Raw genomic sequence first — 57,348 nt, 5'->3', positions numbered from 1 at the left:
TGTCCGACCGCCGGGCCCGCGACGCGAAAGTGCGTGTCGCGCCAGTGCTTCTCGTCCTGCGCGTGACCGGTCCATTCGTCGGCGATACCCACGCCGCCCGTATAGCCGATGCGTCCGTCGATCACGAGCAGCTTGCGGTGCGTGCGATCGTTCATGCGGCCGAGGCCTGTCCAGTGCGGCTTGTGATACTGGATGACTTCCGCCCCCGACTCTCGCAACATCTCCAGATAGCGCTTATCCATCTTCGACGAGCCGACCCAGTCGAGCAGCACATGCACCGCGACGCCCGCACGCGCCTTCTCGGACAATGCATGCGCAACCTTTTCGCCGATCGCGCCAGACCAGTAAATGAAGGTTTCGAATGTGATGGTGTGCTGCGCCGAGCGTATGCCTTCCATCATCGACGGAAAGATCTCGTCGCCGTTCACGAGCACCTGAAATTGATTGCCCCCGACAACGGGCGGCCCGAGCAGCAGCCCCATCGAGCGGGTGAACTGAGGATCGTTGCTCGGGTAAAGCCTTTCAATCTTGTGCTCGATCTTCTTCTCGCCGCTCGTCAGGTTCGCGATGACGAGCACGATGGCGAGCGTTACGGCGACCGTCAGGATGATCAGGGCAATCGTCGGCATGCGCAGCCTCCCGTAGCGGACGTCCGTCCGGAACCATAAGTGTACGGGCGTTTTGAACAGCGCATGGGTCGGCAAGCGCACGCATGTTGCGTCGCCTTTGCTCGCACCGTTCACCGGATCTGGCCGATAGTGGTGAACATGTCGGCGCTCAACGCCGGGTAAATTTGGCCGAGCAGCGACCGGTTGCAAAACGAAAGCCCAACTATCTAGCGAGACGCAACCTTCGCGAGAACCAGCGTGACAGCCCACAGCACGAACGCGGCCATGCTGAACGCAAAGCCCAGTGCGCAGACGCCGGCCCAACCCGTGCGCGCAAATACGTAGGTAGAAGTTGCCGCGCCCAGACCGCTTCCCGCTGAATAAAAGAGCATGTAGCAACCGACCAGGCGACTTTGTGCTTCAGGCCGAAGCCGGAAGATCATGCTCTGGTTGATGACGTGGACCGCCTGGCCACCCATGTCGAGCAGCACAATGCCAGCGATCAACGCGACCATGCTGTGTTGCATGAAGCCGATAGGTATCCACGACACGAGCAGGCACACGAGCGCCGCGCCGGTAGTCCATTGTCCAAGGCCGCGATCGGCAAGGCGCCCGGCTCTGGCTGCCGCCAACGCCCCGATTGCGCCAACCAGCCCGAAGGCGCCGATCTGCGTATGCGACATCGCAAACGGTGGGGCGCTCAGCGGTAAGACAAGAGCGCTCCAGAAGCTGCTGAATGCCGCGAACATGAGGAGGCCGATCGTGCCTCGAACCTGTAAAACGCGTTCCGACGCAAGCAGGGTAAGCATCGAACGTAGCAATTCTGCGTAGCTCATTTTGACGGGGTTCACGCGCGGCGCGGGCAGTGCGATCCGCAGCGCGATCAGCATGACGATTGTCAGCAGCCCCGATATCAGATAGACCGACCGCCAGCTGAGCAGATCGGTAATGAGGCCCGCGAAGCACCGAGCTATCAGCAGCCCGATTACCACACCGCTTTGAGCCGCGCCGACCACACGGCCGCGCTCCGATTCGTGCGCCAGCGCCGCTGCGTATGCAATGAGTCCTTGCGTCATGGCCGTACCCAGCATTCCGACGCCGACCATGCCGATCATCAGCATGAGCGGCGAGCCCGCGATTCCGGTCATGGTCAATGCGGCGGCGAGCAGTATCAGTTGCGCACCGATCAGGCGTTTCCGGTTCACGAGATCGCCGAGCGGGACGAGCAGCAGCAAGGCCATCGCGCAACCTAGCTGGGTTGCCGTGATCACCCCGCCGACCGCTGCCTGCTGGATGCCGAAGTCCGCGGCAATCGCGTCGAGCAGCGGTTGCGCGTAATAGACATTGGCGACGCTCATCGCGCAACACATTGCGAGAAGTAGAACCAGCGCTGGCGTTACGGCGTGCTCCGCATGAACCTCGCGTGACCTAAGCCGGTCCGTCACAACGCATTGTGTGCATCCGGAATCCATTTATCGTCCTTTACGCAAACTGAAACCTAGTTGCAAAATGAAACTTAGTGAAGTGTATTCACGCTTGTTTTAAAATGCAACTGGTTCGGGCGTGACGAAGTTTTCATCTCTTCGTGTTGCGCGCGTGCTGAACGACAATGACTTGGTCAACAGGAGGTGTTGCAGATGGCTGCGCGTAAGAGTCTTGCGGATTCGTCGTGCCCGGTCGCACGAGCGATTGATATCGTCGGAGACCGGTGGGCGCTGCTGATCGTGCGTGACGCGTTCGACGGCGTGCGCCGTTTCGGGCAATTCCAGGAGAGCCTGGACATTGCGCGCAACATACTGACCGACCGGCTGCGGCGCCTCGTCGAAGCGGGGGTGCTCGAAGTGGTCGCCGCGTCGGACGGCTCCGCCTATCAGGAGTACATCCTGACGCCGAAGGGCGAAGCGCTCTTTCCGGTAATCGTCACGTTGCGTCAGTGGGGCGAAGGCAACCTGTTCGGACGCGGCGAAAAGCGCTCGCAGTTGATCGACCGTGCAAGCGGAAGGCCGGTGCCTAAGGTGGCACTACGCAGCGCGGATGGGGGCGCGCTGGCGCCGGCTGATACCTTCGTGAAGAAAGTCGCGGCGCGGGGCTAGCAACTGACTATACCGATGGGTGCGGCGACGATAGTTGCGCAGGGTGCCTCACTGACGCGAAATGAATTCGACATGTACAGGTAGCGAAAAAAATGCTCAACACGTCGAGCCGCGACACCGCTGCACCCTCTCGTAAAGTCACCATCACGCTGTTCGATGCACTCGCCGCAGAAAGTCCAGCGTCAGCGCGGCGATCTCATCACTCGCCTCCTCGAGCGCGAAGTGGCCCGCATCGAGCACATGCACTTCCGCGTCAGGAACGTCGCGCTGGTAAGCGTGCGCGCCCGACACCGTGAACGACGGATCGTATTTGCCCCACGTCACGAGCGTCGGCGGCTGGTGCTCGCGCAACCAGGCCTGCCAGCGCGGATAGGATTCCAGATTCGTGCGGTAATCGTAAAAGAGATCGGTCTGGATCGCGGCCTGTCCGGGGCGCGCCAGGAAGTGTTGCTCCTCGTGCCAGTTGTCCGGATCGTAGCGCTGCGGATCGGGGCTCGTGCCCACGTGACGCAGCTTCAACGCGTCGGGCGACGCGAGATTGAGCCATAAGCGCTCTTCGTGCTGAGCGCGGTCTTTCCAGAACGCTTTGCGCGTTTCCCACAACGGTCCGAGTCCCTCCTCATGCGCGACCGCGTTCTGGACCACAATGCCGGTCACTTTCGTGGGCCTCGCCATTGCAAGACGGAATCCCACCGGGCCACCGTAATCGGCCATAAAGAGTACATAACGATCGAGTTTTAGCGCGTCGGTGAACTGTTCTATGGACCGTGCGAGATTGTCGAACGTGTACGTGTAGCGATCCGGCGACGGCGCTTCGCTGTTGCCGAAGCCCGGATAGTCCGGTGCGACCAGATGAAACTCGCGCGCGAGGAACGGCATCAGTGGTTCGTACATTCGCGACGATGACGGAAAGCCATGCAGCAGCAGAACAGTCGGCGCATCTTCCGGGCCGGCCTCGCGATAGAAAATATCGACGCCATCGACGCTCACGGTCGGATAGCGGAAGGTACGGCGGGTTGCGTCCATGGTGGGGTCCTCCGGTTCAGGAATGCAGTTTCACGTCCGGTGCTCGCTTGCAGGTTGTGCAGGTTGTGCAGGCGGTGCGGCTTGCGCGGATGCAGGTGTCTGCAGAACATGCAGCGCCGCGGCCGCCGTCGCGAACAGGGCGGCGGCGACACACACGCCTGTCCAGTGTCCATGAGCCCACGCCGGTCCGGCGAGCAACGCACCGACTGCGCTGCCGACGAAAAAGAGTCCAGTGAAAAGACCGTTCACTCGACCGCGCACATGCGGATTGAGCAGGTTGACCGCCCGGCGCCCCAGCGCCTGATCGCCGATCACACCGAGATCGAGCAGCAGTGCAGCGACGACTAGCAGCGTGAGCGAAGCGGCAGGAGACAAGCGGTCGCTGCCTCCAATTAGCGCGATGCCGGCCGCGAGCACGACGACCGTGTGGAAGGCGATCGTGCTTTGCCGGTCGAAACCTCGATCGCCGAGGCGGCCAGCAACCGGCGCGATGATCGTGCTGCCCGCGCCGGCCAGCGCGAACAGGCCGATGCCGGTGTGGCCGAGCCGAAGCGGCGCGCTTGCGAGCTTCAGTGCGACGCTGGTCCAGAACAGGTTGAACGACACCATCAGCAAGCCTTGATAAAGCGCGCGGCGTCGCAGCACCGGCTCGTCGCGGATCAGACCTAGCAGCGAGCCAATCAGCGCCGCATACGAGCTACGGTGCGCCGGACGCCGTTCCGGCACATGCGTCCAGAGCCACGCGGTCATCGCGGCGAGCGCGACGGCGTCGATCGCATAGTAGCTGCGCCAGCCGAGCGCGCCGGCGATCAGACTCGCTGCCGGCCGCGACAGCAGCACACCGAGCATCAGCCCGCTCATCACGTCGCCGACCACCCGGCCGCGGTCCGCCTCCGGCGCCTGCATGGCGACTACCGGCACCAGCATCTGGATTGCGCTCGACGTCAAGCCGACGAAGAACGACGCGACCAGAAACGCTACCGGCTCGCGAGCGGCGGCGACCACAGCCAACGACACCACCTGTGCGCCGAGTGTCGCAATGATGAGCCGGCGGTTCGGCAACAGATCGACGAGCGGCACCAGAAGCAGCAGCCCGGCGGAGTAGCCGGCGAGCGTAAGCATGGTCACAAGGTTAGCCCACGGACCGAGTCCTATCGAGGTGGCGAGATCGTTGACCAATCCCTGCGACGCGTACAGACCCAGTACCGCAATGCCGACGGCGATCGCATAAGGTCGCATGGGAATGCGTGCCGACGCGGCGACATCGGATGGATTCGGTTCATTCGCTGACATGGACATGCGCTCCGGCAAAAACCATGTTCTGAATGCTACCTGCACATTCGTGATAGATAATCAGGCTGCCAACTGACTCTTCCTCCCGTAAAAATGGATAATGGATCGTTACGCGATCTCGAAACCTTCGTCGCGATCGCGGAAGAGGGCAACCTGACCGCCGCCGCACGAAGGCTCGACAAGTCGTTACAGGCGGTCAGCCGCTCGCTACAGGTGCTGGAGCGCGAGGCGGGCACGCTGCTCGTTGCGCGTACCACCCGTCAGTGCCGGCTTACCACTGCAGGCGAGAAGTTTTACGCGCGCATCAAGCAGGTGCTCGGCGATCTGGCAATGGCGCGCGCGGAACTTGCCGACTACGCGACGACCGTGTCGGGGCGTCTGCACATCTGCGGTCCGACGCTGTTCGGTCCGCGCTATATCGCGCCGCTGCTGGCGGCGTTTCTCGCGCGTTATCCTGAACTCACGGCGTCGCTGGATCTTTCCGAGGAGTACGACGACCCCGCGACGACCGGTGCGGACGTCACAATCCGCATCGGTGAGACGCCTGACTCGAATCTGATTGCGCGGCGGCTGGGTACGATCCGTCGCGTGACGTTTGCGTCGCCTGCCTATCTGGAAGCGCGCGGGCGTCCGCTGCGGCCCGCAGATCTCAAGCAGCACGATTGCGTGGTGCGTTCGGCGCTACCCGACGCCTCGCTGTGGCGTTACCGCAGCAAACGCGGCGAGGACGAGTCGGTGCAAGTGCGCGGCCGCTTCGAAAGCAACAGCACGGCAGCGCTGAATGACGCGGTGGCGAGCGGTCTCGGCATCGGTCGGGCCGCATACTGGCAGATCGGTGAACTGGTGCAGCAGCGCCGGGTGGAACTAGTCCTGACCGACTACGAACTGTCGCCGCTGCCGTTGCAGGCACTATGGCTCCCCACGCGGCATCTGCCCGCGCGCACGCGTCTGTTCGTGGAGTTCCTGGCGGCGCGGCTGCAAAGCGTCGCCTTATAGTAAGGCGGCGGTCGGGCATTCAGCGTTGCGCCTTTTGCCTTTTGCGGCCATTAGGCTAGTCTCGTACGAGCGCCAGATGGATTTTGCACTTCGGGAATAAAAATGACACGCCGGCAGTCTGCTGTTGGTCGGTCACACTTTGCCGTTACAGCAGGGATTCCGAGAGATGGCCGATCCGATTACCGTGCAGCGCTTCGAGAAGCTCGTGTTAGTTCATATGAATTCGGCCTTCAACGTTGCGCGTTGGCTCACGCATAACGACCAGGATGCACAGGATGTGGTCCAGGAGGCGTACCTTCGCGCGTTCAGGTTCTTTGGCGGGTTCCGCGGGGACGACGCGCGCGCGTGGCTATTGAGCATCGTGCGCAACACGTTCTACACGTGGTATCTCCAGAACCGAAGTCACACGGCGGACACCACGATGTTCGAGGAAGAAATGCATAGCCTCGAAACCGGCGCCGCTGACCGTGACGATGGCCCGGAAACTGTGCTGATCCGCAGTCAAAGCCGGAAACGGGTGCACAAAGCATTGCAGAGTCTGAGCCTGGAGTACCGCGAAGTGATCGTGCTGCGCGAACTGGAAGATTTGTCGTACAAGGAAATTGCGGCCATCGTGGGCATTCCGATGGGCACTGTGATGTCTCGCCTCGGGCGCGGGCGCCGGCAACTCGCATTACTGCTCGCACCGACGGATGAGGAGGCATGATGGATCACGAACAGGCGTTGCAACTGCTGCCGGGCTATATCGACGAGGAACTGAGCCTGTCGGAGGCGCTTGATTTCGAACGCCACCTCGCGACCTGCGAGGAATGTCGAGAGATTTACGACCAGGATCGTCAGGTCAACGCGCAACTCCGGCAGGCCGATTTGCGCATGGATGCACCTCCGGAGCTGGTGAAACGGATCAAGGCTGCGCTGCCGGGGCGGCCTACGCTCTGGCAACGGCTGCATGAGCGGTTCAGCGCGCCGTCCGCGGGCCAGTCGCTGGGTTGGTCGCCGGTTGGCGCGATGGCGTTGAGCGTTGTCGCGCTGGTGGCAGGCGCGAGTCTGTTCATTGCGGCGCCCTCCGGCGAGACGCGCCTGACGGAGGAACTCGTCGACAGTCATGTTCGCTCATTGCAGGTCAACCACCTTTCCGACGTGATCTCAACGGACCGGCATACGGTCAAACCGTGGTTCGACGGGAAACTCGATTTTGCGCCGCCAGTAGTCGACCTCGCGCAGCAGGGATATCCGCTGATCGGTGGCCGGCTCGACTATCTGAACGGCCGCTCCGTTGCGGTAATGGTGTATCGCTACAAGTTGCACCCAGTGAACCTTTACGTGTGGCCAGGTAACGATGCAGGCGCTCCGCCGCCGCGCATCTACGAGGAGAAGGGTTATCACGTCGCCCACTGGAGCATCGGGGGAATGAATTACTGGGCGATCACCGACGCTGGTCAAGCGGAACTGAACGGTTTTGTAACGACCCTGCTTGCGCATCCTGCTTCGTAGTGCAGCGCTGCAAATGTCATTGCAGCGGCGCGATCGGAACCCGGCCATTGCGCTGTTACGCCGGTCGTCGTGAACATTCCGGAGTGCGCGGCGTCAACATGTCTGTATTAATTCGGCATGCTAAGCAGTCTGGTTTGCGGCCGGCCTCTGCTATGCAATGACATGCTGAACCGTGGCATCGAAATGCAACGCAGCGACCACCATGGAATAAATCGGATTCCACTGCGGTCTACTCACTGAACGCAGCCGGCTGGTCCAGCCGCCTGCCTCATCAATATCCATTGTGAGGTGAATATGTCGTCAGATCATCCATCCGATCCGTCGCGCCGGGGCGTACTCAAATGTCTCGCATTCGGTGGCGTGGGCACCGTGTTCGTATTAACCGGCGGTGTTCTGTCGCCGGTGGATTTGGCCCTTGCGGCCACACCCAAAGACGCTTCAGCAGGCTCGGGAGGCGTCCCGCTCTTCCTGCAGATCAGCGACTCTCATATCGGCTTCAAGAAGGAAGCGAATCCCGACGTCGCGGGCACGCTCAAGCAAACGATCGACTTTGTCAACGCGATGCCCGTTAAACCGGCGCTGACGATTCATACCGGTGACATCACGCATCTTTCGAAGCCCGAGGAGTTCGACCTCGCAGCGCAACTGATGTCGGGCCTCAGCATCACCGAACTGCACACCGTGCCGGGCGAGCATGATGTTACCGATGGACCCGGCGCAGAGTACTTCAAACGTTTCGGTCAAGCGTCGGATAACAAGGGTTACTACAGCTTCGACCACAGTGGCGTGCATTTCGTCGGTCTCGTCAACGTCATGCACTTCAAGGCTAATGGTTTGGGAAATCTGGGCGATGAACAGCTCGAGTGGCTGGAGAAAGATCTCAAGGGCCGCTCTTCCAGCACGCCGATCGTTGTCTTCGCGCACATGCCGATGTGGACGATCTACGAACCGTGGGGTTGGGGTACTGGCGATGCGGGACAGGCCATGAGTTACCTGAAGCGCTTCGGCTCGGTAACCGTGCTAAACGGCCATATCCATCAGATCGTATCGAAGGTGGAAGGCAACGTGACTTTCCATACCGCTCGCTCGACAGCCTATCCGCAGCCAACGGCTGGAAACGGGCCGGGTCCCGGGCCGCTTACGGTGTCCAGTGCGGAACTCCCGCGGATGCTGGGCGTAACGAGCGTCAAGATCATGAGGCATCCCGCGAGAGCCACGCTCGCCGATACGACGCTCGTCTGACTGAAGACCATGCCTATCAACGAGGACCTCATCATGCAAACGACTACTTTTCGCTACGCCTTTGTTATCGGTGTTGGAGTGGCGATGCTCATCGCAATGTGCGTTATGTCCGCCGTCGTGCTAGCTCAGCAGCCCAACGCTGTGGTCATCAAAGATTTTATGTTCTCGCCGATGTCGCTAACGGTCAAAGCCGGGGCGACCGTGACCTGGAAAAACCTTGATAGCGAACCGCACGTGGTCGTCAACGATGCGGGTCTCTTCCGCTCGGCCGCGCTTGATCAGAACGACACTTACCAGTTCAAGTTCGATAAGCCTGGAGTCTATAAGATCTTCTGCAGCATACATCCGAATATGAAGGAGACGATTACTGTGCAGTGAAGCAGTTCGGCTAGAAGGGCGGGCGCTGAAATACCACTGAGTTCATCCGCCAAAATGAAGTGACATGTGTACCTCGTCGTACATGTGTCCGTCGACCATCAAGGAGTTGTGCTCCCGCCCGAACTGCTCGAAGCCGAGCGACGTATAAAGGCGAATTGCCGCCGGGTTGTTTGCGTTCACGGTCAGGTTCACCTGGGTGATGTCAGGGATAGACCGCGCGAAGGTAAGCACCTCGGCGACGAGCTTTTTGCTCACGCCTAAGCCCCTCATGTCGGGCGCGACATACACGCCCCACACAAAAGCCTTGTGGTTGAGTTTTCGCCGGTTCTCGCGTCCAAGTCCAGCTATTCCTATTAGACGCGAGCCTTCAAAAGCACCGAATACTCCGCGGCCGTTGCGCGTCGCCAGCTGAGCTTCGATGACTTCAGCCGAGCGGTCTACTTCCTCTTCGTAGCTCGACGCGAAACACGTGGGTGCTTCTCTGAGTCCGCAGAGACGGAGCGAGTGAAACGAAGGGGCGTCTTGTGTGCCAAGTAGGCGTACGAGCATTTTGGCGGATCCTTTTGTCGCTGCTTTTGTCGCAGATTGATTGATTGACGATGATGTCACGTGCAACAACCATCGCCACAACTAACGTCGCGATGACTCCGCGAGCGGCTTACTGCGACGAGTCTTTCGCGCACGTTCACTAGTACCCGGCTCTGCCGAATTCTGCGTGGCCGCCGTCACGATCCACTTCTTGAACGCAACGACCGCGTCATCGTTCGCGCGGTCCTTGTTCACGACCAATGTGTAATCGGGTCCGCGCCCTGCCGGCTCTGCGATGGGGCACACGAGGCGCCCTGTTGCGATCTCGCGCTCGATGAGCGGCAGCGACGCCAACGTTACCCCCAGGCCTTCAGCGGCTGCGCCCAGTTGGAGAAAAACATGGTCGAAGTCGAGATGGCGCGCACTCTGCAAGCCTGGTGCGCCAGCGTCCCGTAACCAGTCGGACCAGGCTGTGCGAGTGCTTGTAGAGTGAAGGAGCGTGTGATTTCGCAGATCGGCGACCGTCCTGATCGGATGGGTTTTCAGCACCGCTGGACTGCAGGCAGGCAGACGCAAATCGGGCATCAGCGTTGTTGACGTGAGGCCTGCTGCGTCCTCGGGCCCTGAGCGCACACCGACGTCGAAGGCGTCGCCGACATAGCGCAACTTGCGTGAGGTCGTCGAGAGACGAACTTCAATGTCCGGGTAGTGCGCCTGGAAATCTGCCAGCCGCGGTATAAGCCAGCACAAAGCGAAGCTCGCCAGCGTATTCACGCGTACAACACCCGCTATGCGACGCGTAGTGGATTTGTGGCGCAAGCGGGTGACCGAACTGCTCAGACGTGCAAACGCACCTTCGACATCGTTAAGGAGAGCCGCGCCCTGGTCGGTAGGAACGACGCCGCGAGATCGGCGCTCAAAGAGCGGAACGCCGAACCAGTCTTCCAGCAACCGGATCTGTTTGCCGACTGCCCAATGCGTGACGTGCAGGTCGTTCGCTGCGGCGGCGAAACTCCCAAGGCGCGCGACCGCCTCGAAGTGCCGTAACGCATTCAATGGCGGCAACATCTCCGCTTCTCTCTCTCGTTTCTCTGTGCGTTTCTCAGTGCCCATGTGGTGACTTTTTCTCCCGTCTACCCCAATTTTACGTCAGTTGTGGCACGTTCTGCGCGAACCTAGACTAGGGTCTTCTGTAACCAAACGCGCCAGCTGTCGCGATGGCCCGCGCTTGCGCCATTTCATTGGACTATGGGACTTTTCTCTTTCTCCTCCCCGACGACAGACCTGACTGACGGACCCGGTCAGTCGAGTTCCGTTTCACGCGCGCGCGTATTGTGGCTGTCATGCACGGCGCACGCGCTGCACGACGGTTACACCGACATGATCTACGCGTTGCTGCCGGTTTGGCAGACGGAGTTCGGACTCAGTTACGGCGCCCTGGCAATTTTGCGCGGCGTCTACGCGGGTACGATGGCGACGCTGCAATTGCCCGCTGGACGCCTCGCGCGCAAGTTCGGCACACGCGCGACGCTTGCGGTCGGCACGCTTCTCGCCGCGCTGGGCTATGCCGCTGCGGGCATATCTGGAACTCTGCTCGGCTTATGTGTCGCGCTCGCCATTTCCGGCGGCGGCTCGAGCACGCAGCATCCGCTGGCTTCGGGAGCGGTCTCGCGCGTATATGGACGCAACGCCCGAGGGCCGCTCAGCATCTACAATTTTTCGGGCGACCTCGGAAAATCCGCGCTGCCAGCCGCTATCTCGCTTCTCATTACCATCATGCCGTGGCGCCATGCGCTTTGGGCCGCGTCGATCGTCGGCGTTTTAGTCGCGGCAGTGATTGCACTTTTTCTCCCATCGATACCGCGTGGCGATTCGTCCATGGAGAAAGCATCGAGGCAGCACAGCAATGACTCGCGATCCGGCTTCTCGCTGCTCTTCACGATCGGCGTGCTCGACACAGCCGTGCGGATGGGTTTATTGACCTTCCTGCCATTTCTCCTGAAAACGAAAGGCATCTCGCAATCGATGACGGGTACAGCACTCGCGCTCGTCTTCATCGGCGGCGCCGCGGGCAAGTTCCTTTGTGGCTGGCTCGGCGCTCGCGTGGGCGTGATCGGCACCGTCTTCGCTACCGAAGGCGGTACGGCCGCGTTGATCCTTGCAGTGATTTACCTTCCCTTGACGCCTGCTATGGTCTTGTTGCCGCTACTTGGCGCGATGCTCAACGGGACGTCGTCTGTTCTTTACGGCACGGTGCCCGAGTTGACTTCGGTCGATCGCACCGAGAGGGCGTTTGCGCTTTTCTATACCGGCACCATCGCGTCGGGAGCGCTCTCTCCGGTCGTGTATGGATTTCTCGGCGATCAAATCGGTGTGCACGGCGCCACTATTGCGACTGCCGCCACGGCGCTGACGGTTTTGCCGTTGGCGCTTGCACTTCGGCCGCATCTGCGCACCACGTGAGTTCGTTCGCGACTCACGCAGGCTCCTACTCAATCGCTCGCATCGGTTCTATTTCGGCCCAAACCAATATCTCGACATCATATGGAGGTTCGCTCGATGAACACTGTTTCGCAGGCTCCGCTAATTCTGATAACGGGCGGAGGCCGTGGCGTAGGCGCGGCGACTGCGCGGCTTGCTGCCGCACAGGGTTACGATGTAGCGATCAGTTTTGTTTCCGATGAATCGGCCGCCCATGCCGTGGCGGCCGATGTCGAAGCTGTCGGTCGCCGGGCTTTAGCAGTGCGTGCAGATAGCGCCGATCCTGAGCAGGTCGCCCAGCTATTTGCCGCGATTGACCAGAAGTTCGGCCGGATCGATGTACTGGTGAACAACGCCGCGATAATTGCGCAGCAGTCCGCGCTGGAAAATCTCGAATTCGCTCGGATGCAGCGCATCTTCGCCGTCAACGCGATAGGTCCGATCCTTTGTGCGCAACAGGCGGTGAAGCGCATGTCGTATCGTTACAAAGGGCGCGGAGGTGTTGTGATCAACGTTTCATCGGCATCGGCCAGGCTTGGCAGTCCGAACGAATATGTGGACTACGCTGCATCGAAGGGTGCCGTCGAGACATTCACTACCGGATTCGCCAAGGAAGTCGCGCGGGACGGGATACGCGTCAACTGTATTCGCCCCGGGCACATCTACACTGACATGCATGCTAGCGGCGGTGAGCCTGGACGAGTGGATCGCGTCAAAGACTCGATTCCGATGGGAAGAGGCGGCCAGCCCGAGGAAGTTGCGCGGGCAATCCTATGGCTCGCAAGCGAAGAGGCATCTTTCATCACGGGCACCTTCCTCGATGTCACTGGCGGCAAGTGACATCGGGGTGTCGCCCGCGATACGCGTGCTCGCGCGCCTGCGACAAGCTGCATAAGCTGCCACAATCGGGCCATACGGCAGCCATGACAGCCTGCGCTGGCGAGCCCTTGTTTGTCACTGCGCGCGAAGTGCCGGGTGTTTCATCAAAGTCGCGGCTGCGGACGACGACGAAGCAGGGTTCTGACCGGTAATCAGAAGGCCGTCGGTGACGACGTACGGCGCCCAGTCGTCGGACTTCGAATAAATGCCGCCCCGCGCCTTCAGTTCGTCTTCCACGAGGAACGGCACGATCTCGGTCAGCCCCACCGCGGCTTCCTCGGAATTCGTGAAGCCCGTGACCTGCTTGCCCTCGACCAGCGGCTTGCCGTCCGGCGTGGTGACATGGCGCAGCACACCCGGAGCGTGGCAGACAAGCGCAACGGGCTTGCCGGCCGCGATGAACGACTGGATCAATTCGATGGAATGCCGGTCCTCCGCGAGATCCCACAGTGGCCCGTGACCGCCGGGATAGAAGACCGTGTCGAACTGCGCCTGCGAAACACTGTCGAGGCGAACCGTGGCCGCAAGCTGCGCCTTTGCGGCTTCATCGGTCTCGAAGCGACGGGTCGCATCGGTCTGATTGGCCGGCTCATTGCTCTTCGGATCGAGCGGCGGCTGGCCGCCTTTCGGCGACGCAAGCACGATCTCCGCGCCGGCGTCCTTGAATGCGTAGTAGGGCGCTGCCAGTTCTTCGAGCCAGAATCCCGTCTTGCGGCCTGTGTTGCCCAATTGATCGTGCGAGGTCAGAACCATCAGTACTTTCATGTTGTTGCTCCTTCGAGTGGGACGGTTAGTCTGCTACCTAGTAGACCAGTCGTCTAGTAAAAAGCGGTGAGAAAAAGTACTTCATAAAGTGCGCGTATCTGCTTTCTAGCCGGAAACGGGGTGAAGCATCAACCGGGTGCTCGCCATGGCAGTCTCGAACGGCTGCAGATTGCGCACGATCTTGACCATCACGCTCGCGCCCAGCCAAAGCTGATAGAGACTTTGCGCGACGCTCGACGGGTCTTCGCTGACCGACAGGGAGCCTTCCTCCACGCCGACTTGAATAGCGCGCGCCAACCGTTCGACGATGCCCGACGTGCCGCGTTTGAGCGTGGCGCGCATGGCCTCGGACATGTCCGCAACCTCCGCGCCGAGCTTCACGGCGAGACACTTGCCCTGACAGTCGGAGAATGACTGAGTCTCCTGCCAGATCTGCCAGTAATTCATCAGGCGCTGCGCCATCGTCAAACCGGGCTCGCCCAGCGTATTGTCCAGGTCAGCCAGGTATTCGTCGAAATAGCTTTCGAGCAGTGCCACGCCAAACGCGTCTTTCGAACCGAAGTAGTGATAAAACGAGCCCTTCGGCACGCCCGCGGCGGACAGGATCTCGTTCAGCCCCACGGCTGAAAAGCCTTTCGCGCCGATGATTCGCTGCCCGACGGCGATGATGTTGTCGCGGGTGTCAGCCGACTCGGTGATGTTTGCGGTAGCCATGTGCGGACTATATAGGCTAGTAGACCAGTCGTCTACAACTTTTGCATCGATGGGAACTGCGTACAGGCCGCGTCCCGACCGGGAAGGATGTCCTCTCGCCCGTAGCGCGAAACGCCATAAAACGTTCGTTGCGCCGGCTCTATGGGCCACCTACTATTCAGTCTCAATGTCTTGGACGAAGCCGGACAGCGATCGCGGCGCGGCCCAGTCGCGAACTCGCCCAACTGCGGAGCAAGTAATGGCTCGACTGCTATCGGTGAATGTTGGACTTCCGCGAGACGTCGAATGGAAAGGCCGTACTGTTTACACCGGCATCTGGAAGAGTCCCGTGCAAGGTCGTTGCTGGGCGGCGCGGCTGAATCTGGCGGGTGACGGTCAAGGTGACCTGGCCGGGCACGGTGGTGAGCAGCGCGCCGTCTTCGTCTATCAGACCGATTCGTACCGTCACTGGCAGCAGGAGTTGAACAGGTCCGACTTCGTGCACGGACAGTTTGGCGAGAACTTCACGGTCGAGGGACTGCCCGACGCGCTCGTGTGCGTTGGCGACAGATATCGAATCGGCAACGCGCTGTTCGAGGTGACGCAACCGCGCGTCACCTGCTATCGCGTTGGCATCCGAATGAACGAGCCGCGAATGCCGGCGTTGCTCACATCGAGTGGAAGACCTGGGTTCTATTTGCGCGTCGTGCAAGAGGGCGAAGTGGGCGCGGGCGATGAGATAGTGAAAGTCGGCGAGGCAGAAGAGCAAATGACCGTCGCGCAGATCAATGCGCTGCTCTATTCGCCGGATCACCCGCTGGACCTGCTCGAACGCGCGTTGCGGATCAAAGCGCTGTCGCCGGGCTGGCGTTCCTCGTTCGAGGCGTTACTTCAAAGCCGCACGACCGGCACGGCGAGTGGGAACGCCGGGCTAGCGCCCGCGGCGGCGCGCCACGCGGTTCAGCCCGGATTCCGGCCGCTCACGGTGGCCGCGATCGAAGAGGAATCCGCAGACGTTGTGTCGTTCACGCTGAAAAGTGCGGACGGTCAACTGCAACCGGCCTTGCCTGGCCAGTATCTCGTGTTGCGTCTTCAACCGACCGCGGACGGCCCGCCGCTATTTCGCAGCTACTCGCTCTCGGGCCCGCTGTCCGCAGAAAGCTACCGGATAAGCGTGAAAATCGAGCCCAACGGCTTGGCTGGAGCCTGGTTGCGCCAGCATGTGCACGCAGGCGACACACTCGATGTCAGTTCGCCCCGTGGTAGCTTCGTCCTGCAGCCTGGAGGCGGCCCGATAGTACTGCTCAGCGCAGGAATCGGCGCAACGCCTGTTCTGGCTATGCTGCACGCGCTGTCGTCGCAACAGTCGACGCGGCAGGTCTTGTGGCTGCATACCGCGCGTGATCGACAGCATCATCCATTTGCCGTGGAAGCGCGGCGCCTTATGCTCTCGCTCGCGCATGGACGCAGCTACGTTTCGTATAGCGCGGCAGGACCGAATGACCGGCTCGGCGAAGATTTCGACGCGACTGGGCGACTGTCGCAACAAATCCTCAGCGAGGTTGGCGTTTCTCGCGAAGCGGATGTCTATCTGTGCGGACCGGCGCCTTTCATGGCCGACATGAAGAAAGCGCTGGCCGCTTTGGAGATTGCACCGGGGCGGATTCATGCAGAAACTTTCAACGGCGGAGAGTCGTTGAATCCTGGTATCGTCGATTCGCAGAAACGAACGCCGCATCGCCCCATAAACGAGGCCAACACTGGTCCTCTGGTCTCGTTCGCGCGCAGTGGCATTGCTGCGCACTGGAACGGCTCGACTTATCAGAGCATTCTGGAGTTAGCCGAGGCATGCGATGTGCCCGTTAGATGGTCGTGCCGCACCGGCGTCTGTCACAACTGCGAGAGCGGACTGGTCTCCGGTTCCATCAGCTACGATCCCGATCCGCTCGATCCGCTCGATCCGCCGGCACGCGGGAACGTGTTGATCTGCTGCTGCAGACCGCAGGGCGACGTGGTGATTGACATTTGAATGATTGAGTGCGGTTGATGTGTTTGCAGTCACTAACACTGCTGCTAACTGCCGAAATACGGGTTGCAGAATCCGGGCGGTCCGACGCATTCATCGCTGGATCTGCCTTTGTCCATTGGCGCTTCGCTCTTATGACCCGCGTCGCTCGCACTCGAAGGCGCGGGGCCTTTTCCACTGTGCAGCATCTTCATCTGTTCGACTTGATGCTGATAAATTGGGCTCACGTCGGGATACGACGCATCGGTCACGAAGTTCAAGCCATTGTTTTGCGCGTCAATAAGTTCTCGGCGCACCTCGGCGCGGGTCTTCTCCTGCGCCGATGCATGGCCGATTGAAAAGAATGAAGCGGCGGTGAATGCGAAGGCAAGACAAAGATGTTTGATATTCACTTGGTACTCCTATGCGGAATAAGTTGAAACGGGAAGCGTGCGGATAGCTTTCGGCGAGCACGTACGCCCGCTCAGCTTTCCCAGCTTCGCTCGGGCGTCGATCATGCTGCGGTATCGACGCGAGCCTTCGGCCATGGAAGCAGGTTGTCGATGGAGAGCGGACCCGCGCCCCGAAACACCAGCGCGGCCAGGCACGCAAGATAGAGCAGGTCGGTCTCGTACCCGGGCGGGCCGAATTGTGGACCAGAAGACGTGACCGCCATCAGCTTGATCGATGTAAAACCGAATGGCAGGTGTACGGTGAAGATTGCGACGAGCAGCACTGCCACCATCGGTATGGTGACGAGAGGCACGAATGCACCGACCAGAATCGCAAAGCCGCCTAACAGTTCGATTGCAATCGTGGCCCATGCCATGAAGTGCGGAGCCGGCACATTGAGCGCGTGAAGGATCGCCGCGAAGTTTTCTGGATTTTTTGCGATCTTCGCGTAGCCATGCGCAATGAAGCCGTAGCCCACGATTAAACGCAGCGGTAGTTGCGACCAGCGCGCGAGACGCGCGGCAAGCCGCGTAGGGCTGATAACCCCGGATATCAAACGGATGATGGACATGCTTGAAGCCCTTTTCTCGGAACGGTAAGGAGTAGTCGTGCCGGCTTCCCGTGAAGCGAGGCAAGTTGCGACTGCTATCCGGTAAGTCGCGAGAAATGGCGGTGTGGTTACAGTGTTCCGGCAATTCGTGGGTTATCAATGACGCCGGTTCGCTAGTGGCTGCCAGCGCATCTGGGCGTACAAATATTTTTCGAGGATGCTGTAACTATCGGGCGCCTTCCGCCGACTTAACATTTATGAGGTGTGGCGGGCGCAGCATCGCCCGCACGAATTTCTAATTGAGCAAGGGACGATGGATAAGTGTCTGTGATCGCGCCCGATGAAACGACCCATCGCGCGGCTGCGAATGGAGTGGAAGAACGATTGAAAGCTTTGCTACACCGGTCGATCGACGGCGATGCGACGGCGTATGCGTCGTTTCTGCGAATACTTTCCGGTTATCTGCGCGGCATGCTGAGACGACGCTTACGCGCCTACGAGGACGACGTCGAAGACGTGCTTCAGGAAGTGTTATTCGCACTGCACAACGGGCTGCACACGTATCGGAATCAGGTGCCGTTGACCGCATGGGCGTCCGCCATTGTTCGCCATAAGGTAGCGGATTTTTTGCGGGCTCGTGCCCATCGCGAGGCGCTGCACGATCCGATTGTCGACGATGCAGAACTGTTCGCAGTGTCCGAAACCGAATCGCTCGATGCGCGGCGCGACATCGGCAGCCTGCTCGAACGGTTGCCCGAGCGTCAGCGCGCGCCAATTGAGCACGTCCGGCTACATGGCATGTCAGTAGCAGAAACCGCGAAGTTGACGGGGCTTTCGGAAGCCGCGGTCAAGGTCGGCATTCATCGTGGCATCAAGGCGCTGTCGCGCCTGATTCGAGGATAGGCAACATGAACACAGATCAGGTCATTTCACTTCTCGCGGCGGGTCTCGTACCTCAAAGCCGGCGCGCCGTGCTCAACCGCTTCTGCATTGCATTGACTATCGGCGTGCTGGCGGCGTTCGCAGCGGTCATCGTCAGCCGCGGAGTGCAGCCTGACCTTGCCGCGCTTTTCACCAGGCCCTTGTTCTGGGGCAAGCTCGCGTTTCCGCTGTTGTCCGCGGTCGCCGCCATTCTTGTCGCCGCGCGGCTGTCGATTCCCGGTTTGTCGCCGGGGCGCGCGTGGTTTTTACTCGCCTTGCCATATGCTGCGGTGTGGGTGGCAGCGATTGCCGTGCTGGCGGCGGCTCCTGCTGCGGACCGCGAGGCGCTCTTATTCGGTCATACGTGGAGACAGTGTCCTCTCCTGATCGCGTTGTTGTCGGTGCCTTGCTACCTTGCATTGTCGTGGGCGATGCGGGGGCTCGCGCCTACGCGCCTGCGGTTGACCGGTGCAGCCACTGGTCTCCTGTCCGGAGCGCTTGCCACGCTCGCTTATGTGCTTCGCTGTCCCGAGATGAGTGTGCCGTTCTGGGCGGCGTGGTATTCGATCGGGATGGCGATTCCGGCCCTCGCCGGTTATCTCCTCGCGCGCGTGTCGCTTCGCTGGAGTTGAGCGGGTAAGGCCGCCGCGCCGGATTGTCCAGGGCAACGATCCACACACAGATTTGGTAACCGTTAAAAACAGCTTTGAAAAGTTACGAAAGACGTCTACGATAGAGGCCACAACTCGCAGCGTAGTCGGCTCGGTCCTGCGTCTCTACTGGAGGTCTTTCATGTCTAACGGCAACAACATTCCATCGGTATCGATCAAGCGTGTCGAGGCGGATGGCATCGATATGTTCTATCGGGAAGCAGGCGAGAAAGATGCACCGGTGGTCCTGCTTCTCCACGGTTTTCCCTCGTCGTCCCACATGTACCGCGATCTGATTCCACGACTCGCCGACCGCTATAGGGTCATCGCGCCAGACTTACCTGGCTTCGGCTTTACGAACGTTCCTGCCTCGCGTCATTACAAATACACGTTCGATGCGCTGGCGGAGACAGTGGCGGCCTTTGTCGACAAACTCGAACTTACGAGCTACGCGATCTACGTGTTCGACTATGGCGCGCCGACAGGTTTTCGTCTCGCAGTGAAGTACCCGGACCGCGTGCGTGCACTCATTTCGCAAAACGGCAACGCGTACGAAGAGGGTTTGGGCGACGCATGGGCGCCGATCAGAAAGTATTGGGCCGAAGCTTCGGCAGCCAACCGGCAAGTGGTGCACGACGCAGTGTTGAACTACGAAGGAACCAGGTTTCAGTATGTGCACGGCGTATCGAATCCGGACTCGATCGCACCTGAGTCCTACACACTCGATGCAGCGCTGCTGGAGCGTCCAGGCCAAAAGGATATCCAGCTGGATCTGTTCCTGGACTATGCGTCGAATGTGAAGATGTACCCGACTTTCCAGAAGTTCTTCCGCGACGCGAAACCGCCTACGCTGGTTATCTGGGGCAAGCACGATCCGTTCTTTATTCCGCCTGGCGCTCAGGCGTTTCGCCGCGATATCCCGCAAGCAACGGTGACGATGCTTGATACCGGGCACTTCGCACTTGAAACGCACGCGCAAGAGATCGCTTCGGCGATCAGGGAGTTGCTTGGCTAACTTGCTTGATTCGCGGTGCGTCGTGATCGCTTCGACTGAGCGCAGTCGAAGCGAACGAGCGGCAGCCTTTTGCTGTGAAGGCCAAGGCAGGCGGAATGTACTTGCTCGCGGAGCGCTTTACTCAAGCTCCGCATTGTCTTTCTGACGCTGGCGAAATTGCGCCACTTTGTGACGGTTCCCGCAAAGGGCCATGCTGCACCACCTTCTACGATGCGCTTTGGTCCTGTCGTAGAACCATAGTACGCAGTCGTCTGCCTCGCACTTGCGAACCAGATCGAAGTCGCCCGTCGCGATCAGCTCCGCAGCAGCTCGGGCTACGGGTGCCAAAAGCTGTTCGGGTGTGTCCATATCAAAGTGATCTTTGACTTCCAACTCGCCGTTGCTTGCCCGCGCCAGTTGCACGGTGTATCTGCCGTGCATTAGAAACGAGTTGAGCGCACCTATATCAATGTTCTTGCCAAGTTTGCGCTGCGTAAGCAGTTTCCGGATCATTTCTCTCAACGCCCGCGCTCTCTCCGCCAGGACGTCACGCGGAAAGGCGCGCGGGCCACGCTCACCGAGATAACCCATTCTCTGCAGCCAGGCTATCACGTCTTTATTGGTCGACAGGTACTCCACCGGCCCGTCATCACCTTGCGCGAGGGTGTTGAGAAAATCCAGCGCAGGGTTGTCGGCGAGTATCAGGAATTCTTGGGCGGGCATCAGGCGTTCTCCGGTAACCTGATCCAAATTGTAACCGTTGAAATTGCGTATAACAAGTTATGACGGGTTTGTGAAAAACCACAATTGTCAGAAAAAGCACTTACTCTCTGTGGGATCAGTTGCGAGCGGAGATCAATTCTGACGGCCGCGCGTCTGGAGCAGCTTCGGCATCGTCGGCGGGTCGTGTCTCTGGCATGAACACCGCGAAAAAGACGAGCGCAAACACGCTGATTGCAGCCAGGGTGAGAAACCCCGAGGCGAAGCCAAACTTCTCGACGACATAGCCGCCCGTCACATTGCTGAGTGCCGCCCCTATTCCGACCGCAAGCGCCATCAGACCCTGAGCAAGATTGAACCGACCCGTTCCGCGCATCACGTCGGACGCGATAACCACGCCGATCACACCGAAGATACCTGCAGCAATCCCGTCGAGTAACTGGATCAGAACCACCGCATACGGGCTGCTGGTCATAGAAAAGAGCACACCCCGCACCGGCAGCACAGCCAATGCAACGAGGAATATGCTCTTGCGTCCAATTCCCCTGCGCAGCGCGCGACCCACGCCCGCCGCGACCGCGACCATGACGAGTTGCGCCGCGATTACGCACGCGCTCAGTGCGATGACATCCATTCCAGGATGCACTTTAGCGATGACCTGGCCCGCAAGCGGCAGCATGGCCGCGTTGCCGAAGTGAAAGAGCATCACGGAGACAATGAACACCTTAAGGTCACGCTTCTTCCATAGCGCAGAGAAGCTGAGCGGGTTGTGGCGGATGGTCTCATCTGAAGTGCTGTCGGCACCGCGTGCAAGCTCATGGTCAATTTCTTTCGGGTTGATCAGCAGGACCACGAGGGCACTCGCTATTGCAAACGCGCATACGAGGTAGAACAGCCATTTAACGCCGACATACTGTCCAAGCCCGCCCGCCAGAATTGCAGCCGTGAAGTTCCCTGCGTGGTTGAACCCTTCGTTTCGACTGATCCGTGCAGGCATCAGACGGTGACCAACCACGCCAAGGCTCAGCGCGGCAAGACAGGGAGGAATGATTGCGGACGCTGCGCCAAGCGTAATCTGCGCGGCGAGCACGGTGGGCAGCTTCGGAAAGAACGCGATCAGAATACATCCGGCTGCCACCAGCAAACCCGATATCGCGATCAGCAGCCGCTTCACGCGAACTGCGTCGACAATCAGGCCAGCGGGGAACTGGCAGATTGCCGCTGCAATGCCGCTCGCGGCCATGACGAGGCCGATGTTCCCCGAGCTCCAATGCTGGGTACCCTTCAGATACACCGACAGGAAGGGCCCCAAACCGTCGCGAACATCGGCCATCAGGAAATTGAGCGCATCGAGACCGCGCAGGCTTCGGGACGATGGACGCGCAGTTGCTTCGCACTCCACTGATTGCTGTGCACGATCCGCGTTCACCATTTCCTCCCGTTACGGTGCGGTTCGATTTCGCTTGCCGCCATGAGTTCGCGATCAGTCCGCGTTCATCGAAGCGTCATCGTCATCGTCATCGACCAGTTCCGCGATGTGCTCGACTTCGACGGTCTTTCCGTACCGGTTCTTCACTGCGTGACCCCACACCTGTATGTGCGCGCCGGGGGCGAGGTAACTGGACAGTTCGTCTGCGGCGTGCGGAGCCATCCGCAGGGAAGTGCCGTCGCTCAGCAATGCACCGCGCAGTTCTCCTTTCGGTCCATAAAGCGAGAGCTTTACTTCGCCACTTAACTCGATGGGGCGCGTGTTCGCATGCGGCTTCTCGTGCTTTTTGCCGTGACCGTGCGGGCCTTCGTCGACAATCTCAACGCCTGTTGCCGACGTCAATTGAACAGCAGCGACGATATCGGCGGCGCGCGGCTTGACTCCGCGCACGCGAACCTTGTCGCCCACGCTGATGTGTTTGACGATCTGACCGGACAGATGCGGCGGGAAATGCACCTGTCTGCCGTTGCCGAGAATGAGGCCGTCCAGTTCTCCATGTGAATTCAGCAGAAACTGGCTGACGGTACCGCGGGTTTCCTGCAGGCAAGTTGGGTCGATCCAATGCATGGTGTAGCTCCAATAAGATTAATTAGTTGCGCGTGTCGCTATACAACTGCGTGACGTTGCCGGGCACGCCGAAGGCGGTAGCCTGCAATGCTTCGCCGTATTGATTGCGCGTTCCGTAGCCGCTCGCGGCAACCACCACATCCGGTCGCATCAGATTCGCAAACTGTTGCGCCACGGGCGGCGGCATCCTGATGATGGTGCCGTTGGCGAGCATCACGCCGTCGGGCTCTCCGCGGGGCGCCGTCATGACCCGCGCAACAGGACCCTTGACGCTGAGTTTCACGAGACCCGCGCCGCGTAGTGCGGGCGGCATTGGCGTTGCGCCGATCGGCGGCGGCTGATCGACGATCTGCTGCGACGTCCGTTCATTTGTGATCTGCTGCGCTGAGACGTCGCCCGCGCCGTTGGACACGCCGGCAATCCGAACCGGATCCCCTTGATGAACGACGCTCACCAGTTGCGAGCCCATATGCGGCGGGAAGCGGACCAGCGAGCCGTCATGCAGAACGAAGCCATCGACATCGCCCTCGGGATTAATCACAAAGCGGCTTACCGTACCGCTCGCGGCTCGTACCTGTTGCTGATCTGTCGGAAGCACGGGTGCACGTGCCGGTGGAGGAGGGGCGTCAGGTGCTGCGATTGCCGGCGCAGGCATGCCCGCGACCGGTGGTGATGGAGGCGCGCCCGGGCCTTCGGCGGGCCGCGTTTGAGCAGCGCAAGCAATGGTGACGGCACCGAGCGAGAGTGCTACGGCCCGCGCAAGCTTCGCGATGGAGTGCGTGTGACTTGCGGGCGTAGCATGCAGGCAAGGTTGGATGGATTGGTTGACAGCCATGATGTTCTCCGATGAACGACACGGAGACTTTTGCAAAGGCTATGCCATGCAGCGCATCCCTTTAGAAAGGGGTTTCGCGCCCGATGCAGCAGGATATCTGTCCATGATCCAGACACTTGGTGTCGGCTTGCTTGACACCTCACTCGATCTTGAGCGCGGCCAGCTTTGCATAGAGCGTCTGGCGGCTGATTCCGAGGCGCCGGGCTGCGTCCGCGCGGTTATTGCTCGCAAGCGTCAACGCGTGGGAGATCAACGCGCGCTCGAGTGTTTCCACTGCGTCGGGAAGCGTCATCTCGAGCAAGCCTGTACCCACTAGTGGCTCGCCAAGGTCCGGCTTGCCATTGAGAAAGCCGAGATCCTCCGCCGTGATCATCGCTCCCGGCGCGAGTGCGCCGGCGCGTTCCACTGCATTTCTCAATTCGCGCACATTGCCTGGCCATGCGTAACCCACGAGCAGATGCTGCGCCGGCAGCGACAAACGCAGTTCGCGTGACCTCGCTTTCGCGACATCAGCAAGGAAGTGTTCGGCTAGCGGAAGGATGTCCGCCAGCCGCTCGCGTAACGGAGGTAATGCGATCGGAATGATGTTCAGCCGGTAAAGCAGGTCTTCCCTGAATTCCCCCGCCTCGACCATGGTCTGCAAGTTTCTGTGCGTGGCGGCAACCAGCCTGATGTCGACGGGAATCACGCGGTTAGAACCGAGCGGGGTGATCTGCCGCTCCTGGATTACCCGTAACAGTTTGGCTTGCATGGGCAATGGCATGTCGCCGACTTCATCGAGCAACAAGGTTCCGCCGTCAGCCGCTGCAAAGCAGCCGGGCCGGTCCGCGGTTGCGCCCGTGAACGCACCTTTGACGTGACCAAACAATTCGCTTTCGAGGAGCTCCGCGGGAATCGCCGCGCAATTCACTGCGACGAACGGCTTGCCGCTGCGCCTCGACGCGTCATGAAGCACGCGCGCGGCGACCTCCTTTCCTGTTCCTGTTTCGCCGGTAAAGAGGACGGTTGCTTCGGACGATGCCGCGCGCCCGATCTGTTTCTGCACCTCGCGCAACGTCTCGCTCACTCCGAGTAGCCGAGGCTTCGCGCCCGCCGACTCTGCGCTGAACGGATGCGATGTGTTCGCGGCGGCCTCACTCGTGCCCGTGGAGGCGATGATGCGCGCGAGTAGTGCCTGGATTGCCTGTCTACCGACCGGCTTGGTCAAGTGGTCGAACGCTCCGAGCGTCATTGCCCCAATCGTGTTATCGCTCGATGCGAAACCCGTGAGCATCACCACCGGCAACGCCTGTCCCTGTGCCGTTTTTCGAAGAGCGTCCAGCACTGCCAGGCCGTCCATGCCAGGCAGGCGGAAATCCAGGAACATGCAGGTGAATGGCGCGCCCGTGCTTTCGAGCATTTCCAGCGCCTGTTCGCCGGAGCGTGCCTCGTCCACGCTATGACCGAGGTCAACCAGCGTTTCGACGAGGCCTTCGCGAAAGCCGTTGTCATCGTCGACTACGAGTATGTGTGCCATGGAACCTCAATGACGAAACACGCGCCGCTCTCCGTATCGGCTACGTACGCGCGGCCGCCATGCGCCGTAGCCACCTCTCTCGCCACTGCGAGCCCGAGTCCCGAGCCGTCGGGCCGACCCGTGACGAATGGTTCGAAAATGCGTTCGCGGTCGGCTAACGCCACTCCCGGGCCATTATCGACGACAGCAATTCGCATCAGGCTCGTGTGACCGGTTTCGACGCGATTTGCGTTGACGGTGACGTTACCTTGCGGCGGCGCGTGCCGGATTGCATTCAGGATCAGATTATCGACTGCTCTTGCCATCTGTAAGGGATCGAACTTCGCCGGCGCGGCGTCAGCACCCAGCCCCGACGGCGCAGGGAGGTCGGCATTGACGCTGAGCGTCACGCCCTTGATTCTTGCCTGCTCCTGATGTGTCGCGGCCGTCGACGTCACCCACTGTGCGGCGTCGACTGTCTGCACCGCGAGGGTGACTGGCTGCGTCAAAGCCAGCAGACTCGTTACCTGAGTTTCTATGCGCTCCACCTGGCCGAGAGCCGACGTCAGCGATTGACGCGGTGTGTCTCCTCCATGGGCCAGAGCGTTTTCCAGCTTCAGCCTGACGGCCCCAAGCGGATTACGAATTTCATGCGCGACCTGTGCGGCCAGTTTGCCGAGAGAGGCAAACCGCTCGGCTTGCGATAACTTCTCGTGCAAGGCGGAGGCCTGGGCTTGCGATTCCCTCAGGCGCGCAGCGAAGACGTTGACAGCATTGACGATTTTGTCGAGGTCGGGCTCGCCTGGAGACGGAAGCTCGGAACACGACGCTGCCGTCCCGGACGATAAAGACTGCTCGAGTTGCGACAGGTTTTTCCGCCACCGGCGCAAGCCCAAACCCAGAATAAGAGCGAGAAGCAGAATGGCCGTTAGAACGACGACCAGCGATAGCATCAGCATGTGCCCATATTGCCCGAGAGGAGCTTGTGCCCTGGTCAGGGTCCATGCGTAGAGCGCGGGGCTACCGGACACAGGACACGCAGAGGCGACGGTTGCGCCTTCTCCTGCGGGAACGGAATCAGAAACGGTCGCACCTGCCGACGCGGCACGGTGCAGCGCGCGAAGTATCAGCGGTGTTTCTGCCTGTGGGATATCGCGCTTAACGCCGGTGCCTTCATATGTTGGGAATGAATAGGCAAGAAAGCCGTTCGCCGTTCGGGACGTGTCTTCAGAGGCATGAGATGGCCCCGCGGCGTCGTTCTTCCAGAAGCCTCCTTCGATTTTCGGCGCCTGAATGAGGACGGTATCGAGTACCGCATGCATCAGGTCGGCATCGTAAGGATTGTTGGCGGCGAGGCGAGACAACGAGTAACGAGACGCCACATGCTCGCAAGCCGCGATGGATTGTTGACTCGCAGCGGAAATCTGCCGGCTCTGGTCCGTCTGGAAGAGCAGCCAGATTACGCCGGCGAGCAGTGTGCAGACCACGGCGATCAACGCCCAGAGAAGCACAAGCTGGTTGGCGAAAGAGATTCGTTTCATCGTGCGGTGCTCCGCTGCAGGAGGTTGAATCCAGCCCGCGATTCTAGACCGCGCGTTTTTTCCAGCGTTCAACACGCCGCTGAACCACTGCTGTGCCAAACCTCCGCCGGCAAGATATGCTTGCGGCTGGATCCGGGACTTCATTTTTTACCGCCTTTGCCGTAAACCCGGTCATCGGCTAGCCACGACACTCCGGCAGTCCTCTGTTCCACGACAGAACCCGCTTCACCGGGAGGCAATGTTACCGCGCGGGAGGAACATCTTTGAACCGAGTGTACTAACCAGAACGTTACAGTGTCCGTTTCTATTACCACCGGAAAACTAGCTGTTCTCGCAGGCCGGCATCCATTGATCGTCGGTGCGCTAGGGAGTCTGATGGCATTAGGCGTGATGGCTATCAGCCTCGCCACGCTCCTCGCCTCCCGTGACGCCGCGATTCAGCATGCCCATGAGACGTCCCGGAATGTCACCGCGGTTCTAGCCACCAACATCGCTCGAACAATTGAAACGTCTGACAATTCGCTGCGCACGCTGATCGCCGCGCTCGACAAGCCTGCTATCCAGACCATGGATCGGAGCTTGCGCCACGAATTGCTGTTCGACCGGACCGCTGCCGAGTATGTCACCGGCACGGGAATTACCGATGATCGTGGTCGTGTAATCGACGGCTGCTGTTCCAGGTCCCACACCTGGGACTTTAGCGACCGCGACTATTTCATTGCGCATCGCAAGTCCGCGGATGCCGGGCTTTATGTCTCGTCGGTGTATGCGGCGCGGTCGCGGCGGGGTGCCCAATCCATTGCGATGAGCAGACGGATTAATCGTCCCGACGGGTCGTTCGGCGGAGTGGCGATTGTCGCGATCGACGTCGAATATTTCAGGCAGCTTCTTGCGAAACTGGACGTGGGGTCGCACGGTGTCGCCGCGATCGTTCGTACGGACGGCACGCTCGTGGCGAGGAATCCCCCTCTCACGCAGGCCGGGCTGGTCAACGTAGGCAAGTCACCGACCTTTCCGCGCATGGTGAACCATGACTCCGGGTTCTATAGTGCCCCGTCGATTTCTGACGGAGTACTACGTCTCTACACGTTTCAGCGTGTGCCCGGCACGCCGCTCATTGCCGTTGTCGCGCCAGCGGAAAGCGACGTTCTGGCCTCGTGGAAACGATTGTCGTGGATAGTCGGAGTTTCCGCTTCGTCTGTGAGCGTTGCGTTTTGCACCGTGGTCTGGCTCCTCGCTTTTGCTCTGCGCGACCACGCGAATACGCAAGTGCTGCTTACGGAGCTAACGCAAACCGATCCACTGACAGGGCTCAAAAACCGGCGTGCGCTCGACAATGCGCTCGAAAACGAATGGGAACGACTGCAGCGCAGCGATGGTTCGTTGTCGCTGTTGTTTGTCGATGCGGATCACTTCAAACAATACAACGACAGTCACGGTCACGCCCAAGGCGATATTGCGCTGAAACATCTGGCGGAGTGTATCGATCGGCACGTGCGTCGTCGTGGCGATCTCGCCGCGCGATACGGCGGAGAGGAGTTCGTTGTCGTGCTGCCCAATACCGACGAAGCCGGAGCGTTTCAGATCGGTGAAGCTATACGTCGAGAAGTCGAACACCGGGAGCCGTCAGCGTCGTCGGAGGCGATTCCACCGTTCACGGTCAGCATTGGCTGCGCGACCGGTCGGCGGTCGCATCCGTCGTCACTGGAAGAATTGACGAGTTCCGCCGATCTGGCGCTGTACGCGGCCAAAAGACGGGGAAGGAATGTGGTCGTCCGCGCCGGCGATATCGTTGAACCGGCTCAGCCGCAGGTCTGATTGCCGTCCCGACACGCTAGATGCGCCGACCGACGCCTGGGTTCTCGCCTGGCGCTCCCCGTGCAGTGGACAGAAGAGCCGATGAATTGCCGCGCGTGGCTTCCATGCCGAGCGCCTCGGCCTTTCTGACAAGATCGGGCAAGTTGCGCGACGCCATCTTCTTCATGACCTGTCCGCGATGGATCTTCACGGTGATCTCGCTGAGATTCAACTCATACGCGATCTGCTTGTTCAACATGCCTGTGACGACCCGTTTCATTACTTCCCGCTCACGGACTGTCAATGACTCGAACGAGGAGATCACGCCGGCCAGTGCTCTATCGGAAGCTCGACGCAGGGTATCGCGTTTCAGCGCATCCGCGATTGCGTCCACCATATCCTGCTCGCGAAAAGGCTTCTGAAAGAAGTCGAGCGCACCCGCCTTCATTGCTTTCACGCTCATTTCGATGTCGCCAAACGCGGTCATGAATACGATCGGCATGCGAAGGCCGTATCGCGCGAGTTCCGCCTGAAACGTGAGACCGCTCGCGCCTCGAAGCCGAACATCGAGGATAAGGCAGCTCGGCGCGTCGTGCTTCGGGAAGGCAAGAAAGTCCGCGGGCGAATCGAACGTCTCGACCCGCAGCCTGACAGAGCGAGCGAGGCTCTGCAGCGTGAAGCGAATGGACTCGTCATCGTCGACGACATACACCACCGGCGTCTCGTTTTCCGCTTTCGTACTGTTCAATGTGGACTGCGATCTGGGCACCATGTCTGCTCCTGCGGGAGTAGGCGACGCACCATCAATGGGCCGTTGAAAAACGGACTTGGCGAAGCTCCGTTCCGACGCGCCGGATGTAGGGGCGGCGCCGCTCGGGCCTCGGGCAGTTGCGTCCGGCGAACGAAGACCGATTCGATGGAAAGTGAGCGAGGGGAAAGACCATCGAAGCGGCCGCGTGGCCGAGCCGGCCTGATGTTTGCGGGCCGGTTTTGCGATTGAAGCGCTGACGTCATGAGGGTTTGCGTCAGCGATGCGGCTAACTCTAGCAGACTTCCATGGGAAAAATCTGTCGAGTTGCAGCCGGGTACGTTGGCGATTGCCGACCAAACAGAATCGTTACAGGTCAATTGTTGCTAGACGCCAAAGGGCAACATTCTGGTGCATTCACAACAGCCGTTCCACCGAACGATGGCACGGCCGCAAGTCACCTGGTCAACGTAGCCCGCGGTCCGCGACCTTGTATAGATCACTATACGTTGGTATGCGCCAGCCGCCCCCGGCGCGAGTTCCATGCCTATAGTTCCTGCACCACGCGACCGCGTGGCACGACGTCATATTCCAACGAGGGTGCGACCATGAAGATATTGATGGTGATGACTTCACATGACCAACTCGGCAACACCGGCAGAAAAACGGGCTTCTGGCTGGAGGAATTTGCAGCGCCATATTTCACGTTTCTCGACGCGGGCGTCGATGTCACCGTGTGTTCGCCGAAAGGCGGACAGCCGCCCATCGATCCGAAAAGCGACACGCCGGAAGGCAAGACCGAACTCACTGAGCGTTTCAAGAGCGACCCCGCCGCACAGCGTGTGCTCGCCAACACCGCGAAGCTCGGCGACATGAAAGCCGACGACTACGACACGGTGTTCTATCCAGGTGGCCACGGACCTTTGTGGGATCTCGCTGAAGATCCGCAGTCGGTGGCGCTGATCGAGCGCTTTTACGACAGCGGTAAGCCTGTCGCCTTTGTCTGCCATTCGCCAGGTGTATTGCGTCATGTCAAGGCGAACGGCGAGCCGCTCGTCAAGGGTAAGCGCGTCTCCGGATTCACCAATTCGGAGGAAGAGGCGGTGCAGCTCACTCATGTCGTGCCTTTCCTCGTGGAAGACGAGTTGAAGCGCCTGGGCGGCCGCTTCGAGAAAGTCGACGACTGGCAGCCGCTGTCGATCATCGATGGACGGCTGATCACCGGACAGAATCCCGCCTCGTCGAAATCGGTTGCGCAGGACCTGTTGAAAGTGCCGCGCGGATAGCCCGCATCATCGAACCGATATAGCCTGCATGGAGAGCGTCATGACCCAGGATAGTCCCAACGCGCAGATCCGAATCGAACGTCCCAGCCCGTCTTATTGGCGTGTCATCTTCGACAATCCGCCCTTCAACATCTTCGGGCCCGATACCACGCCCCAGCTCAACATGGTCGTCAGCGCGATTGAAGCGGACCCGCACGTGAAAGTGGTCGTGTTCGAGAGCGCGGTGCCCGGCTTCTTTCTCACGCACTACGACTTTGTGCCGCCGCTCGACGCGACCACGAGCATGCCGCCGGGACCAACGGGCATGCCTCCGCTGCCCGATATGCTGGTGCGGATCGGGCGGTCGTCTGTCATCTCGATCGCGAAGATTCGAGGGCGCGCATCAGGTGTCGGCAGCGAACTCGCATTGGCGAGCGACATGCGCTTTGCCAGCAACGAGCACGCGTTGATGTCGCAGTGGGAAATCGGCGTAGCGCTGGTCCCCGGCGGAGGGCCGATGACGCGTCTTTCGCGGCTGATCGGCCGCGGGCGCGCGCTCGAGGTGCTGACGAGCGGCAACGACTTTCCCGGCGCGCTGGCCGAGCGCTATGGGTATGTCAATCGCTCGATGCCGGACAGCGAACTGGATACGTTCGTCGACGACCTCGCCACCCGTATCAGCCTGTTCGACAGGCAATCCCTTTCGGTCGTCAAGCAGCACGTCAACGCGCAGACCCTGCCGCCTGACGCGAGCGTCGCGACCGAGTGGGACGCCTTCATCGCGTCGGTCGGTCGCCCGGTCGCGCAGGAGAAGATTGCCCAACTGATGGATCTCGGCTTGCAGAAGGTGACGGACGTGGAAGCGAGGCTCGCGGATTACACGGGCTCGCTCTGGCGCTAGCCGCCGAATCGGGCGACTCATTCGAGGGCATTGCGCTCCTCGCATGCTAGGCTACTTTTCGCTTCGCAGAGCGATACGTGTCCCTCGGGCAGGTATCGCCTTCCTCGGAAGAGAGCAGCGAGAAGGAGCATCTCCATGGATCTCACCGGCTTTTCGCTCGAACCGCTGCACGAAGACGGCGAACTGTTGTTGTGCCGTGCACAGCGGCCCGGCTCGCATATCTCGATGCTCGCGCGAGTGGCCACGCAGCCCGCGTCGCAGAGCATCATGCGGCTCGAGCACGAATACGGTCTTGCGCCGTTGCTCGAACCGGAGTGGGCCGCGCAGCCACTCGCGCTCGACCTTGGGCGCGTGCCGCCCGTGCTGGTCCTCGACGACAGCGGCGGCGATCCGTTGATCCGGATTCTCGGCAAGCCACTCGAACTGGCGCGGTGCCTGCGCATCGCCGTGAATCTCGCTCAGGCGATCGGACACGCGCACGAGCGCGGAATCATCCACAAGGACATCAAGCCCGCCAATGTCCTTATCGATGCGAACGACAATGTCCGCCTGACCGGCTTCGGCATTGCGTCGCTACTCCCACACGAACATCAGCCGCCCGCGCCGCCCGAGATAATCGCAGGAACGCTGAGGTATATGGCGCCCGAGCAGACCGGGCGCATGAACCGTTCAATCGATGCGCGCAGCGATCTGTATTCCTTCGGCGTGACGCTCTACGAGATGCTGACGGGCTCGTCCCCATTCGTTGCGTCCGAAGCGATCGAATGGATTCATTGTCATATCGCTCGCAGGCCGGTGCCCGCGGCGCAACGTGTCGAAGGTCTGCCTGCGCCGGTCGGCGACTTAGTGGAGCGCCTGCTCGCCAAAACGGCGGAGCAGCGTTACCAGACTGCCGGTGGCGTTCGGGCCGATTTGCAACGGTGTTTGTCCGCATGGGAAGCGGATGGGGAAATCTCGCCCTTTGCGCTCGGCAAGCACGATGTGTCTGACCGCTTGATGATTCCTGAAAAGCTCTACGGACGCGAATCGGAGATCGATGCGCTGCTGGGGGCCTTCAATCGCGTCGTGACGTGCGGCGACGCGCAGGTGGTGCTTGTCTCGGGCTATGCGGGGATCGGCAAGACGTCGGTGGTGAACGAGTTGCACAAGGCGCTGGTGCCGTCGCGCGGACGCTTCGCCTCAGGCAAGTTCGACCAGTTCAAGCGCGACACGCCCTACGTGCCGCTGGCCCAGGCGTTCCAGTCGCTCGTCCGCGATCTGCTCAACAAGACCGATACCGAACTGGAGCGCTGGCGGCGTGAGTTGACGGAGGCGCTTGCGCCGAATGGCCAACTGATGGTTGGTCTGATTCCCGAACTCGCTCTCATCATCGGGGAGCAGCCCGCGGTTCCGGCGTTGCCGCCTCACGACGCACGCAACCGGTTTCATATCGTATTTCGCCGCCTGCTCGGCGTGTTCGCGCGGCCCGAGCATCCGCTCGCGCTGTTCATCGACGATATGCAGTGGATCGACGCTGCCACGCTCGATCTGATCGGACACCTCGCGACGCATCCGGACGTGATGCACGTGCTGCTCGTCGGTGCTTATCGCGACAACGAGATCGATCCGGCGCATCGCCTCACGCGAATGATCGAAGATATGAGCGGCACGGAAACGGGCCGCGGCACGACGCTGCAGCGCATCGATCTCGCGCCGCTTGGCGCCGGCAGTGTCACGGAAATCGTCGCCGATTCGCTGCGCTGCTCCGCCGCGACTGCCGAGCCGCTTGCCCAGCTTGTTCATCAGAAGACCGGCGGCAATCCGTTTTTCGTGATCCAGTTCCTGACGGCGCTTGCCGACGAGGGGCTGGTTGCGTTCGATCATCGTGCCGCGATCTGGACGTGGGATCTGCCTCGCATCCGCGCCAAGAGATTGACTGAAAACGTGGTCGAACTAATGGCAGCGAAACTGTCCCGCTTGCCGGACGATACACGCGACGCGCTGAGCCGGCTCGCCATTCTCGGCAACGTCGCGAAGATCGACGCGCTGGAGCTCGTTCACGGGGAGCCTGCGGCATCGATCGATGCGAAGCTCTGGGAGGCCATGAAAGCGGGGCTCGTGCACCGTGTCGACGATGCCTATGTGTTTGCCCACGATCGCGTTCAGGAGAGCGCCTACGCGCTCATTCCCGAGAGCGAACGTGCGGCGACGCACCTGCACATCGGCCGCACGCTGTCCTCCGGACGCGCAGCGGGCGAACTCGATGAGTTCCTCTTCGATATCGTCAATCATCTCAACCGCGGCGCTTCGCTCATGACCGACGCGGACGAGCTTGAGCGTACGGTCGCGCTGAACTATGCAGCGGGACAGCGAGCCATGCACTCGACCGCGTTCGCGTCAGCACGAACTTATCTGGCACAAGGCGTCGCCCTGCTTGGCGCGGACGCGTGGAGCCGTCAGTACGAGCGCACGTTCGAACTCTATCTGGCGTTTTCCGAATGCGAGTATCTGGCCGGCGACTTCGCCGACGCCGATACGCTGTTCGACATGATGCTCGATCGGTCGCGCTCGAACCTGGATCGCGCAAAGGTCTATGGCTTGCGCATGGAGCTATACCAGGTCGCCGGGCGGTATGACGAGAGCTTCGAGGTGGCTCGCCTCGCGCTGCGCGATTTCGGCGTGCTGCTGCCGCTGCACGACGACGCCGTCAGTAGCGAGGTCGAAGCCGAGTTGCGGAAGATACCGCTCAATCTCGCCAGCCGCGCCATCGACACGCTCGTAGATGCGCCGGTCGCATCGGACCCGGTCACCTTGACGATCGTAGACCTGCTGGTTGAATCGATGCCTTGCGCGTTCATCGCCCGGCCGGCGTTTTATCCGCTCATAACGCTTCAGGCGGTGAACTTGTCCTTGCGCGGGGGCAACACCGACAAGTCCAGTTTCGCTTACGGCAATTACGCGTTGATGCTGGTGTCGAGTTTCGGAGACATCGAGTCCGCGGTGCAGTTCTCGGAGATGTCGCTCAGGTTGAACGAAAAGTTCGGCAACCGGCGCTTCAAAGGCAAGTTGCTCCATCTGCACGGCAATCACATCAACTTCTGGCGGCGTCACGTCGTAACCGATCTGCCGATACTCGAAAGAGCAAGCGCCGCGTGTCTCGACGTGGGGGATCTGGCTTTTGCCGGGTACCTCGCGTTCACCACGGTCTGGCAAATGATCGAGAAGGGCACACCGCTTTCTGACGTGCAGCGCAGTTCCGAGCGGCACGCTTCGTTCGCACGCCAGAGCCGCAATGACGCAGTCTACGAAACCATTCGGCTGCAGCAGCATTTTGTCGCGGCCCTGCAAGGTGAGGCAGGCGGCACACTCACCGATGCGGTGGCATTCGACCGCGACGCGTCTTTCGCCGTTATCGCGCAGTCGAATTTCGGCTGCGGCATCGCGTTTCACCACATCATGAATCTGATGCTCGCCTATCTCGAAGGACGATACGACGATGCTCTTCACGCCGCACACTGCGCGGAATCTGTGATCGACGCCGCGATGGCGCTGCCAATAGAGGCGACGTTTTACTTCTTCCACGCGCTGACACTTGCGTCGCTCGACGCATCGGCCGGCGACGAACAACGAGTCACCCGTCGTCGCGTGATTCACGCGACGTGTGAAAAGTTCGCTGTCTGGACGAGCCACTGTCCGAGCAATTTCAGGCATCGTCATGCGCTGATTTCGGCGGAGCTCGCGCGTCTCGAAGGCCGCGATTCCGATGCGATGCATCACTATGAGGAGGCCGTGCGCTCGGCCCGCGAGCATGGTTTCATTCAGAACCAGGCGCTCGCGCATGAACTGGCGGCGCGCTTTTACGCGGACCGCGGTCTTGAAACAGTCGCGGATACGTATCTGATGAACGCCCGTTCTTGTTACGAGCGCTGGGGCGCCTGGAGCAAGGCCACCCAGTTGACGCGCAGTCATCCACGAGCGCGTCCCGGTACATCGAAATCCGACGGCACCATTGCCATGTCCAACGAACAGCTCGACCTGGCAACCGTCGTCAACGTGTCGAGCGCGATATTCAGCGATATCGACCTGAACGAGTTGATCCATACGTTAATGGCGTTGTCGCTTGAACACGCCGGCGCCGATCGGTGCGTGCTGGTGCTCAAGCGCCGCAACGAATTGCGCGTGGAAGCAGAAGCGACGACAAGGGCCGATGCCGTCGAGGTGCGTCTGCCCAGACTGCCCATTGAACACGCAGAACTACCGGAATCCGTGTTGCGATACGTGATGCGTACAGGCGATAGCCTGTTACTCGACGATGCATCGTCCACCAGTCCTTACTCGTCCGACGAGTACGTGATGCGTCACGATTGCCGCTCGATCCTGTGTCTGCCGCTCATCAAGCGCAGCCGGATGATTGGCGTGCTCTACCTGGAAAACAACCTGGCTTCGAATGTATTCACGCCGCCGCGCACGGTCGTGTTGCGAATGCTCGCGTCTCAGGCTGCAATGTCGCTCGAAACTGCGCGGCTTTATGCCGACCTGCAACACGCCGAAGCGCTGCTCGCCGACGCACAGCGGCTCAGCAACACCGGCAGCTTCGACTGGCATGTGTCGAGTGGCGAGCTGTTCTGGTCGAAGCAAAGCTTTCGCATCTTCGACTACGATCTCGCCACGCTTCCTACACTCGAACTCATGCTGGCGCGGGTTCATCCCGACGACGCGACGTTCGTGCGTCTCATGTTCGATCGGGCAACGCATGACCGGCAGCCGTTCGATGTCGAGCACCGGCTGCTGATGCCGGACGGCTCGGTGCGGCACTTGCAATTGCTCGCGCACGTGATCGCCGACGCCGACGCGGGCATTCGGGTGCTCGGAGCACTCAAGGACATCACGACGCGCAAGCAGGCCCATGCCGCGTTGCTGCGCAGCGAGCACCGTTATCGCAGTCTGTTTTTCGACATGCCCGTCGGCTTATGGCAGATCGACGCGCAACCGCTGATCGCGTTGCTGTCGTCGCTGCGAGGGCAGGGCGTGGAAGATCTGTCGGAGTACATAGACCATCATCCCGGATGGCTGGATCGCGCGATGGAGTTGCTCATCGTCGAAGAGGTCAATCATCACGCGGCCAAAATGTTCGGCGCGCACGACCGGAGCATGCTGCTAGGACCGTCGCCGTGGGTATGGAGAGAAAGCCCCGACACGTTCAGGCGCGCGCTGGAAAGCCGTTACGGCGGCGCACCGCTCTTTCAGGAAACCACCAGGCTTCCCACGCTCGACGGGCGCGTCATCGACGTGCTGTTGACGGTCGCGCGTCCTGGCGCGGCCGAAGATCTCGGCATTGCGCTGATCAGTCTTGTCGATCTGACGGAGCGCGTCCGCGCGCAAGAAATGCTGCAGCGGCTTCAGGCCGACTTCGCGCACGCCGCGCGCATTTCGACGCTCGGAGAGTTGAGCGCGTCCATCGCGCACGAGTTGAAGCAGCCGCTTGCGGCGATCGCGATGAACAGCTCGATTGGCACGCGCTGGCTCGATCGCGAGACGCCCGATGTGGCAGAGGCGCGGCTGATCAATCAACGCATCAAAATCGATGCGCAGCGAGCGGTCGATATCGTCGATCGCATTCGCACCATGGCGGTGCGCCAAGGCTTGAAGCGCTCGATCGCGCTGCTCGATGAGTTGATAGATGAAGCGTTGGTGTTCCTGCGTCACGATGTGAACGCGCTCGGCGTCACGATCATGCGTAAGCGCGCGCAGCCGGCGGCCGCCGTGCTTGCGGATCGCGTGCAGTTGCAACAGGTGATCGTGAATCTCGTCGTCAATGCGATGCAGGCCATGAAAACGACGGCACGCCCGCACGGCAACATAACGATTCGCACCTATCTGCCCGATGCCACGAGTGTCACCTGTTTCGTGGAAGACAGCGGCCCGGGGCTCGACGAATCCAATATGCAGCGCGTATTCGAGAGCTTCTTCACGACCAAGGTAAATGGCATGGGCATGGGTCTGCCAATCTGCCGCTCGATCATTGAAATGCACGGTGGCGAAATTAGCGCCGACAACGCGTCGGTGCATGGCGGTGCGCGCTTTTTCTTCACGCTGCCGCTAGCATCCGAGGCGGCTTGAGTCGATGTCGAATTCACCGAGTCAATCGTTGTGCCCGTAGTCGCGTTCTCTTTGGTTTATGAAAGGCATACCGGCAGCATGGTTTGACATACCCGATGACGATTGAAACGACGCACGCAGTGTCATGTAATAAAGACTGCTATCCGACGTACCCATGCATCGTGCGTGAACTTATCACCGAAAGGAGTCAGGCATGCAAACCAGAGCAATCATCCTCACCGTGGCGGCGGCAACGGCATTCACGGCGACTTCCGTTATCGGCGTTGGCACCGCGTGGGCTGCCGACTCATCGGCTGCCAGTGCCGGCGGCACCAGCAAGAAGCAGATGCGAGCCGAGAATCGCGCGCTAAGCCACGCAGTGCGTCAGTCGCTGACGAAGGTGAAGGGGCTGAACTCTTCGCACATCAACGTGCTGGCGCACGGCAGCACGGTCACGCTTGCGGGCACCGCACCGGATCAGTCGCAGATCGACTCTGCACAAGCGGCTGCTTCGAAGGTTGCAGGTGTCAGCCACGTGAACAATGAGCTCACTGTGTCCGAGCCCGGGAATTGAAGGCCGCATGCGATCGAGTAGTTCTGCGTTCGAAGGAGTTGGCATGTCAGACGATCTTCTTCCCGAAGTCTCTTCGCGCCGCAAGTTCATCGGTGCGGCGGTAGCCGTCGTCGCCGCAGGTTCAGCGCCGCGGGTGTCGTTTGCCGATACATCGATTACGAGCACCTCGCAGCCGGGCGGCGGCGACGAGACTGCGCTGCGTCCGTTACGCGTTCACGCGTCGGACGCGCAACTCGCCGACTTGCGACGGCGCATCAAGGCGACGAAGTGGCCCACGCGCGAAACTGTCTCCGACGCCACTCAAGGCGTGCAGCTCGTGACGATGCAGCGCCTCGCGCGCTACTGGACTACTGACTACGACTGGCGGAAGGTCGAAGCAAAGCTGAACGCCCAGCCGCAGTTCGTCACCGAAATCGACGGACTCGACATTCATTTCGTCCACGTGCGGTCCGGGCACGCGAACGCGATGCCGATGATCGTCACGCATGGTTGGCCGGGTTCGATCATCGAGCAAATGAAGATCATCGATCCGCTAACGAACCCGACCGCTCATGGTGGCACGGCCGCAGACGCGTTCCATGTCGTGATCCCGTCGTTGCCGGGGTATGGTTTTTCGGGCAAACCGACGACGACCGGCTGGGATCCTGGGCGTATCGCGCGTGCATGGGTCGTGCTCATGCAGCGGCTCGGCTACACGCGTTATGTCGCGCAGGGCGGCGACTGGGGCAATGCCGTGACCGAGCAGATGGCGCTGCTGACGCCGCCCGGTTTGCTTGCGATCCATACGAATATGCCGGCCACTGTTCCGGACGACATCGCCGATGCGTTGAAATACGGCAAGCCTGCGCCGGCCAACCTGTCAGACGACGAAAAGCATGCATTCGACCAACTCGATTTCTTCTACAAGCACGGGCTTGGGTATGCGCTCGAAATGGCGAACCGTCCGCAAACGCTCTACGGTATCGAAGATTCGCCAATCGGCTCTGCTGCATGGATGCTGGATCACGACGCGAGCAGCCAGGCGATGATCGCGCGCGTTTTCGACGGACAGCCGGAAGGACTGACACGCGACGACGTTCTGGACAACGTCACGCTTTACTGGCTGACGGGCACGGCGATCTCGTCGGCGCGGCTGTACTGGGAGAACAAGTTGAATTTTTTCGCGCCGAAACATGTACCGATTCCGGTCGCCGTGAGCGTCTTTCCCGACGAGATCTACGCCGCGCCGCGCAGTTGGACGGAACAGGCGTACCCGAAGCTGATGCATTACAACCGCCTTCCCAAGGGCGGCCACTTCGCGGCTTGGGAACAGCCGCAGATCTTCACGCAGGAAATTCGCGCAAGCTTTTCGTCGTTGCGCTGACCTGCCGCCCGCCGATATTTGAATGACCGCAACGCGCGGTCACGTCCGGCCGACGACTACACACCGAGGATCTTGCCGACCGTCTCATTGAATTCGTCGGTAGCGTTCTGGATCGCCTCGTCGGCCTCGTCGTCCAGGTTGTCCGCGTTCTCGTCCAGCACCTCCTGCAGCGTCAGATACGCTGCAATGATGCCGTCCAGCTGGTGACTGTCGACGCGGGCATAGACGGCCTCGCCCACCGCTTCCATGAAGTCGCCCCGGCTTCCGCCCACCAGGCCGTCAGCGTTATTTTCCAGGTCGTCCTTGAATTGTTCGACGTTTGCCATGTTTTCCTCCGGAAGGTCATGTCAGATTAGCGGTCTGGTTTTGTTGCCGTGGTTGCGCCGCGTAACGCGTGCGTCAACAGTACGGCCATATCATGCAACCCGCAACACGATCTGCGGCTACGTCGCCATGCCCAGCGTTCGCACGAGATCGGCCAGCCGATACGGTTTATGGATAAACGCGAAGTCGTCGAGATTGCCGTGCTGTGCCTTGAGGGCGGGCAGAGGATACCCCGATGCAAGCACGATCCTGATCTCGGGATGGCGATCGCGCGTTGAACGCGCGAGCTGGATGCCATCGATTCCCTTGGGCATCACGACGTCGGTGAACAAAACGCGGATATCGTCGCGACGACCCAACGCGTTCATCGCTTCAGCCCCGTTGCTCGCGGTCAGCACTTCGTATCCGAGGCTGCGGAAGAGCGCCGCCGTCGCGTCCAGTAAATCCGGCTCGTCCTCCACGACCAGCACCGTATCGAGCGTCGGGCCGGCTAAAGAGTCCGCGTCGCCCGATGCGCTATTCGCTATCGGCAGATACATGCTGACGACCGTGCCCATGTCCGGTTCGCTGCGAATGAGCACGTCGCCGCCAGACTGCGAGATAAAACCGTACACCTGGCTTAGACCGAGACCGGTGCCCTTGCCGACCTCCTTGGTGGTAAAGAACGGCTCGAACGCGCGCGCCGCAACCTCGGGCGGCATCCCCGAGCCGGTGTCTGCCACGGAGACCTTGACATACGGGCCCTCGACGAGCGAGCCAACCGTGCCTTCGCGGACTTCGACGTTTTCAACGGTAATCGCGATCTTTCCGCCTGCGGGCATTGCGTCGCGCGCATTGACGATCAGATTCAGCAGCGCGGCCTCGAAGCGGGCTACGTCGAGCAGCACGGGCCGCGGCCGCGGCTCTGGCCTGATCTCCAGTTCGATCGTGCTGTTTCCCGCGCGGCGAAGAACCGCTTCAAAACCGCGGATTACCGCGTTCAGATTGCATCTTTCGACCTTGAGCGGCTGCTGGCGCGCAAACGAGAGCAACTGCTGTGTCAGCGTCGCGCCCCGGGCCACGGCGCGTTGCATGGTTTCCAGCATCTTGAGATCGGCGTGGTCCTGTACGCGCAGCGACAGCACATCGAGTCCGTTCGACATGACTGCGAGCAGGTTGTTGAAGTCGTGCGCGACGCCGCCGGTCAACTGGCCCAGCGATTCCATCTTCTGTGACTGGAACAGTGCGGCGTTTGCGCGTTCGAGAGCCTCCGCCGCCTGTTTGCGTTCCGTGACGTCGCGCGTCACTTTCGCAAAACCCACGAGTTCGCCCGCGCCGTTGCGGATTGCATCCACCACCACGTGAGCCCAGAACCGCGAGCCGTCCTTGCGGACCCGCCATCCTTCGCGCTCGGCTCGGCCCTCCGCGGCCGCGGTCGACAGCGTCAGCGCAGGCAGGCCGCTCGCGCGATCCTCGTCGGTATAGAAGCACGAGAAGTGTTTGCCGAGAATTTCCTCGCGTGTGTAACCCTTGATCCGTTCCGCGCCGACGTTCCAGTTAGTCACCTCGCCGGCTGGCGAAAGCATGTAGATCGCGTAGTCCGTGACGCCCTGAACCAGCAGCCGGAACTGCTCCTCGCTTTCACGCAACGCTTCCTGGGCCATCTTCCGGTCCGTGATGTCGCGTGTGATCTTGGCGAAGCCGATCAGCTTGCCGGAATCGTCACGCAGCGGATCGATTACCACGCTTGCCCAGAACTGGCTGCCGTCCTTTCGGACCCGCCAGCCTTCGTCCTCGAACTTACCCTCGTCGCGCGCAGTTCGCAGCGCGAGTGCCGGGCGGCCGCCGGCGCGGTCACTGTCTGTGTAAAAAACGGAAAAATGCTGACCCAGAATTTCCCTGGGAGCATAGCCTTTGAAGCGTTGGGCGCCTGCATTCCACGTTTTGATATAACCTTCTGCGTCCAGCATGAAAATCGCGTAATCCCTAACGCCTGCGACGAGAAGCTGGAAAGATTCTTCTCCCGAAACGTCCCCCGGGGAGGGTGCGAAGTTAGTCATTTTGTGTTTTTACCGGGCAGCGCCCTGTCAGCGGTTTGTCACGCGGGGCTCTTGAGGCCCGTGCCATCCGCTCCGTCGCAAGAGTTGCGCCAGCGCGCCGGGATGTCAGGCGGTCGAGTGCGTGGTCCGCATCGGGCTCAGCCGGCGAGTTACGACGAAGCTCTCGGGTGATCGGTGGCTGCCGTGGTTTGGCCGGAGGGCACCGGCGTGTCTCGATTCCCGGTTCGGTCAGCCGACGAGAGCGTGTCGGCTATGTCCGTTCGCTTTTTGGGAACACCAGGCGCGCTATCAGCCCGCCGCCGGGATGATTGCCAAGAATGAGATGGCCGCCTACGCTCGCCACGAGCTTTTTGACCAGAGCCAGCCCGAGTCCCCAATGGCGTCCGGTATTGTCGGCGCTGTCCAGGCGCACGAATGCTGCGGTTGCATCTGCCAATTTTGACTGCGTGATTCCTGCACCGTGATCCCTGATGCTCAGGATCCACTCGGCTCGGGTTCGCGAGGTTTTAATTTCGATCGGCGGGATTCCATGCTCCAGCGCGTTGTCGACCAGATTGAACATGACGCGCTCGAGAACCGGGCGCGGCAGCTTGAATTCTGCGCCCGCTTCGAACGTGCAGACGAACAGGTTGGCCTCCAGCGAGCTTGTCATTACGAATCGATCGTGGATGAATGCTTCCACGGACAGATCGGTCCGCGGCCCGATGGACGGCTGAGTCCCTTCGACGAACTGCCTGGCAAGATGCGAGAAGAGGTCGATGTCCTCTACGAGCGCCACGCGTTTATGCCATTCCTTCACCTGAAGGGCACGTTCACGCAGTCGGGCTGCGTGCGATTCGAGATGTAGTTGCAGTGCCACGAGTGTGGACGATTGCTCTGCACGTGAGTCGATGCGCCGAGCGAGCAATTCATTGGAGACCCGCGCCAGTCGCCGCAACTCCTTGGGACCTTTTTCCGGAATGATTTCATGGGGACGGTATTCGCTGCCAACCTTGCTAAACGCTGTCGCGAGACTGCGTAGCGGCCGACCAATTGCCCAGCTTGCTGCCAAGCCGAGACCAATAGATAGAAAGACAATCGACCATGCCGGGAACGCGATGCAGTCCCAACGCAGATAGGAGGGCGCGTTTTCGAATGGGAACGAGTCATCCGTCGAAATGGTTTGGCGGTTCCAATATTGATAGCCTGGAACGGGGAACCAGGCTTGTGCGCCGCCAGCTTCACCTTGGTCTCGCCGGAGATCAACCAGCGTTGGCCGTTCCACAAGCACCACAGCGGGCGGCGCCGCAGAGAGCGACGCCAATAGCGGGGAATATGAACGCTTGCTCGCGTCAGCTTGTTGAAACCTCGCAGGCACCGGGCTCGCCTGCGACGCATACGACGAGTCCGATCGTGTCAGGCCGACATGCTGCGAAGCAACTGCCATCGCGCCGCAGCCAATACTTGAACTGAGCACGGCAGCCAATATGATGACTCGGTGAATCGACCTGATCACGGGTTCCTCTTGCGCTTCATTTGAAAGTTACGTGCATGCACTAGCGGGCATATCCTTTTTGGAAGATGCCGGTCTGCGACGTACATAGTGGGATGGTGAATCCGTGTCTTGCCCGGCATCGTCAAGCTTAACGTTAGCCAATGATCCACCGTCCAGACGCGTTGAGATGCGGCGAACACTGGCAGCATCGATCAAATCCTTACATTTTATTTCGTGCTATCGGAACTGGGTGTTCGCGACGACGCACGTCTGTGGTTCGCGCGGTGAGCGCATGCTTCATCGAAGTTACATCGCCCGACGGTTTTTACAAGCGCTTCAGAGCCGTCACGGCGCAAGATCCAACTTCCGACGCCAGGCAAGAATTTTGCAATACATCACGTTGTGACACGTAATGCGCGGGGTTCGCTCCGACAACCGCAATGCACATGTAAGGATATAACCGCTTGCGAGTCGGCCTACGTGCCGGGCCGGAGAACAAAGATGAGTCAGACGGTCAGCGATTTTTCTGTCGGACGCCTGCATCGATGGGACCTCAGCGGGTTCAAGCTTGCACTTCTAACGGCGCTTACTGCCGCGCCGCCTGCGCACGCCGACGCGCCGCTCGAATACTTCCTGCATTCCGCCGGCCCCGCGGCGACCCCGACCATGCACCTCGGCTGGGGTCTGACTGCGATGTGCATCGCGGTTGTCGTCATCATTGCCGTTCTGCTGGCGGGCGCACTCATGCGGCGGCGCCCGCCGACCGCAGAGCGAGCGCTGGGCAAGGAAGGCGGTGGAATGGCGTGGATTTACATCGGCGTGGGCGTGTCTACGGTCGCGTTGCTGGTGTCGCTCTTCTACACGCTCGTTACGTTGGAGGCCGTCGCGCAACCTTCGCTCACACCGGGCCTGACTATCACCGTCACCGCCTACGACTGGTGGTGGAAGATCGACTACGGTGACGACACCGAACCGGCGAACCATTTCGCAACAGCCAACGAGATCCACATTCCCGTGGGCGTGCCGGTCAAGATCAGCCTGAAAAGCGCGGACGTGATCCACGCATTCTGGGTTCCGCGCCTTGCCGGCAAGACGCAGGCAATCCCGGGGCAGGTCAACACCCAATGGATAGAGGCGGACGCGCCAGGCGTCTACCGCGGTCAGTGCACGCAATTTTGCGGCTCACAGCATGCGCATATGGCGTTCGACGTCATCGCGCAGCCGCAGGCGGATTTCGATGCCTGGCGGAGTGCGCAGATCCGTCAGGCGGCTCTGCCGGCCAACGGCCAGGTGAAAGACGGACAGAAGATTTTCATGGATCGCTGCGCAGGCTGTCATGCGGTACGGGGTAGCGACGCGGCCGGTGCACAGGCCCCGGACCTGACTCATGTGGGCTCACGCCAGCAGCTTGCAGCGGGCACATTGACCAATACGCCGACGCACCTGCTCGACTGGATCGAGCACGCCCAACAGATAAAACCCGATTCGCTGATGCCCAGCTTCACGCTGAACGTGCAGGATGCCGCTGCGCTCTCCGCCTATTTAGCGACGCTCCGCTGAAGCGCCTCCATCCGACAAGGAAGAACATGGCCGACCTTGCACCCGACACGCCCGACCTGCGGCTCGCACGCCGACCGGAAATCGGCCGCATGCCGCAAGGTTCGCCGCGCGAGCAGCGCCTGCGCGAACTGTGGGAAAGCGAACCTGGCTGGCGCGGCTGGCTCTCGACGGTGGACCATAAGCAAATCGGCTTGCGCTACATCGTCACCGCTTTTGTCTTTCTGATTGCCGGGGGAATCGAGGCGCTGATCATGCGCGTACAGCTTGCGCGGCCGAACGCGCATCTGCTGTCGCCGGAGCAGTACGACCAGCTTTTCACGATGCACGGCATCACGATGATCTTTTTGTACGCACTGCCCGTGTTGTCCGGCTTTTCGAACTACCTGTGGCCGCTCGTGCTCGGCGCGCGGGACATGGCATTTCCCCGTCTCAATGCGTTGTCGTTCTGGGTCTTCCTTTTCGCGGGCATTTTTCTTTATGCGAGCTTTCCACTCGGCCAGGCTCCCAATGCCGGCTGGTTCAATTATGTGCCGCTCGCGAATCTCGAATACAACACCGGACCGAACATCGACGTCTACGCGCTCGGCATGGTGCTGCTCGGTGTGTCGACAACGGTTGGATCGGTCAACTTCGTCGTCACGCTACTGCGCATGCGTGCACCGGGAATGTCGATCGACCGCTTGCCCATTCTGGTGTGGGGCACGTTGACTGCGTCGGCGGCTAACCTGGTGGCGGTGCCAGCGGTCAGTCTCGCGTTTCTCATGCTGTGGCTGGACCGGCAGATCGGCACGCACTTCTTCGATGTCACCCACGGTGGCCGGCCGATGTTATGGCAGCACATGTTCTGGATGTTCGCTCATCCGTGGGTATATGTCGTGGTGTTGCCGGCAATGGGCATCGTTTCCGATGCGCTGCCGACGTTTTGCCGCCGGCCACTCGTTGGCTACACACCCGTTGCCATCTCGACCGTCGCCACGATGATGATCGGATTCGTGGTCTGGATTCATCACATGTTCGCGACGGGAATCGGGCCGCTTGCGCTGGCTTTCTTCGGCGCCGCAAGCACGCTCATCTCGATCCCAAGCGCGGTCGCCACCTTCGCATGGATTGCAACGATCTGGCTTGGACGGCCGGTCTATCGCGTGCCGTTCCTGTTTTTCGCGGGCTTCGTGCTGATGTTCGTGATTGGCGGCGTCTCCGGTGTGATGACGGCGGCGGTGCCATTCGACTGGCAACTGACCGACACCTACTTCGTCGTGGCTCACCTGCACTACGTGCTGCTCGGCATCAACGTGTTTCCCGTGCTCGGGGGCATCTATTACTGGTTCCCAAAATTCACCGGCCGCATGACCAGTGAGCGGCTCGGCAAGCTGTCGTTCTGGGTCACCTTTGTCGGCTTCAACGTCGGCTTTTTCCCGATGCACATCTCGGGCCTCCTCGGCATGCCGCGTCGGGTCTATACCTACCCGGCAAACATGGGATGGGACACGACGAACATGATCACGACCATCGGCTCATTCATATTCGCCCTTGGCATTTTCATCTTTCTGATCGACATGGCCGTGAGCCTGCGGCGCGGTGCACCGGCAGGCGACAATCCGTGGGACGGCGCATCGCTCGAATGGTCCGTCCCGTCGCCGCCACCGCCCTACAACTTCGCTGTCGTGCCTGTGGTAGCGAGCCGCAATCCGCTGTGGGAAGAACGGATTGGAGAGGGCAGCAACTCGAAGCTCGATGAAGGGTTCCTGCTCGATCATGGCCGTGAGGCGCTCGGCACGACACCGCTCGATGCCAGGCCCGACATCATTCTCAAGATGCCGACCGATTCCTACGCGCCGTTTTTGCTCGGCTTATTCAGTGCGCTGCTGTTCGTTGCCATGCTGCTGCGCACCTGGATCTTTGCGGGGGCCATGGTAGCTGCGTGCGGCGCGGCGATTCTGTTATGGCTGTGGCCCGAACGATTGCTGATACAGCGCGAGCCGGAGCCGGTGCGGGATGCGGGGGCCGGTCATGAGTGAGCTGACGGATAACGTGCCGGTTCTTCCTGTCGGTAGCGCCGGAAAATTATCGAGCGGCTGGTGGGGCATGATGGCGACGGTCGCCACCGAAGCGTCGCTCTTCGGTTATCTGATCTTTTCGTATCTGTACCTCGGCTCGCAGACCGAGATGCACTGGCCGCCGGAAGGGCTGCCCAAGATCGGCATCGGCGCGCTCAATACTTGCGTCCTGCTCTTGAGCAGCCTGTTCGTGTGGTTAGGCGAGCGCCTGGTGCGCCGGCGCAGAATCCGCTGGGCGGTGGCGTCGATGGCATTGGCGATCGTTCTCGGCGTCGTCTTCGTCGGCATTCAGATGAAGGAGTGGCACGACCACCCGTACGGCATCGCAACGCATCTTTACGGATCGCTGTACTTCACGATCACGGGCTTTCACGTGATCCACGTGCTCGTCGGACTTATCGTGCTGTCCTGTCTGCTCGGCTGGACGGCGCTCGGTTACTTCGACGAAAAGCGTTGTGCTGCGCTGAGAATCGGCGGCCTGTACTGGCATTTCGTCGATGTCGTCTGGCTCTTTATTTTTACCACGCTGTACGTCACGCCTTTTCTTTTCTAGGAGCGCGATGATGTTAGCCGCAGAGCTTTATCAGAAGCCGCCAGGCGAGCCGGACCCGGCGACCGCGCGGCAAGACGCCGGCCGCAGGTCCGACCGTCTCAATCCCTACCCACGGCGCGGCGGGGCGCTGATGATGCTGTTCGGTCTGTTGGGCGCGGCCGCAGCATGGGGGTTGCAGACGGAAGTTGGCGAGACGCTTGCCTCCCAGGCGTGCTACCCGCATCGGCTTGCGCTACCCGCGCCTCAATGGTCGTGGCTCATGCCGGCGTTGAACGCGATGAGTATCGTCGCGCTGCTGGTCGGTATCGCGGGTGTGTGGGTGGCTTGGCGAAGCTGGCGCACAGCGCGCGGCGCGCGCCCCGATTCTGCTGCTTCCGTGTCCGACACGACAGCGGGAAGAACCCGTTTTCTCGCGATGGCAGGGCTCATACTCAGCGTGCTCTTTCTCGTCGGCCTGGTCACGGCAGGATTGGCCGTACTGCTCGTCTCACCGTGCAGCGCGTGGCGATGACTGACATGAAACGGCTTCAGCCGCGCGCCGCGTTCACTGCTTTCGCTGTGACGCTCGCCATGACGATGGTGGCAGCGCTGTGCGCGCACAGCCTGGCGCAATCGGATTCGCCAAGCGTCGACGATGAAGTTGCACTGTCGGACCCCGCGCTGATTTCACGTGGCGCCTATCTCGCGAAGCTTGGCGACTGCGCCGGCTGCCATACGGTGCCGAAGCAGGGCGCGCCGTTCGCCGGTGGCCTTCCGATGGGCTCGCCGTTCGGCACCATCTATTCGACTAACATCACGCCCGACCCGCAAACCGGAATCGGCCGCTACAGCTATGCCGACTTCGAGCGCGCGCTGCGCGACGGCGTGGCGCCCGGCGGCAAGCGCCTTTACCCGGCCATGCCGTATGCGTCGTTCACGAAGATCAACGACTCGGATATGCACGCCCTCTACGCGTATTTCATGCATGGCGTGCAGCCGGTTGCGCACCGCCCGCCCGAAACGAAATTGCCGTTCCCGTTCAGTCAGCGCTGGGGCCTCGCCTTCTGGGATTTCGCATTCGTGCAGCACGAGCGCTTCATTCCGGACGGCAAACGCGACGCGCTATGGAATCGAGGCGCCTACATCGTGCAATCGCTCGGCCACTGCGGCGCATGTCATACGCCTCGTGGCCCCGGGTTCGAGGAGCGCGGCTACGACGAATCGTCGAAGCTATACCTGACAGGCGGAACGAACGATCACTGGTTCGCGCCTAACCTCACCGGGGACCCGGGTTCCGGACTAGGGCGTCTATCGCCGCGCGACATCGCCTCGTTTCTCAAGTCCGGCCACGGCGTGGATGTGCACGTCGTGACGTTCGGCAGCATGGTGGAAGTGGTCGAGGACAGCGGGCAATATTTCAGCGACGACGACCTGAACGCCGTCGCTCGATATCTGAAGAGCCTCCCCGCGCGGCAGAGTTCCGGTACTTACAAGCCGAACACGCAGAAGTTACAGGAGACGGCTGTGTCGTTGAAGGCGGGTGAGGTGGAGCGCCCCGGGGCCGGACTCTACATGTCGTTTTGCGCAAAGTGTCATCAAGCCGACGGGCGTGGGGAACCACACAAATTTCCGGCGCTGGCGGGCAATCCGGCAGTGCTCGCGCCGGACACGTCGTCGCTGATCCGGCTCGTTCTTGAGGGCGGCACCAGTCCGCAGACGGAGAATGGACCAATACACCGCGAGATGCCGGCGTTCAAAAATCAGTTCACCGACAGAGAGATCGCCAGGGTCCTGAGCTTCGTGCGCACTGCGTGGGGTAACGAGGCACGGCCGGTTGCAACGCGCGACGTCTCGACCGTGCGAAGCAAGATCAAGAAGTGAAGCAGGCAAGGCCGGCTCGAACTCTCTGTTTCGCAACCGGCCTCATCGTTCCTTAACTTAGATCGGCTTCTTCCCAACCTCATCAAGCCGCGTGGTCTTGTCGGTTCCTTCCACCCGCTCAACTTCGACTTCGGTACCTCGGACTGTGTCGTTGACAGTTTCAGTGCGACTGCTCGACTCTTTGCCGACCACCACTTCCTCAACGACTCTAGCTGTCTTTGCGACCACGGCCTGCTCCGCAGTTTCGCGAACCTCGACAGAACTCTCGGTCAGGTCGGCGGTAGTCGCGGGGCGGTCCACCGCGCGCCGTTCTATTGTGGCGTGCTCCTCGCGCAAGGTCACCGCTTCGCTCACGGGCGTTTCGGTGACGCGCGAATAAACACGTACGCCTCCCGTCGAGACTTCGCGTTTGCCGACTTCGAGCGACTCCTGTACGACTGGAAACGCCTTGCGTTCGGCCGCTATTTCGTCGCTCGTATAGGCGGGCGCGTTGCGGTCGTATCCGGTGTAGCCCGCGCCGCGCCATTGTGCAACGCGCGAATCGATGTCGACGGCACCCGCGGCGTACAACGCTTCTTGCACTCTCTCCACAGACGATTCGTCATCCACATCCACAGACAGCAATGCACCGCCGCGACGCACGGCTTCCTGATAGTGGCCGGCTTCTTCCGGACGGTCGTCGTCACCGAAGAGCCGCTTGAAAAAATGTTCGATGCGTCCCATCGCGCCTTCGTGCTCGTGGACAGTGGCGTCTGTCGAGGAAACCGGTGTTGTCCCGAGGCCCGTATCGGTTGTGGTGGACGCGTCGAGCCCTGCGTCCTGAGCATGCACGGCCATGTTCGCAGCCGGAACGCCTTCAGTTTCCAGGCGGCTTTTTGCGGCTTCCGCCTGCGCGAATGAATCGAATACACCGATGATAGTGTGAGTCATTGCAGATCTCCAAAAAGGTTGAACCAGGCCTACGCAAGTCCAGGTGGAACGCGTCCCGCCTGTCGCGCAACGACCGTTCCCAGAACGCGCTACTCGGTGTCCGTTTCGGGCTTCCACTCGCCGTCCGTGCCTTCGCGGCGTTCAATGACTAATTCTTCGGACTTCAAAATGAATTCACGAACTGCTTCATGCTGTGATTCGACGGTCATTACGTGCACCTCTTCCTTCAACACGAGTTGCATTTTTACTACCGGCACGTACTCGAAGACCGGAATGATGAGCGTGTCGCCTTCCTGCCGCGGCGCGTAGCGCTCATCGACAGGCCGATTGACCGGCACGCGCCGAACTTCAACGTGCTCCTCGCGCAGGGTCACGGAAACCGGCTTCGTCTCCTCCTGAATGACCTTGCGGACCCGGACTGAACCAGTCTCGATTCTGTCGACGTCGACCTGCAGTTGTTCTTGCACGGCAGTGACGCGCAATTCGTCGGACGCATTGTTTGCATCAGACGTGTCCGCGCGATCAGCGGATTGCGACTTGGATTTGGCCGATTCGGGCATGTCCATCAGTTGCCTCCGGGAGAAGCGGACGTTCAGTTAGGAAGAGACGCCGGGAAGATGTAGCAAGCGACCATGCATCGCACGTGGCTGCTTGTGTCGGAAGAATCTCTGGCATCGACCGGCGAGGTGAACCGGCGCCACGTCATGCAGCGCCGCAACGTTTGAGGCCGCAAGGGCCATGCCGTGTCGGCGGGACGGGGGGAACTTGCCCGCCTGGCAGGACAATAAGTTCGTTGACCGTCAGCAACGTTGTGTGGGCTCGCCCAACATATTGGAAGAGCTGAATGTAACGGAACCGTCAACCCACAGGTATGATGTCGCTCTGTCCAAACGACACCAATACAGGAGCGGACTTTGAGCGAACAAAATGACTTGGCAACCATACTTGAGAAAAATGAAGAAGCCGTTTTGAAAGCGTGGGTAGCCGGGCAGATATCTGGCGGCGTCCGCCAAGGTGTCATCTCGGAAGCTAATGTGCGCGACTCATCGCGTGCATTTCTCGCGCTATTTGCAAGCGCTGTCAAAAGCAGCTACGACGAGCAGTTGTCCGGAGAGGCATGGGAACCTGTCCGCGCACATCTGACCGCATTGTCCCGGGAACGCGTGATTCAGGGCTTCTCCCCGGTAGAAACTGCCACTTTCATTTTTTCGCTGAAGAAGCCGCTTTTCGAAGCGCTGCGCAAGTCGCTCGGCAAAAACCTGGAAGCGCTCGGCGACGAGTTGTGGAAGCTGACTCAAACTCTCGACAGCTTGGGCCTTATCACCATTGAAGCGTATCAGGCGAGCCGCCAGCAGATCATCGAGCGCCAGCAGCAAGAATTGCTGGATCTCACTACACCAGTGGTGCGCCTGTGGGACTCCATCGTCGCGCTGCCGCTAATCGGCACGCTCGACAGCGAGCGTACCCAGGTCGTCATGGAGAGCCTGCTCGACTCCATCGTCGAAAACGAGGCGGCGATCGCGATCATCGACATCACCGGCGTGCCGACCGTCGACACGCTGGTCGCGCAGCATCTGCTCAAGACCGTTGCGGCCGCCCGGCTGATGGGCGCGGAGTGCATCATCAGCGGAATTCGTCCGCAGATTGCGCAAACTATCGTCCACCTTGGCGTCGATCTCGGTGACGTCGTCACGAAGGCAACGCTCGCCGAAGCGCTAAAAATCGCCTTGCGACGAGTGGGCATGACGGTGACGAAACTCGCTACCGCCAAGCAGGACCACTGAGATGGAGCAGATCCCTGTCCTCAAGCTCGGCGAATTCCTGCTCGTCTCGATTCAGGTAGAGCTGCATGACGAACTGGTGATGAGCTTGCAGGACGATTTGACGTCACGGATCGAGCGTACGCATGCAAAGGGCGTGTTGATCGACATCTCCGCACTGGAGATCGTCGATTCTTTCATTGGCCGTACGCTCGGGCACATCGCAGCGATGGCGCGGGTAATGGACGCCACCACCGTGCTGGTGGGCATGCGGCCTGCTGTAGCTATTACGCTGGTCGAACTGGGCATGTCGCTGCACGGTATCCGCACGGCGCTCGACGTAGACAAGGGAATGGCCTTGCTGCGCAGGTCGCTCGAAGACGCGGGAGACCCCTCATCGTTACCTTAAGCGAATCCGTCCTCGAGGTTCGAACGGCCGATCAGGTGAACCTTGCACGCAAGACGGTTCAGGAGTGGGCAACGCGGCTGGCCTTCGGCACGCTCGACCGAACCAAGTTCGTTACGGCGGCGAGCGAACTTGCGCGTAATACGCTTGTGCACGGCCGGGGAGGCAAACTCACCATCTCCGAAGTCCAGCGCGACGGCCGTATTGGCATCAAGCTCGTTTTCGAAGACACGGGGCCGGGTATTCCGGACATCGAGCGGGCGCTTCAGGACGGGTTCAGCACCGCCAAAAGCATGGGGCTTGGATTAGGCGGTGCACGGCGGCTCGTCAATGAGTTCGACATTACGTCGACAGTAGGCGTGGGGACCAAAGTGAGCATCATTCAATGGAAACGACGCTAACCCTCGCCGACAAGAGCGGCGTGGCAGACGCGCGCAGGCGTGCGGTTCAGATGGCGCAATCGCTCGGCCTGCCCGAAAAATCGCAGGCAGACGCCGCGCTGATCGTCACCGAAGCGGCCACCAACATCCTCAAGTACGCGGGCCATGGCGAGATCGTGCTGAAGTGTGCTGACGGCGGCGCGGGCGGTCTCGACGTGGTCGCACTCGACCGCGGTCCGGGTATCGCCAACCTCGGCGCCGCATGTTCCGACGGCTTCTCGACGGGCGGCAGCCTCGGCGCCGGTCTCGGAACGATCGCCCGTCACTCGGTGCTGTTCGACATTTATTCGGTCACGGGTAACGGCACGGCTTTGTTCGCGCGGGTGGCCGATAAACCAGCCGCAAAGCTTTCCCGCTTCCAGGTCGGCGCGAGGTCCACGCCGAAACTCGGCCAGGACGTCAACGGCGACGCATGGGCCGTGCGCCATTTGGCGGACAGCATGTGGGTGACCTTGCTCGACGGCCTCGGGCATGGGCCGCTCGCGGCAGAGGCGTCGCGTCGTGCCGTCGACGTTTTCATGGCAGCCGATCCGGTTGCTCTGCCCGCAGACGTGATGCGCGACGTTCATTCCGGCATCAAGGCGACGCGCGGCGCAGTCATGGCGATTGCAAAGTTCGAGCCTGCAAGTGCCGTTCTGTCGTTTGCGGGCATCGGTAATATCGTGAGTGTCGTTCATACCGGCGAGAGCGCGCAGCACCTGCTTTCCATGGACGGCACGGTCGGCTACAACGTGCGCGCGGTCCGCCCGGGGGAAGCCCGTTGGGTGCCGGGCAGCGTGTTCATTGCCACCACGGACGGCCTCTCCACACGTTGGAATCTGAACCGCCATCCCGGTTTGACGCACCGGCACCCGAGCCTGATCGCCAGCGTGCTGCACCGCGACTTCGCCCGCGACGCGGACGACGCGACTGTAGTTGTCGTCAAGGCGGTTTGACATGCGACACAGAATCCTCGCGACGCCCGTCAGCTCGAATCTGAGCCTCGTCACGGTGCGCGACCGTTCGCGTCAGATCGGCGAACTGTTCGGCCTCGACAATTTGCAGCGCACGCGTTTTATCACCGCCGTCTCCGAGATTGCGCGCAACGCGGTGCAGTTTGCCGGCGGCGGCATGCTGACCTTTTTTGTCGGCGACGCCACCGACGCGGCGGAGACCCAGTGCGTGGTCGCGCAAATCAGCGACAACGGTCCGGGCATTCCCAATCTCGATGCGTTGCTGGTCGATCCCAGCGGTCGGCCTGGCGCCACCGGAGTGGGTATTCCGGGCAGTCAACGCATGGCGGATGGCTTCTTTGTGCAGTCGCAGGCGGGCAAAGGTACAACGGTAACGCTCGAGATGTTCCTGCCTCGGGGCACCGCACGTCTTTCCATGCGCGCGCTCGGCACGCTCGTCGGCCAACTTACTCAGCGCAAACCTCAGACGCCGGTTGAAGAACTCGAGCAGCAAAATCGTGAAATGCTTCTCGCGCTTGAAGAGCTTCGTCGCAAGCGCGCTGAACTTGAGGATGCCGACCTCCGCAAGAACGAGTTTCTCGCCATGCTGGCGCACGAACTGCGAAATCCGCTGGCAGCCATATCGTTGTCGCTTGAACTGGAGGCGCGTGCTGGGACGGGCGAGTCCGGCCACACGTTCGCTGTGATTGCACGGCAAACTGCGCAACTGTCGCGGATGGTCGAAGATCTGCTCGACGTGTCACGGCTTACGCGCGGTAAGGTCGAACTGCAGACCGAGGTGGTAGGTGTCGATTCGCTTATCGAAGGCGGGATCGAGATGGCTCAGGCCGAAATCAAACGGCGCGGCCACACAGTAAGGATCGACTATCCGGCGGAGCTTGCTTCGGTTCGCGTCGATATCGCGCGGCTCAAGCAGGTGTTCAACAACATCATCCACAACGCGGCGCGATACACGCCACAGCCCGACACCATCGCGATTACGGTCACGAACACGGACAGCGAAGTGACGATTGCGATTACGGATCGCGGCATCGGTATCGATCCCGACATGCTGCCGCACGTGTTCGATCTCTTTGCCCAGGCGACGATTGGTATCGGCAGGCAAGATGCCGGACTCGGCATCGGGCTGACGGTCGTGGAGCGGCTCGTGAACGATCACGGTGGATCGGTGAAGGCGTACAGCGACGGTCCCGGCAAGGGAACGCGCGTTGTCGTGTCGCTGCCGATCGTCCACGAAGAGGTGACCAGCGACGCACCTGTGACTCACGCCGAAACGCCGTGGGCGAGCGTCGAGCACAACGTGCTGGTGGTGGACGACAACCGCGATTCGGCCGACGCCCTCGCTGCGCTGCTCGACATGCATGGGCACCAGTGCAAAGTCGCATACGACGGTGCGTCGGCGCTGCAACTCGCCGAGACCTTCCCGGCGACGGTGGGCCTGGTGGACCTCGGCCTGCCCGATATGTCGGGATTCGACGTGGCGAAGGCATTGCTCGCCAGGCCCGCGTTGGGATCGCTGAAGCTGATCGCTTTGAGCGGCTATTCGACCGCGCCGTTTCGAACCGAAGCAGCCGAGGCCGGGTTCAGCCATTTCTTCTCGAAGCCCGTGGCCATCGAGGAGCTTTTGCAGTTTCTGGCGAAGGGTTGAGTGTTCGCGTCGCCGCCATCATGCAGGCAGTGAAACCCGGTACATGAGCAGCCGTGCCGGGCTTCACTGGTCCGCCGGAAGCGGACCGGGGCGTCAAAAGATGTTGCGCAGGCCCACGGCAACGCCGGTCTGGTTATTGCGGCCCGGGAAGTCGGCGGTCGCCGCACCGGTGCCGCGAATGAAGTCGACCGTTCCATACACTTCAGTGCGCTTGGACAGCGAGTACTCGGCGAGCAGCACGCCCGAGTAGCGGGTGCCGCGGCTCAGCGTGGTTTGATCCGCGTTCAGCGCATTGCGCGAGTGGTTGTAATAGGCCGCGGCGGTCAGCAGCAGCGGCGGTGTGACCTGCCACGTGGTGCCGAGATAGAAGCCGTCGTCGATGCGATTGGTGTTGGTCACCGGCGTCGTCCAGCCTGCTGCCGGCGAGTTCGCCGCCGCCATGAAGAGGTCGACCATGCCGGTGTTGTCCTGCGCGTGCAGCCAGCCGGCGTATGCCTTGACCGTGCTGAATGCGTAGACCGCGCTCACGTTGACTACGTTGAACTTGCGGTTGTTCGCGTCGCTGTTCTGCTGGTAGCCCGCGTCGAGCGAAAGGCCGCCGTACGTGTACGACGCCGTCAGGCCATACATGTTGTTCGCGCCGGTGCTGCCTGCCACGCCGCCGAAGCCATACATGGCTTCCACATTCAAACCGCCGAACTGGCCGCTGTACTTAACCGAGTTGTTCTGACGCAGACCATAGCCGAGGGCGCCCGGCAGCCATCCATCCTGATCGTAGTTGCCAACCGTCAGCGGGTCGTACACGTTGCCGAGCTGATCGAACAGCGGCGTGTTCTGGCGGCCGAACGTGACCGTGCCGTACTTGTTGCTGGACAAGCCGACATAAGCCATCCGGTTGAAGAGCGTGCCGGAGCTCGCGAGCTGACCGTTCCAGAGATTGAAGCCGTTCTCGAGCCGGAAGACCGCGGATAGACCGCCGCCCAGATCCTCGTTACCTTTCAGGCCCCAGCGGCTGCCGGTGATCGGGCCGACGCCCATTGCGACTTCGCTGTCGTTCTTTGCATTCGCATTGGTCAGATAGCGGATGCTGGTATCGACGATGCCGTACAGCGTGACCGAGCTTTGCGCAAAAGCGGATTGCGCAGCGATGGCCAGAAGTGCGCCGCCGATGGCGCTCGTAATACTTTTATTCACCGGAATCTCCGTGTGCTTGTTTATCGAGCGAGCCCCCGTGTATGGTCGGTGGCCCGCGGGCATAGCGCGTTCGTGGGCGCGGGCGCAATCATATTTCGACCAAATTAAACGGACGCTGACTTTTTGCAGTGATGTCGTCCGATTGCAACGGTGTGGGGCGCCGGCACGTCGGCAGCGGGGCATGCCGCGGGCTAGCTCGCCCGCGTCACTCGCAAATCCGCGGGTGTTTGCAGTGCCGATTGAGCGCCTGCAGCTGGCGCCGCGGCCGGCGGAATCAGCTTGCCCCGCACCAGCAACGCAAGCGTCTTGAAGGCCAGAATCGCGATGATCACGTTGGCCAGGATGAACAGAGGCGGTGCAGCCCATTCAACGGCTCCTGCCGTGCCTCGTTCGACCATACGCAGCGCCATCGTCGGTAAAGCGGCCACACCGAAGCTGAAGGCCCAGTAACCAGGCACGAAAGCCTGTTGACGAATCCACGGCAGCAACCGCAACAGCAACAGTCCTTGATAAACCCCATATCCGAGCAGGATCAGCGCGAACAGATCAGGTGCGCCGCTCGTCAAGCCAAGGTAAGTCACACCACCCACCACCGGCGGCGCGAGCTGAATGCCGAGCGTGGGACGCAGTGCTTCAGGCAGCGGTTCATGCACGGCTGCACGATGCAGAATCAGCGATTCGATGGCAAGCCAGGACAGTAAGCCCGCACCGAAGAACAACCCGCCCAG

52 protein-coding genes (2 of these 52 cut by a window edge) are annotated in these 57,348 nt (G+C 60.9%); 28 read left to right on the top strand and 24 right to left on the bottom strand.

From position 1 onward, the window contains the following. Together cls and SB753_RS06200 are read right to left on the bottom strand one after the other, a co-directional pair. Nucleotides 1-629, bottom strand: the beginning of a protein-coding gene (gene cls, locus SB753_RS06205; protein ID WP_392394024.1) for a cardiolipin synthase. Its footprint begins 643 nt before the window's first position; only the first 629 of its 1,272 coding nucleotides appear in the window; it begins with the start codon at nt 627-629; the stop codon falls past the left edge of the window. 206 nt (nt 630-835) lie between these two features. Then, a complete protein-coding gene (locus tag SB753_RS06200; protein ID WP_410799510.1) occupies nt 836-2,080 on the bottom strand; it encodes an MFS transporter in 1,245 nt (414 codons plus the stop codon). 165 nt (nt 2,081-2,245) lie between these two features. Between SB753_RS06200 and SB753_RS06195 the strand changes: the two genes are divergently transcribed. Beyond that, nucleotides 2,246-2,701: a winged helix-turn-helix transcriptional regulator gene (locus SB753_RS06195; RefSeq protein WP_131316283.1), complete on the top strand. Its 456-nt coding sequence runs from the start codon at nt 2,246-2,248 to the stop codon at nt 2,699-2,701. A 144-nt stretch (nt 2,702-2,845) separates the two neighbouring features. Here SB753_RS06195 and SB753_RS06190 read toward each other — a convergent pair whose 3' ends face one another. Both SB753_RS06190 and SB753_RS06185 read right to left on the bottom strand, forming a co-directional pair. Further along, nucleotides 2,846-3,727 carry an alpha/beta fold hydrolase gene (locus SB753_RS06190; RefSeq protein WP_410799508.1) on the bottom strand — a complete coding sequence of 294 codons (882 nt, stop codon included), beginning with the start codon at nt 3,725-3,727 and terminating at the stop codon, nt 2,846-2,848. Between the two features lie 30 nt (nt 3,728-3,757). Continuing rightward, the gene (locus tag SB753_RS06185) at nt 3,758-5,020 is read right to left on the bottom strand and encodes an MFS transporter (protein ID WP_410799507.1); all 1,263 of its coding nucleotides are present in this window, start codon (nt 5,018-5,020) and stop codon (nt 3,758-3,760) included. A 93-nt stretch (nt 5,021-5,113) separates the two neighbouring features. Between SB753_RS06185 and SB753_RS06180 the strand changes: the two genes are divergently transcribed. From SB753_RS06180 to SB753_RS06160, 5 genes are all read left to right on the top strand, one after another. After that, a complete protein-coding gene (locus SB753_RS06180) occupies nt 5,114-6,016 on the top strand; it encodes a LysR family transcriptional regulator (protein ID WP_020066834.1) in 903 nt (300 codons plus the stop codon). A 166-nt stretch (nt 6,017-6,182) separates the two neighbouring features. Further along, a complete protein-coding gene (locus SB753_RS06175) occupies nt 6,183-6,722 on the top strand; it encodes a sigma-70 family RNA polymerase sigma factor (RefSeq protein ID WP_088174078.1) in 540 nt (179 codons plus the stop codon). After that, a complete protein-coding gene (locus SB753_RS06170) occupies nt 6,719-7,510 on the top strand; it encodes an anti-sigma factor family protein (protein ID WP_410799505.1) in 792 nt (263 codons plus the stop codon). Before SB753_RS06175 ends, SB753_RS06170 begins: the two co-directional genes overlap by 4 nt. Nucleotides 7,511-7,804: 294 nt before the next feature. Continuing rightward, nucleotides 7,805-8,752, top strand: a complete 948-nt coding sequence (locus tag SB753_RS06165) for a metallophosphoesterase family protein (RefSeq protein ID WP_020066831.1) — start codon at nt 7,805-7,807, stop codon at nt 8,750-8,752. Between the two features lie 84 nt (nt 8,753-8,836). Beyond that, entirely contained in the window at nt 8,837-9,130 is a 294-nt protein-coding gene (locus tag SB753_RS06160) for a cupredoxin family copper-binding protein (protein WP_227471206.1), read from the top strand. A 42-nt stretch (nt 9,131-9,172) separates the two neighbouring features. Here the strand turns inward: SB753_RS06160 and SB753_RS06155 are convergent, their stop codons facing one another. Beyond that, the gene (locus tag SB753_RS06155; protein ID WP_410799503.1) at nt 9,173-9,739 is read right to left on the bottom strand and encodes a GNAT family N-acetyltransferase; all 567 of its coding nucleotides are present in this window, start codon (nt 9,737-9,739) and stop codon (nt 9,173-9,175) included. Between the two features lie 21 nt (nt 9,740-9,760). Continuing rightward, complete coding sequence (locus SB753_RS06150) at nt 9,761-10,771, bottom strand: LysR substrate-binding domain-containing protein (protein WP_310351833.1); 1,011 nt, start codon at nt 10,769-10,771, stop codon at nt 9,761-9,763. A gap of 135 nt (nt 10,772-10,906) precedes the next feature. Here SB753_RS06150 and SB753_RS06145 point away from each other — a divergent pair, with 135 nt between their 5' ends. Both SB753_RS06145 and SB753_RS06140 read left to right on the top strand, forming a co-directional pair. Beyond that, entirely contained in the window at nt 10,907-12,121 is a 1,215-nt protein-coding gene (locus SB753_RS06145; protein ID WP_410799501.1) for an MFS transporter, read from the top strand. A gap of 96 nt (nt 12,122-12,217) precedes the next feature. Further along, on the top strand, nt 12,218-12,979 hold the full coding sequence (locus tag SB753_RS06140; protein WP_020066826.1) for a glucose 1-dehydrogenase: 762 nt from the start codon (nt 12,218-12,220) through the stop codon (nt 12,977-12,979). Between the two features lie 114 nt (nt 12,980-13,093). Here SB753_RS06140 and SB753_RS06135 read toward each other — a convergent pair whose 3' ends face one another. Then, nucleotides 13,094-13,783, bottom strand: a complete 690-nt coding sequence (locus SB753_RS06135) for a type 1 glutamine amidotransferase domain-containing protein (protein ID WP_408475427.1) — start codon at nt 13,781-13,783, stop codon at nt 13,094-13,096. Between the two features lie 105 nt (nt 13,784-13,888). Next, entirely contained in the window at nt 13,889-14,497 is a 609-nt protein-coding gene (locus tag SB753_RS06130) for a TetR/AcrR family transcriptional regulator (protein ID WP_410799499.1), read from the bottom strand. A gap of 238 nt (nt 14,498-14,735) precedes the next feature. Here SB753_RS06130 and SB753_RS06125 point away from each other — a divergent pair, with 238 nt between their 5' ends. Beyond that, nucleotides 14,736-16,505: an MOSC domain-containing protein gene (locus SB753_RS06125; RefSeq protein WP_410799497.1), complete on the top strand. Its 1,770-nt coding sequence runs from the start codon at nt 14,736-14,738 to the stop codon at nt 16,503-16,505. Between the two features lie 44 nt (nt 16,506-16,549). On the opposite strand, the gene SB753_RS06120 is transcribed toward SB753_RS06125, so the two are convergent. Next, on the bottom strand, nt 16,550-16,888 hold the full coding sequence (locus SB753_RS06120) for a DUF4148 domain-containing protein (RefSeq protein WP_408198821.1): 339 nt from the start codon (nt 16,886-16,888) through the stop codon (nt 16,550-16,552). A 107-nt stretch (nt 16,889-16,995) separates the two neighbouring features. Then, the gene (locus SB753_RS06115; RefSeq protein WP_410799496.1) at nt 16,996-17,505 is read right to left on the bottom strand and encodes a DoxX family protein; all 510 of its coding nucleotides are present in this window, start codon (nt 17,503-17,505) and stop codon (nt 16,996-16,998) included. 306 nt (nt 17,506-17,811) lie between these two features. Between SB753_RS06115 and SB753_RS06110 the strand changes: the two genes are divergently transcribed. The 3 genes from SB753_RS06110 (at nt 17,812) to SB753_RS06100 (ending at nt 20,070) form a co-directional block, all read left to right on the top strand. Next, complete coding sequence (locus SB753_RS06110) at nt 17,812-18,387, top strand: sigma-70 family RNA polymerase sigma factor (RefSeq protein ID WP_410799494.1); 576 nt, start codon at nt 17,812-17,814, stop codon at nt 18,385-18,387. 5 nt (nt 18,388-18,392) lie between these two features. Continuing rightward, entirely contained in the window at nt 18,393-19,037 is a 645-nt protein-coding gene (locus SB753_RS06105) for a DUF1109 domain-containing protein (RefSeq protein ID WP_410799492.1), read from the top strand. Between the two features lie 160 nt (nt 19,038-19,197). Further along, nucleotides 19,198-20,070, top strand: a complete 873-nt coding sequence (locus SB753_RS06100) for an alpha/beta fold hydrolase (RefSeq protein ID WP_410799490.1) — start codon at nt 19,198-19,200, stop codon at nt 20,068-20,070. A 117-nt stretch (nt 20,071-20,187) separates the two neighbouring features. Here SB753_RS06100 and SB753_RS06095 read toward each other — a convergent pair whose 3' ends face one another. The 6 genes from SB753_RS06095 to SB753_RS06070 form a co-directional block, all read right to left on the bottom strand. Further along, the gene (locus SB753_RS06095) at nt 20,188-20,772 is read right to left on the bottom strand and encodes a CGNR zinc finger domain-containing protein (protein WP_020066817.1); all 585 of its coding nucleotides are present in this window, start codon (nt 20,770-20,772) and stop codon (nt 20,188-20,190) included. Between the two features lie 115 nt (nt 20,773-20,887). Next, on the bottom strand, nt 20,888-22,201 hold the full coding sequence (locus SB753_RS06090; RefSeq protein ID WP_410799488.1) for an MFS transporter: 1,314 nt from the start codon (nt 22,199-22,201) through the stop codon (nt 20,888-20,890). Nucleotides 22,202-22,252: 51 nt separating this feature from the next. Beyond that, nucleotides 22,253-22,825, bottom strand: a complete 573-nt coding sequence (locus SB753_RS06085; protein WP_408163010.1) for a hypothetical protein — start codon at nt 22,823-22,825, stop codon at nt 22,253-22,255. A gap of 22 nt (nt 22,826-22,847) precedes the next feature. Then, a complete protein-coding gene (locus tag SB753_RS06080) occupies nt 22,848-23,423 on the bottom strand; it encodes a hypothetical protein (RefSeq protein WP_410799486.1) in 576 nt (191 codons plus the stop codon). Nucleotides 23,424-23,799: 376 nt separating this feature from the next. Continuing rightward, nucleotides 23,800-25,176, bottom strand: a complete 1,377-nt coding sequence (locus SB753_RS06075) for a sigma-54-dependent transcriptional regulator (RefSeq protein ID WP_410799484.1) — start codon at nt 25,174-25,176, stop codon at nt 23,800-23,802. Further along, nucleotides 25,158-26,696, bottom strand: coding sequence for a sensor histidine kinase (locus tag SB753_RS06070; RefSeq protein ID WP_410799482.1), 1,539 nt, complete (start codon nt 26,694-26,696; stop codon nt 25,158-25,160). The genes SB753_RS06075 and SB753_RS06070 overlap by 19 nt, the downstream gene beginning before the upstream one ends. 375 nt (nt 26,697-27,071) lie before the next feature. Between SB753_RS06070 and SB753_RS06065 the strand changes: the two genes are divergently transcribed. Further along, nucleotides 27,072-28,514, top strand: coding sequence for a diguanylate cyclase (locus tag SB753_RS06065; protein ID WP_410799638.1), 1,443 nt, complete (start codon nt 27,072-27,074; stop codon nt 28,512-28,514). 16 nt (nt 28,515-28,530) lie between these two features. Here the strand turns inward: SB753_RS06065 and SB753_RS06060 are convergent, their stop codons facing one another. Beyond that, nucleotides 28,531-29,265 carry a response regulator transcription factor gene (locus SB753_RS06060; protein WP_131316247.1) on the bottom strand — a complete coding sequence of 245 codons (735 nt, stop codon included), beginning with the start codon at nt 29,263-29,265 and terminating at the stop codon, nt 28,531-28,533. 584 nt (nt 29,266-29,849) lie between these two features. On the opposite strand from SB753_RS06060, the gene SB753_RS06055 reads away from it, so the two are divergent. From SB753_RS06055 to SB753_RS06035, 5 genes are all read left to right on the top strand, one after another. Further along, nucleotides 29,850-30,527, top strand: coding sequence for a type 1 glutamine amidotransferase domain-containing protein (locus tag SB753_RS06055; RefSeq protein ID WP_410799480.1), 678 nt, complete (start codon nt 29,850-29,852; stop codon nt 30,525-30,527). 40 nt (nt 30,528-30,567) lie between these two features. Continuing rightward, nucleotides 30,568-31,407, top strand: coding sequence for an enoyl-CoA hydratase/isomerase family protein (locus SB753_RS06050; protein ID WP_410799478.1), 840 nt, complete (start codon nt 30,568-30,570; stop codon nt 31,405-31,407). 135 nt (nt 31,408-31,542) lie between these two features. Next, complete coding sequence (locus SB753_RS06045; RefSeq protein ID WP_410799476.1) at nt 31,543-37,506, top strand: AAA family ATPase; 5,964 nt, start codon at nt 31,543-31,545, stop codon at nt 37,504-37,506. A gap of 193 nt (nt 37,507-37,699) precedes the next feature. Further along, nucleotides 37,700-38,059, top strand: coding sequence for a BON domain-containing protein (locus SB753_RS06040; RefSeq protein WP_408191422.1), 360 nt, complete (start codon nt 37,700-37,702; stop codon nt 38,057-38,059). Nucleotides 38,060-38,102: 43 nt separating this feature from the next. Then, entirely contained in the window at nt 38,103-39,422 is a 1,320-nt protein-coding gene (locus SB753_RS06035) for an epoxide hydrolase family protein (RefSeq protein WP_410799475.1), read from the top strand. A 56-nt stretch (nt 39,423-39,478) separates the two neighbouring features. Here the strand turns inward: SB753_RS06035 and SB753_RS06030 are convergent, their stop codons facing one another. The 3 genes from SB753_RS06030 to SB753_RS06020 form a co-directional block, all read right to left on the bottom strand. Next, the gene (locus tag SB753_RS06030; RefSeq protein ID WP_020066804.1) at nt 39,479-39,748 is read right to left on the bottom strand and encodes a hypothetical protein; all 270 of its coding nucleotides are present in this window, start codon (nt 39,746-39,748) and stop codon (nt 39,479-39,481) included. A gap of 117 nt (nt 39,749-39,865) precedes the next feature. Beyond that, nucleotides 39,866-41,695, bottom strand: a complete 1,830-nt coding sequence (locus tag SB753_RS06025; protein ID WP_020066803.1) for a PAS domain-containing sensor histidine kinase — start codon at nt 41,693-41,695, stop codon at nt 39,866-39,868. 340 nt (nt 41,696-42,035) lie between these two features. Beyond that, nucleotides 42,036-43,280 carry a sensor histidine kinase gene (locus SB753_RS06020; RefSeq protein ID WP_410799473.1) on the bottom strand — a complete coding sequence of 415 codons (1,245 nt, stop codon included), beginning with the start codon at nt 43,278-43,280 and terminating at the stop codon, nt 42,036-42,038. A 480-nt stretch (nt 43,281-43,760) separates the two neighbouring features. On the opposite strand from SB753_RS06020, the gene coxB reads away from it, so the two are divergent. Genes coxB through SB753_RS05995 form a run of 5 tightly spaced genes read left to right on the top strand, consistent with a single transcriptional unit; the run spans nt 43,761 to nt 49,289 of the window. Further along, nucleotides 43,761-44,819 (top strand): cytochrome c oxidase subunit II, encoded by a 1,059-nt coding sequence (gene coxB, locus SB753_RS06015; protein WP_410799472.1) that lies wholly within the window; start codon nt 43,761-43,763, stop codon nt 44,817-44,819. 26 nt (nt 44,820-44,845) lie between these two features. Next, nucleotides 44,846-46,837 (top strand): cytochrome c oxidase subunit I, encoded by a 1,992-nt coding sequence (gene ctaD, locus SB753_RS06010; RefSeq protein WP_410799470.1) that lies wholly within the window; start codon nt 44,846-44,848, stop codon nt 46,835-46,837. Next, nucleotides 46,830-47,429 (top strand): heme-copper oxidase subunit III, encoded by a 600-nt coding sequence (locus tag SB753_RS06005; RefSeq protein ID WP_027804431.1) that lies wholly within the window; start codon nt 46,830-46,832, stop codon nt 47,427-47,429. Before ctaD ends, SB753_RS06005 begins: the two co-directional genes overlap by 8 nt. A gap of 7 nt (nt 47,430-47,436) precedes the next feature. Then, nucleotides 47,437-47,940, top strand: a complete 504-nt coding sequence (locus SB753_RS06000) for a hypothetical protein (RefSeq protein ID WP_410799468.1) — start codon at nt 47,437-47,439, stop codon at nt 47,938-47,940. A 5-nt stretch (nt 47,941-47,945) separates the two neighbouring features. Beyond that, nucleotides 47,946-49,289, top strand: coding sequence for a c-type cytochrome (locus SB753_RS05995; protein WP_410799467.1), 1,344 nt, complete (start codon nt 47,946-47,948; stop codon nt 49,287-49,289). Between the two features lie 57 nt (nt 49,290-49,346). On the opposite strand, the gene SB753_RS05990 is transcribed toward SB753_RS05995, so the two are convergent. Beyond that, on the bottom strand, nt 49,347-50,219 hold the full coding sequence (locus SB753_RS05990; protein WP_088174108.1) for a YsnF/AvaK domain-containing protein: 873 nt from the start codon (nt 50,217-50,219) through the stop codon (nt 49,347-49,349). An 89-nt stretch (nt 50,220-50,308) separates the two neighbouring features. Further along, complete coding sequence (locus SB753_RS05985) at nt 50,309-50,785, bottom strand: YsnF/AvaK domain-containing protein (protein WP_410799465.1); 477 nt, start codon at nt 50,783-50,785, stop codon at nt 50,309-50,311. Between the two features lie 348 nt (nt 50,786-51,133). Between SB753_RS05985 and SB753_RS05980 the strand changes: the two genes are divergently transcribed. Genes SB753_RS05980 through SB753_RS05960 form a run of 5 tightly spaced genes read left to right on the top strand, consistent with a single transcriptional unit; the run spans nt 51,134 to nt 55,426 of the window. Continuing rightward, nucleotides 51,134-52,003 (top strand): STAS domain-containing protein, encoded by an 870-nt coding sequence (locus SB753_RS05980; protein WP_020066793.1) that lies wholly within the window; start codon nt 51,134-51,136, stop codon nt 52,001-52,003. Between the two features lies 1 nt (nt 52,004). Then, on the top strand, nt 52,005-52,388 hold the full coding sequence (locus tag SB753_RS05975) for an STAS domain-containing protein (RefSeq protein ID WP_020066792.1): 384 nt from the start codon (nt 52,005-52,007) through the stop codon (nt 52,386-52,388). 35 nt (nt 52,389-52,423) lie between these two features. Continuing rightward, the gene (locus SB753_RS05970; protein ID WP_020066791.1) at nt 52,424-52,786 is read left to right on the top strand and encodes an anti-sigma regulatory factor; all 363 of its coding nucleotides are present in this window, start codon (nt 52,424-52,426) and stop codon (nt 52,784-52,786) included. Further along, nucleotides 52,771-53,760, top strand: coding sequence for an ATP-binding protein (locus SB753_RS05965; protein WP_410799463.1), 990 nt, complete (start codon nt 52,771-52,773; stop codon nt 53,758-53,760). Before SB753_RS05970 ends, SB753_RS05965 begins: the two co-directional genes overlap by 16 nt. Before the next feature lies 1 nt (nt 53,761). Next, complete coding sequence (locus SB753_RS05960) at nt 53,762-55,426, top strand: ATP-binding protein (protein ID WP_410799461.1); 1,665 nt, start codon at nt 53,762-53,764, stop codon at nt 55,424-55,426. A 93-nt stretch (nt 55,427-55,519) separates the two neighbouring features. Here SB753_RS05960 and SB753_RS05955 read toward each other — a convergent pair whose 3' ends face one another. Next, entirely contained in the window at nt 55,520-56,620 is a 1,101-nt protein-coding gene (locus SB753_RS05955; RefSeq protein WP_410799460.1) for a porin, read from the bottom strand. A gap of 191 nt (nt 56,621-56,811) precedes the next feature. Further along, nucleotides 56,812-57,348, bottom strand: the 3' portion of a protein-coding gene (gene tehA / locus SB753_RS05950) for a dicarboxylate transporter/tellurite-resistance protein TehA (protein WP_410799458.1). The gene runs 486 nt beyond the window's last position; only the last 537 of its 1,023 coding nucleotides appear in the window; its start codon lies off the right edge, out of view; it ends in the stop codon at nt 56,812-56,814.

It is taken from the genome of Paraburkholderia sp. SIMBA_053 (genome assembly GCF_046534895.1).
GTDB lineage: Bacteria > Pseudomonadota > Gammaproteobacteria > Burkholderiales > Burkholderiaceae > Paraburkholderia > Paraburkholderia caledonica.
This window is presented reverse-complemented; position numbering and strand designations above follow the sequence as displayed.

What these genes read in the sequence shown, in the direction of transcription:
- SB753_RS06200 (WP_410799510.1), bottom strand. Translation starts at nt 2,080, where the DNA reads ATGGATTCCGGATGCACACAATGCGTTGTGACGGACCGGCTTAGGTCA.
- SB753_RS06195 (WP_131316283.1), top strand. Translation starts at nt 2,246, where the DNA reads ATGGCTGCGCGTAAGAGTCTTGCGGATTCGTCGTGCCCGGTCGCACGA.
- SB753_RS06190 (WP_410799508.1), bottom strand. Translation starts at nt 3,727, where the DNA reads ATGGACGCAACCCGCCGTACCTTCCGCTATCCGACCGTGAGCGTCGAT.
- SB753_RS06185 (WP_410799507.1), bottom strand. Translation starts at nt 5,020, where the DNA reads ATGTCAGCGAATGAACCGAATCCATCCGATGTCGCCGCGTCGGCACGC.
- SB753_RS06180 (WP_020066834.1), top strand. Translation starts at nt 5,114, where the DNA reads ATGGATAATGGATCGTTACGCGATCTCGAAACCTTCGTCGCGATCGCG.
- SB753_RS06175 (WP_088174078.1), top strand. Translation starts at nt 6,183, where the DNA reads ATGGCCGATCCGATTACCGTGCAGCGCTTCGAGAAGCTCGTGTTAGTT.
- SB753_RS06170 (WP_410799505.1), top strand. Translation starts at nt 6,719, where the DNA reads ATGATGGATCACGAACAGGCGTTGCAACTGCTGCCGGGCTATATCGAC.
- SB753_RS06165 (WP_020066831.1), top strand. Translation starts at nt 7,805, where the DNA reads ATGTCGTCAGATCATCCATCCGATCCGTCGCGCCGGGGCGTACTCAAA.
- SB753_RS06160 (WP_227471206.1), top strand. Translation starts at nt 8,837, where the DNA reads ATGCTCATCGCAATGTGCGTTATGTCCGCCGTCGTGCTAGCTCAGCAG.
- SB753_RS06150 (WP_310351833.1), bottom strand. Translation starts at nt 10,771, where the DNA reads ATGGGCACTGAGAAACGCACAGAGAAACGAGAGAGAGAAGCGGAGATG.
- SB753_RS06145 (WP_410799501.1), top strand. Translation starts at nt 10,907, where the DNA reads ATGGGACTTTTCTCTTTCTCCTCCCCGACGACAGACCTGACTGACGGA.
- SB753_RS06140 (WP_020066826.1), top strand. Translation starts at nt 12,218, where the DNA reads ATGAACACTGTTTCGCAGGCTCCGCTAATTCTGATAACGGGCGGAGGC.
- SB753_RS06135 (WP_408475427.1), bottom strand. Translation starts at nt 13,783, where the DNA reads ATGAAAGTACTGATGGTTCTGACCTCGCACGATCAATTGGGCAACACA.
- SB753_RS06130 (WP_410799499.1), bottom strand. Translation starts at nt 14,497, where the DNA reads ATGGCTACCGCAAACATCACCGAGTCGGCTGACACCCGCGACAACATC.
- SB753_RS06125 (WP_410799497.1), top strand. Translation starts at nt 14,736, where the DNA reads ATGGCTCGACTGCTATCGGTGAATGTTGGACTTCCGCGAGACGTCGAA.
- SB753_RS06115 (WP_410799496.1), bottom strand. Translation starts at nt 17,505, where the DNA reads ATGTCCATCATCCGTTTGATATCCGGGGTTATCAGCCCTACGCGGCTT.
- SB753_RS06105 (WP_410799492.1), top strand. Translation starts at nt 18,393, where the DNA reads ATGAACACAGATCAGGTCATTTCACTTCTCGCGGCGGGTCTCGTACCT.
- SB753_RS06100 (WP_410799490.1), top strand. Translation starts at nt 19,198, where the DNA reads ATGTCTAACGGCAACAACATTCCATCGGTATCGATCAAGCGTGTCGAG.
- SB753_RS06095 (WP_020066817.1), bottom strand. Translation starts at nt 20,772, where the DNA reads ATGCCCGCCCAAGAATTCCTGATACTCGCCGACAACCCTGCGCTGGAT.
- SB753_RS06090 (WP_410799488.1), bottom strand. Translation starts at nt 22,201, where the DNA reads ATGGTGAACGCGGATCGTGCACAGCAATCAGTGGAGTGCGAAGCAACT.
- SB753_RS06085 (WP_408163010.1), bottom strand. Translation starts at nt 22,825, where the DNA reads ATGCATTGGATCGACCCAACTTGCCTGCAGGAAACCCGCGGTACCGTC.
- SB753_RS06075 (WP_410799484.1), bottom strand. Translation starts at nt 25,176, where the DNA reads ATGGCACACATACTCGTAGTCGACGATGACAACGGCTTTCGCGAAGGC.
- SB753_RS06070 (WP_410799482.1), bottom strand. Translation starts at nt 26,696, where the DNA reads ATGAAACGAATCTCTTTCGCCAACCAGCTTGTGCTTCTCTGGGCGTTG.
- SB753_RS06065 (WP_410799638.1), top strand. Translation starts at nt 27,072, where the DNA reads ATGGCATTAGGCGTGATGGCTATCAGCCTCGCCACGCTCCTCGCCTCC.
- SB753_RS06060 (WP_131316247.1), bottom strand. Translation starts at nt 29,265, where the DNA reads ATGGTGCCCAGATCGCAGTCCACATTGAACAGTACGAAAGCGGAAAAC.
- SB753_RS06055 (WP_410799480.1), top strand. Translation starts at nt 29,850, where the DNA reads ATGAAGATATTGATGGTGATGACTTCACATGACCAACTCGGCAACACC.
- SB753_RS06050 (WP_410799478.1), top strand. Translation starts at nt 30,568, where the DNA reads ATGACCCAGGATAGTCCCAACGCGCAGATCCGAATCGAACGTCCCAGC.
- SB753_RS06045 (WP_410799476.1), top strand. Translation starts at nt 31,543, where the DNA reads ATGGATCTCACCGGCTTTTCGCTCGAACCGCTGCACGAAGACGGCGAA.
- SB753_RS06040 (WP_408191422.1), top strand. Translation starts at nt 37,700, where the DNA reads ATGCAAACCAGAGCAATCATCCTCACCGTGGCGGCGGCAACGGCATTC.
- SB753_RS06035 (WP_410799475.1), top strand. Translation starts at nt 38,103, where the DNA reads ATGTCAGACGATCTTCTTCCCGAAGTCTCTTCGCGCCGCAAGTTCATC.
- SB753_RS06030 (WP_020066804.1), bottom strand. Translation starts at nt 39,748, where the DNA reads ATGGCAAACGTCGAACAATTCAAGGACGACCTGGAAAATAACGCTGAC.
- SB753_RS06025 (WP_020066803.1), bottom strand. Translation starts at nt 41,695, where the DNA reads ATGCTGGACGCAGAAGGTTATATCAAAACGTGGAATGCAGGCGCCCAA.
- coxB (WP_410799472.1), top strand. Translation starts at nt 43,761, where the DNA reads ATGAGTCAGACGGTCAGCGATTTTTCTGTCGGACGCCTGCATCGATGG.
- ctaD (WP_410799470.1), top strand. Translation starts at nt 44,846, where the DNA reads ATGGCCGACCTTGCACCCGACACGCCCGACCTGCGGCTCGCACGCCGA.
- SB753_RS06005 (WP_027804431.1), top strand. Translation starts at nt 46,830, where the DNA reads ATGAGTGAGCTGACGGATAACGTGCCGGTTCTTCCTGTCGGTAGCGCC.
- SB753_RS06000 (WP_410799468.1), top strand. Translation starts at nt 47,437, where the DNA reads ATGATGTTAGCCGCAGAGCTTTATCAGAAGCCGCCAGGCGAGCCGGAC.
- SB753_RS05995 (WP_410799467.1), top strand. Translation starts at nt 47,946, where the DNA reads ATGAAACGGCTTCAGCCGCGCGCCGCGTTCACTGCTTTCGCTGTGACG.
- SB753_RS05990 (WP_088174108.1), bottom strand. Translation starts at nt 50,219, where the DNA reads ATGACTCACACTATCATCGGTGTATTCGATTCATTCGCGCAGGCGGAA.
- SB753_RS05985 (WP_410799465.1), bottom strand. Translation starts at nt 50,785, where the DNA reads ATGGACATGCCCGAATCGGCCAAATCCAAGTCGCAATCCGCTGATCGC.
- SB753_RS05975 (WP_020066792.1), top strand. Translation starts at nt 52,005, where the DNA reads ATGGAGCAGATCCCTGTCCTCAAGCTCGGCGAATTCCTGCTCGTCTCG.
- SB753_RS05965 (WP_410799463.1), top strand. Translation starts at nt 52,771, where the DNA reads ATGGAAACGACGCTAACCCTCGCCGACAAGAGCGGCGTGGCAGACGCG.
- SB753_RS05960 (WP_410799461.1), top strand. Translation starts at nt 53,762, where the DNA reads ATGCGACACAGAATCCTCGCGACGCCCGTCAGCTCGAATCTGAGCCTC.